The sequence below is a fragment of the Pseudomonas sp. DCA-1 genome (assembly GCF_046523955.1).
GTDB classification, from domain to species: Bacteria; Pseudomonadota; Gammaproteobacteria; order Pseudomonadales; family Pseudomonadaceae; genus Aquipseudomonas; species Aquipseudomonas putida_Y.
The window spans coordinates 2,157,449-2,215,119 of sequence record NZ_CP169881.1 but is presented as its reverse complement, the minus strand read 5'-3'; the positions used below and the strand labels follow the sequence as shown (position 1 = coordinate 2,215,119).

Genomic DNA, 57,671 nt, shown 5'->3' with positions numbered 1-57,671 from the left:
GATACGCCCGCAGTACTCGATCACCCCGCTGTCGCGGTAGCGCGCCAAATCCCCGGTGCGGTACAGCCGCTGGCCGTGGCTGCCGAACGGGTCGGGCACGAAACGCTCGGCCGTCAGCGACGGGCGACGATGGTAACCACGCGCCAGGCCCTGGCCACCGAGCATCAGCTCGCCCATGGCTACCTGCGGCAGGGCTTCGAACGCCGGGCCAAGGATGTGCGTGTACAGGTTGGCGATCGGCCGGCCGATCGGCACGCTGTCACGCCCTTCGTCGACACAGGTCCAGTGGGTGACGTCGATCGCTGCCTCGGTCGGCCCGTACAGGTTGTGCAGGCGGGCACCGGGCAGGTGGCTGAGCACCTGCTGCTGGGTGTCCACCGCCAGCGCCTCGCCGCTGCAGATCACCTGCCGCACGCTGTGGCAGCGCTGCAGGCCCGGCTCGCGGACGAACACCTGCAGCATCGACGGCACGAAGTGCAAGGTGGTCACCTGGTGGCGCTCGATGGTGTCGATCAGGCGCTCCGGCTCGCGGTGCTCGCCCGGTGCCGCCAGGGCCAGCCGCGCACCGGTCATCAGCGGCCAGAAGAACTCCCACACCGACACGTCAAAACTGAACGGCGTCTTCTGCAACACCGTGTCGGCACTGCCCAACGCATACGCCTGCTGCATCCACGCCAGCCGGTTGTACAACGCCAGGTGGCGGTTGCCGGCGCCTTTCGGCCGCCCGGTCGAGCCGGAGGTGTAGATGACGTAGGCCAGGTTCTCCGGGTGCAGCCGGCACGCCGGCGCCTGCTGCGAATAACCGCCCAGCTCGCCGGGCTGGTCCAGCAGCAGCACCTGCCTGGCAAACGCCGGCAGCTGATCGCGCAAGTGCGCCTGGGTCAGCAGCAGTTCGATGCCGCTGTCTTCGAACATGTAGGCCAGCCGCTCGGCCGGGTAGTCCGGGTCCAGCGGTACATAGGCGGCGCCGGCCTTGAGGATCGCCAGCAGGCCAACGACCATTTCCAGCGAGCGCTCGGCGGCGATACCCACCAGGCTTTCCGGGCCGACACCCTGTTCGATCAGCTTGTGCGCCCACTGGCTGGACAGCTCACTCAATGCCCGGTAGCTCATGCGCTGGTCACCGAACAGCAGTGCCGTGGTGTCTGGTTGACGACGCGCCTGCGCCTCGAACAGCTGGTGCACGCGCCAGTCGCCGGGGTAGTCGGTGGTGGTGTCGTTAAGGTCGTGCAGTACCGCTTGCGCCTGCTGCGGGCTCAGCATCGGCAGCTCGCCCACCGGCTGTTGCGGCTGGGCTACCACACTGTGCAGCAGATGCTGCCAATGCTGCCCCATGCGCTCGACGCTTGGCGCGTCGAACAGGTCGGTGGCGTAGGTCAGCGATGCCCACAGGCCATCCGCGGTCTCGACCGTGTCCAGGGTCAGGTCGAACTGGGCGTTCACTTCTTCCCACGCCAGCACTTCCACGCTCAAGCCTGGCAGCTGTGTGGCCCCTGGCAGCCGGCGCTCGGCGCTGCGGTGGTTGAACATGACCTGGAACAACGGGCTGCGGTTCAGGCTCCGTTCGACCTGCAGCGCATCCACCAACTGCTCGAAGGGCAAGTCCTGGTGCGCCTGGGCCTCCAGCGCAGTGGCCTTGACCTGCTGCAACAGGCGGGCGAACGGTTGGTGCGTATCAATGTCGGCCTTGTGCACCTGGGTATTGACGAAGAAGCCGATCAGGCCTTCGGTTTCCTTGCGCGTGCGGTTGGCGACCGGCACGCCGACGCGGATGTCCGACTGCCCGCTATAGCGGTGCAACAGGCACTGGAAGGTCGCCAGCAACAGCATGAACAGGGTCACCCCTTCGCGCCGCGCCAGTTGCCGCAGGCCATCGGCCAGTGCCGGGCTCAGTGGCAGGTCGATGCGGGCGCCACGGTAGCTGCTGTGCAACGGCCGCGGGCGGTCGCTGGGCAACGCCAGCACAGGCTGTTCACCGCCCAGCTGGGCAGTCCAGTAGGCCAGCTGGCGCTGCCGTTCGCCGCCATCCATCCATTGGCGCTGCCAGACGGCATAGTCGGCGTACTGGATCGGCAACGCCGGCAGGCTGGCAGGCTGGCCGCTGCTGTACGCGCGATACAGGTGCACCAGTTCCTGCACCATCAACGCCAGCGACCAGCCATCCGAGACAATGTGGTGCTGGGTAATCAGCAACACATGATCGTCCGGCCCCAGGCACAGCAGGCTGGCTCTCAGCAGCGGGCCCTGGGCCAGGTCGAACGGCTGGCGGATTTCTTCGGTGATACAGGTGCGCAGCCGTGCCGCCCGGTCCTCGCCGGGCGCCAGGGCCAGGGTGTGCCTGGCAATGCTCACCGGCGCGGGGGCATGGATCACTGGCGTGGTGCGCTCACCGTCAGTGGCGAAGGTGGTGCGCAGCGACTCGTGGCGCGCCACCAGCGCATCGAAGCTTTGCTGCAGGGCAGCCAGGTCCAGTGCGCCGCGCAGGTTCAGCGCAGTGGGCAGGTGATAGGCGGCACTGTCTGGCTCAAGGTGCCAAAGAAACAGCTGCCGCTCCTGGGCGAAGGACAGCGAAAGCGGCTCGGTCGGATCGCGTCGAAAAACAGGTGCCACGCTGTACAGATCGACACCTTGCTGCTTGAGCAGCACTGCCAGCGCCTTGCGTTGCTTTGCCGACAGTGTTGCTACCGATTCGATTAACTTTTGCACGCCCTTCCCCTGTCAAGAGATCAGATTTTCCAGATCTTCGGCTGATAGACGTTTGAGGGCCTCCAAGGATTTAGCCAAGGCATCGTTGACCGCCTGGGTTTGCGGCGGGGCGACTGCGATCTCGGCGCAGTAGGCTTGCAGGTCGTGGGTGGTGAACAGCGCCTTGACTGCTGTTTCCAGCTTCAACTGCTCACGCAGGCGCACGGTGACCTGGGTGGCCAGCAGCGAATGCCCGCCGAGGTCGAAGAAGTTGTCGGCAAGGCCGACCTGATCGACGTGCAGTACCTCCTGCCAGATCTGCGCCACTTGCTGCTGCAGCTCGCTCTGCGGTGCCAGGTAGGCCACCCGGGCGACACTCAGGTCGGGGGCAGGCAGCCGGTTGCGGTCAAGCTTGCCATTGGGGGTATGGGGGAAGGTCGCGACGAACGTCGTCCAGGTCGGCACCATGTACTCCGGCAACGCGCTGCGCAGTTGCCGCTTCAGCGCCTCGCCCAGTGCCTCGCGCGTTTGCCCATCGTCGACCACGGCCAGGTCTTGCGGCACCAGGTAAGCCACCAGCTGCTGGCCCCCAGGCCCCGGCCGGGCGACCACCGCCGCTTCGCGAATGGCGGGATGACGCGCCAGTTGTGCCTCGATTTCACCGAGTTCAATACGATAGCCACGAATCTTCACCTGCTGGTCGATTCGCCCGAGGTACTCCACCACACCATCGGCCCGATAGCGTGCCAGGTCGCCGGTACGGTACAGCCGCTCACCGTTCTCGGCGAACGGGTCGGGGACGAAACGCTCGGCGGTCAGCCCAGGCCGCTGGTAATACCCGCGCGCCAGCCCCGCCCCGCCAATCAGCAGCTCGCCGGCAACGCCAACGGGTACCGGCGCCAGGTCCTCACCCAGCAGGTAGAGCCGGGTATTGTCCAACGGCCTGCCGAGCAACGCCTGCGGCCTGGCGGGCTGCAAGCGATGCAGCGCTGACCAGATGGTGGTTTCGGTCGGCCCGTACAGGTTCCACAACGGCCCGCCCAGGGCCAGCAGCCGCTGCGCCAGGTCATCGCTCAGCGCTTCACCGCCACATAACTTCGTGCAGCCCGCCAGCACCTCACCGCGGCCGCTGTATAGCAGCATGCGCCAGGTCGAAGGGGTGGCCTGCAACACGGTCACCGCCTGCCGCGCGACCAGCTCCAGTACCCGCTGCGGGTCCTGTGCGGTATCCGGACCGGCCAGGACCACGCAGGCACCCTGCACCAGCGGCAGGTACACCTCCAGCCCGAAGATATCGAACGAGAACGTGGTCAACGACAACAGGCGATCGCCGGTAGCCAGCCCCGGCGCCTTGGCCATGCTGGCGATGAAGTTGACCAGGGCGCCGTGGGGCACCATCACCCCTTTTGGCCTGCCGGTGGAGCCCGAGGTGTAGATCATGTAGGCAAGGTGCTCGGCCGACAGTTGCAGCTGCGGGTTGTGCACACCGTAGGCTGCCGCGTTGCAGCCACTGCCCAGCAGGTGCTCGGGCGCCAGCAACAGGCACTGAACCGTGACCGGTATCGGCAGGCGTGCCTGTAGCGAAGGTTGGGTCAGCAGCAGCCTGATGCCGCTGTCCTCCATCATGTAGGCCAGCCGCTCGTCCGGGTAATGAGGGTCCAGCGGTACATAGGCACCCCCGGCCTTGAGCACGGCCAACAACGCGACGAGCATCTGTGGCGAGCGTTCGAGGGCCACCCCGACCTTGACGTCCGGCCCTACGCCGCCTTCGATCAGGCGCCAGGCCAGGCGGTTGGCGTGTTCGTTGAGCTGCTGGTAGCTCAGTGTCTGGTCTTCGAACTGCACCGCCGGTGCATGCGGCGTGGCATCGGCACGCTGCTCGATCAAGTGCTGAATGCAGGCGTCGGCAACCGGCACCGCCGTGTCATTCCAGGCTTGCCCGATCACGTCCAGCTCGCTGTCGCTGAGCAGTGGCAACGCGGCGATTCGCTGGCCCGCGTCGGCCACGATGCCGTCCAGCAATTGCACCCAGTGCCCGGCCATGCGCGCCACGGTCGTGGCATCGAACAGATCGGTGGCGTAGTTCAAAGAAGCGCCGATCTGCCCTGGCGCTTCGAAGGTTTCCAGGGTGAGGTCAAACGGCGCGGTGCGCGTTTCACCAGGCAACGCCTCGATACGCAGCGCTGTGTCGCTGGCGGCCTGCTGGCCATTGCCCTGGCGCTGGTGGTTGAACATGACCTGGAACAACGGGCTGTGGCTCAGGCTGCGCCCCGGCTGCAAGGCTTCGACCAGTTGTTCGAACGGCAGCTCTTGATGGGCCTGGGCGTCGCTGGCGGCCTGGCGGGCTTGCTGCAACAGCGCGCGGAAGGTCTGCTGCGGCTCGATTTGCGCGCGCAGCACCTGGGTGTTGACGAAAAACCCGATCAACCCTTCGGTTTCTACCCGGTTGCGGTTAGCGATGGGCACACCCACGCGAATGTCCTGCTGCCCGCTGTAGCGCTGCAGCAAGGCCTGGAACGCGGCCAGCAACAGCACGAACAAGGTCACCCCTTCGTGGCGGGCCAGGTCTTGCAGGCGTTGGCACAGTTCGGCCGGCAAGCTGAAGTCGTGTCGTGCGCCGCGGTAGCTCATCAGCCCCGGGCGGGGCCGATCGGTCGGCAGTTCCAGCACCGGCTGCTGGCCACCCAGTTGCGCTTGCCAATAGGCCAGCTGCCGCTCGCGTTCACCGGCCTCCATCCAGCGCCGTTGCCAGATGGCATAGTCGGCGTACTGGATGGGCAGCGGCCGAACAGCCACGGCATGCCCTCGGCAACAGGCGCTGTAACCCTGCAGCAGTTCGTCGACCATGACCTTCAGCGACCAGCCGTCAGCGGCGATGTGGTGCACCACCAGGCTGAGCACATGGTCCTCGGCCGCCAGGCGCAGCAACGCCACGCGCAACACGGGGCCGTGTTGCAGGTCGAACGGCTGCTCACGGTGGGCTTCGACGAAGGCCTGAATCTGCGCCTGCTCATCGCCCACGCCGCGCTCACGGCATTCGATCGCTACCGTCAGCTGTGGGGCGATTTGCTGGCGCGGGCCACCGTCGCGGCTGTCATGGGTGAACGTGGTGCGCAAGCTCTCGTGCCGCGCCAGCAGCGTATCGAAACTGCCTTGCAAGGCCTGCAGGTTCAGCGGGCCATGCAGGCGCAGGCTGACCCCGATGTTGTAGGCAGTGCCCTGGGGCTCCATCTGCCACAGGAACCATTGGCGCTCCTGGGCAAACGACAACGGCACCACGGTGGTGTCGTCGCGCACCAGCGGAATGGGCAGGTTGGCCGGGGACACGCCTTCTTCAAGCATTTTCTGCAGGTATTGGCGACGCTTTTCCAGCGGCAGATTGATGAAGCGCTGGGCAATTTTCGTGGCGACTGCGGTGTCCATCACACCTCCTCCATTTCGTCCAGCAGAGCCGACAGCTTGCTGAGTGTTTGTGTGTCCGCCGGCGCAGATGCCTGGGCCAGCTGTTCGGCGAAGCTCGCCAGGGTCGGGTGCTGGAAAATCAGTTGCGGGGTCAGGCTCAGGCCGAGTTCCAGTTGCACCCGCGAAACCACGCTGACGGCCAGCAGCGAGTGGCCGCCCAGTTCGAAGAAGTGGTCGTCCAGGCCCACTTGCTCAAGCTTGAGCACGTCCTGCCAGATGGCTGCCAGCTGCTGTTCAAGCTCGCAACGCGGGGCGCGATAACCTTGCTGCAACAGGCTGGCATCGGCCTTGGGCAGGGCCTTGCGGTCGAGCTTGCCGTTGGCCGTCAGCGGCCACCGGTCGAGCAGCAACAGGTGCGCCGGGACCATGTAGTCCGGCAGCGCTTCCTTCAGCTGTTCGCGCAACTGCGCGCGCAGCCCGGCGTGCTGCTCCAGCGCTACCTCGGCAGCGGGTATCAGGTAGGCCACCAACTGCTGGCCGGTCGCGCCTTCCTGGGCCAGCACCAGGGCCTCGCGCACCTGCGGCTGGGCCTGCAGGCGGGCTTCGATCTCGCCCAGCTCGATGCGGAAGCCGCGGATCTTCACCTGGTGGTCGATGCGCCCGGCGTATTCGATCACCCCGTCGGCGTGGTAGCGCGCCAGGTCACCGGTGCGGTACAGGCGCCCGCCAGGGGCACCGAACGGGTCCGGCACGAAGCGCGTGGCGCTCAGTTCGCTGCGCTTGAGGTAGCCGCGTGCCAGGCCGGCGCGGCCCACGTACAGCTCACCGATGCAGCCTTTGGCTACCGGGTTCAGGTCGCCGTCGAGCACATACCAGGACAGGTCGGGGATCGGCACGCCCATCGGGCTGCTGGCCGCCTTGCCCAGGTCAGCCAGCGACAGCGGCCGGTAGCTGACATGCACGGTGGTTTCGGTGATGCCGTACATGTTCACCAGCTGCGGCTGGCGGTCGCCGAAGTGTTCGAACCACGGTGCCAGGCTGTTGACGTCCAGCGCCTCGCCCCCGAACACCACGCTGCGCAGTGCCAGCGGCCGCTGCGGCTCGGCCGTGGTGGCCACCGCCATCAGTTGCTTGAACGCCGACGGGGTCTGGTTCAGCACCGTGATCTGTTCATCGGCCAGCAACTGGTAGAAGGCCTCGGGCGAGCGGCTGGTGTGCTGCGGCACGATCACCAGGCGCCCGCCGTACAGCAGGGCGCCGAAGATTTCCCACACCGAGAAGTCGAAGGCATAGGAGTGGAACAGGCTCCACACGTCGTCGCTGGCGAAGCGGAAGTCGGCGTCGGTGGCCGTGAACAGGCGCAGCACGTTGCGCTGCGGCAGCAGTACGCCCTTGGGGTTGCCGGTGGAACCGGAGGTGTAGATCACGTAGGCGAGGTTGTCCGGGCTGACCGTGACCGGCGAGCAGGCCAGCGGGTCGGCCTGGGTGCTGTCATCGTTGCTTTCCAGGCTGAGCACGCGCACGCCTGCCGGCACCGGCAGGCTGGCCAGCACCTGGGGCTGGGCCAGCAGGCGCTGCAGGCCGCTGTCTTCGATCATGTAGGCCAAACGGTCGGCCGGGTAGGCCGGGTCCAGCGGCACGTAGGCACCGCCGGCCTTGAGGATGGCGAAGATGCCGACGACCATGTCCAGCGAGCGCTCGGCAGCCAGGCCGACCAGCACGTCGGGCCCGACCCCGTCGTCGACCAGGCGCCGGGCCAGGGCGTTGGCGCGCTGGTTGAGCTGGGCATAGCTCAGGGCCTGGCCCTCGCAGGTGACGGCGATGGCATCGGGGGTGCGCTGCACCTGGGCCTCGATCCGGCTGTGCAGGGCCTGGTCGGCCGGGTGCTCGGCGGGGGCCGGGTTCCACTGGGCGAAGGTGGCCTGCTGCTGTTGCGCATCGAGCAGCGTCAGGCTGCCCAGCGCCTGGTGCGCCGAGGCCTCGACAATCTGCTCCAGCAACTGTCGCAGGTGCCCAGCCAGTTGCTCGACCAGTGCGGCAGCGAAGCAGCCACGGTCGTAGCCGAAGGTCACCGACAGCGTCTCGCCCTGGTTGACCGCCAGGGTCAATGGGTAGTTGGCCTGCTCATGGTTGTGCACCGCATCGAAACGCAGTCCCTCGGGTGCCGTTTGCTGGAGGATCTCCGAGACCGGGTAGTTCTCGAACACCATGATGCTGTCGAACAGCCCCTCGCCGCCGTGACCGGCCCAGCGCTGGATCTCGAACAACGGCGTGTGTTCGTGTTCACGCAATTGCAGGTTGAGGCTTTGCAACGCTTGCAGCCATTGCACCACGGGTTGTTCCGGGCGCGGGCTGGCAACCACCGGCAAGGTGTTGATGAACAGCCCGATGTGCGCTTCGACACCGCGCAGCTCGGCAGGACGGCCCGCTACGGTGACACCGAATGCGACCGCCGCCTGCCCGGTATAACGCTGCAACAGCAACAACCAGGCCCCTTGCATCAAGGTGTTGAGGGTGACCTTGTGCTGCCGGGCGAAATCGCTGAGCTGGCGGGTTTGCTGGCGATCACGCAGCAAGACAACCTGCCCCTGCCCGGCCACGTCGGCTTCGGCCAATGGCTGGCCGGTCGCCAGGCTGCGGCTGAGCAGTGTGGGCTGTTCCAGGTCCGCCAGGCGGGCTTTCCAGAACTGCTCGCTGGCCTGCGCATCCTGGCGCTGCAACCAGCCGATGTAATCGCGGTAGCGCCCTGCCGGCGCCTCTGGGCGAGGCTCGCCGCGGGCCTGGGCACCGTATTGTTCGAGTACCTCCCCCAGCAGCTGCGAATAGCTCCATCCGTCCATGAGGATGTGATGGTTGGTATCGATCAGGTGGTAGCGATCGTCGCCAATGCGGATGACCTGGATGCGCTGCAGCGGCGCCTTGCCCAGGTCGAACCCGCGCAGGCGTTCGGCGTTGGCCAGCTGGTCGAGCGCGGTGGGCAGCTCCCGTCGCTCGCGCCAGTCCTGGTACACCAGCGCCACGGCCAGGTGCTTGTGGATCACCTGCAACGGTTGCTGCTGGCCCTGCCACAGCACACTGGCACGCAGTACCTCGTGGCGGTCGTAGACTGCCTGCCAGGCGGCCCGCAGGCGTTCGGCATCCAGCCCCTGCACATCGGCACGCATCTGGTTGATGTAGTCACCGCTGCCTTGCTCGTACAGCGAGTGGAACAGCATGCCTTGCTGCATCGGCGACAGCGCGTAGATGTCTTCGACTTGCGCCGCCGGTACCGGCAACGCATCGAGCTGGGCCTGGCTGAGGCCCGCCAGCGGGAAGTCCGAAGGTGTCATGCCCTGTTCACCGGCCTCGTTGGCCTGCAGGCAATGCTCGACCAGGCTGCGCAGCTCGCGCCCGTAATCGTCCGCCAGGCGTTGCACGGTCTGTTCGTCGAACAGGTCGAGGCTGAACGTCCAGCCCATGCGCAGCTCGCCGCCATAGACCTGGCCATTGAGGCTGAGCCAGTTTTCCAGCGGCGCGTCAGCACTCTGTTCGGCGCCGACGCCCAGCCGGGAAGGTTGCAGCAAGGCATCGCCGGCGCCATCGAAGCTGGCGTCGAACTGCCCCAGGTAGTTGAAGGTGATACGTGGTGTTGCCAGGCCTTGCAGGGCCTGACGCTGCTCGTCACTGCCAAGGTAACGCAGCACACCGTAACCCAGGCCTTTGTTGGGGATGGCGCGCAACTGCTCCTTGACCTGCTTGATCGACGCGCCCAGCTCGCCCTCGACGCGCAGGCACACCGGGTACAGGCTGGTGAACCAGCCGACGGTTCGGCTGAGGTCAAGGTCGGCGGACAGTTCTTCGCGACCATGCCCTTCCAGCTGAATCAGCGTCGCGGCCTGGCCGCTCCAGCGACCCACCACGCGCGCCAGCGCAGTCAGCAGCAAGTCGTTGACCTGAGTACGATAGGTGGCGGGCGCCTCTTGCAGAAGCTGCCGGGTCACTTCGCGGTCGAGTTGCGTGCTGACCGTGCGCGCACGTCGGCGTTGTTGCCCGGCACCCGGGTGGTCGCAGGGCAGCTCGGCGTGGTCGTGCTGCAACTGCGCCTGCCAGTACGCCAGCTCGCTGCCAAGCCCTTCGCTGCCAGCATAGGCTTGCAACTGCCCGGCCCAGTCCCTGAGCGAACTGGTCTTGGCCGGCAGCACCACCGTTTGGCCCGCCACGCATTGACGATAAGCACGCTGCAGGTCTTCCAGCAGGATCCGCCAGGACACCCCGTCGACCAACAGGTGATGGATCACCAGCAACAAGCGCTGGCACTCGCCCGGCTGCGTTACCAGCACCGCACGCACCAGGTCGCCATTGCCCAGGCACAGGCTGGCCTGGGCCTGGTCGCACAGTGCCTCCAGCGCCTGCGCATCGGCACAGTCACGCTGCCACAACAGCGCGTGGCGCACGTGCGCTTCGCCGAAGCTGGCGCGCCAGCCCTGTTCGCTTTCGTCGAACTTCAGGCGCAAGCCGTCGTGGTGCACCACCAACTGGTGCAGGGCGTGTTCCAGCCGGTCGGCATCCAGCGGCTGCAGGGCGTCCAGCAGCACCGACTGGTTCCAGTGATGGCGCTCGGGAATAGCCAGCGCGAAGAATTCGGCCTGGGCCGGCAGCAGGTGCAGCTCACCGCTGACCGGGCCCTGGTCGATCTGCTGCTGAGCGGCACCCCGCCGAGCGACACGCGCCAGGCCCTGCACCGTCTGCTGCTCGAAAACATCCTTGGGGCTGAAGGCGATGCCGGCCTGGCGGGCGCGCCCGACCACCTGGATGGAAACGATCGAATCGCCACCCAGTTCGAAGAAGTTGTCGTCCAGCCCCACCTGCTCAAGCTTGAGCACGTCCTGCCAGATCGCGGCCAGCTGCTGCTCCAGTTCACTGCGCGGGGCAACATAGGCCTGGCGTGCCTGACTCATGTCCGGCAGCGGCAGCGCCTTGCGGTCTACCTTGCCGTTCGGCGTCAACGGCAGGCGCGCCATCAGCACCCAGTGCACGGGTACCATGTAGTCGGGCAGACGGGCTTTCAGGCTGGCTTTGAGCTGTTGCTTGAGCGCGTCGGCAGCCACCGCGTCTTCAGCCACGCAATAGGCCACCAACTGCGGCCCGTTGGCGCCAGGCTGAGCCATCACCACCGCCTCGCGTACCTGATCGCTGTCGAGCAACGCGGCTTCGATTTCGCCCAGCTCGATACGGAAACCGCGGATCTTGACCTGGTGATCGACCCGGCCGACGTACTCCAGCACGCCGTCGGCACGGCGCCGGGCCAGGTCGCCAGTGCGGTACAGGCGCTCGCCGGGCGCCCCGCAAGGGTGCGGAATAAAGGCCTGGGCGGTACGCAGTGGGTCGCCGACATAGCCACGGCCCACGCCGGTTCCTGCCACGCACAGCTCTCCGGTGACGCCCAGCGGCGCCAGCTCCAATGCGGCGTCCAGCACATACAGGCGGTTGTTGTCGGTGGGGCTGCCAATGGGCAGGTACACGCCTTGCGTGCTCGCCAGGTCGACGCGGAAGAACGCCACGTCATCGGAACATTCAGCCGGACCATAGGCATTGACCAGCCCGACATCGGGATAGCGCTGCAACCATTGACGTGCGGTTTCCGGCGCCAGCGCTTCGCCGGTGGGCAGCATCCAGCGCAGCGACGGCAGGGTAACGGCCGGGGCCTGGAACATACCCTGGATCAACGACGGCACGCTCTCGAGCACACTGATGCGCTGCTCGCGCACCTGCTGCAGCAGTGCTTCGGGATCATGCGCCAGTTCGTTCGGCATAATCTGCACACAGCCACCAAACAGTGGCGCTGCAAGGAACTGCCACACCGAAATGTCGAAGCTTTGCGACGCGGTCTGGGCGATCACGTCGTCCGGCCCCAGGCCCAGGTATGGCACCTTGCTCAGCTGGTTGTTGAGCATGCCCGCCTGCTCGACCATCACCCCTTTGGGCTGCCCGGTCGAACCCGAGGTGTAGATCACGTACGCCAGGTGCTGCGGGCCACTGTAGCGCTGCGGATCGTGCTCGGCGCTGTCAGGCCGGTCGAGGGTTTCCAGCACCAACAGCTGCGGCCGCCGTGCCTCGTCCAATGCGTCCAGCAAGGCCTCGGCCTGCGCCTGGCACGCCTCGGTGCAGAGCAACACCGGGGTGCGGCTCAAGGCGACAATATGGCTCAGGCGTTGTTGTGGCAGGCCAGGGTCCAGTGGCAGGTAGCCGGCGGCGGCCTTGAAGGTGCCCACCATCATGCCCAGCAGCTCAAGGCTGCGCTGCGCCAGCAAGGCCACTGGCTGGTCAGGCCCGACCCCCAGGGCAATCAGCCCATGGGCCACACGGTTGGCAAGGCGGTTGAGCTCGCTGTAGCTGTAGTGCCGGTCGCCGCAGCGCGCAACGACCGCCTGCGGGGTACGGGCCACCTGCGCTTCGAACAGCTCGGCATAACTGTGCTGCAGCGGGTAATCGGTAGCCGTCTGGTTGACGTGCTGCAACAGCCCTTCGCGGGTGGCAGGGGCTACCAGGCAGAACGCGCCCAGGCAGCTGTCCAGCGGCAAGCTCAGGCACTGCTGCAGCACATGCTGGAAGTTGTCGGCCAGCGCAGCCAGCGCCGGGCGCTGCAGATGCTCCAGCGCATGGCTGTAGTGCAACTGCAAAGTCTGCCCTTGGCTGATCGACAGGGTCAGCGGGTAATGTGTCTGTTCGCGGCTGTAGACCTCGCCGAAGCTCAAGCCTGCCGGGGTACCCTGCTGCAGCGCTTCGGAAACGGGGTAGTTCTCGAAGACCAGGATGTTGTCGAACAGGGCCTCGCCGCCCTGCCCGCTCCAGCGCTGGATGTCGAACAGCGGGGTGTGTTCGAACTCGCGCATGGCCACGTTCTGCGCCTGCAACTGCTGCAGGAATTGCGCGAACGGTAGCTGCGGGGCCGGGCTGGCAGTGACCGGCAAGGTGTTGATGAACAGGCCCACCTGCTGCTCGATGCCCTTGAGCGCAGCCGGGCGCCCGGCAACCGTGGCCCCGAACGTGACGCTGTCCTGCCCGGTATAGCGTTGCAGCAGCAACAGCCAGGCACCCTGCAGCAAGGTGTTGAGGGTGACCTTGTGTTGGCGCGCCAGTGCCACCAGCTGCCCGGTGGTGGCGGCATCGATCACCTGCACATGCTCGGCGTAGCCCTGCCCGGCTTCGGCCTGGGCTTCGTAGGCAATGGCCTGCGCCAGCCGGGTGGGCCCTTGCAGGTCGCGCAGGCAGTCTTTCCAGAACGCTTCACCGGCAGCGGCGTCCTGCCGGCCCAGCCAGCCGATGTAATCGCTGTAACGGCTGGTGACCGGTGGCAATGCCGAGAGCTGACCGTCGCCCAGCAGGGCGTACTGGTGCAGCACTTCGCCCAACAGCTGGGAGTTGCTCCAGCCATCCATGAGGATGTGATGGCTGGTATAGAGCAAGTGCTGTCGGGCCGGACCAGTGCGCACCAGCGCCAGGCGCAGCAATGGCGCCTGGCTGAGGTCGAAGCCCTGCTGACGCTGGTCGACTGCCAGTTGCTCGAGGGCAGCCTCAAGGCCTTCGCGCCCCTGCCAGTCGTGCACCACGAACGGCAGTTCAACGTGTTTGCGTACCACCTGCAGAGCCTGCTCGTGCTCCCAGTGGAACTGCGTGCGCAGGATATCGTGGCGCTGCAGCACGGCCTCCCAGGCACGGCGGAAACGCTCGACATCCAGGCCATCGACATCGACGCGCATCTGGTTCACGTAATCCCCCGCCTGCTGCTCGTACAAGGCGTGGAACAGCATGCCCTGCTGCATCGGCGCCAGCGGATAGAGGTCGGCGATCTCGGCCGCCGGCACGGGCAGTTGGTCCAGCTGGATCTGCGACAGGCGCGCCAGCGGGAAGTCGGACGGCGTTACACCGCACACCCCCGGTGTGCAGCAGTGCTCGATCAACGCCTGCAACTCGCGGGTGTAATCGGCGGCCAGACGCTCAAGGGTGGCGCTATCGAACAACTCGCGACTGAACGTCCAGCCCAGGCTCAGCTCACCGCCGTACACCTGGCCATTGAGGCTCAACAGGTTGCCCAGCGGCGCCTGCGCGTCGTGATCGGCGCCCTTGTCTTCCTTGGCCGGCACGAACAGCGCTTCGGCCTGATCGAAGCTGCCATCGAACTGGCCCAGGTAGTTGAAGGTGATTTCCGGCAGCGGTGCATGGCCCAACTGCTGGCGCGCCTCGGCGCTGCCCCATTGGCCCAGCACCCCGAAACCGATGCCGTTGTCGGGAATGCTGTGCAGGTGCTGCTTGACCTGCTTCAAGGTGTGGGAACGCTCACTGGGCACCGCCAGCTTCAGCGGGAACACCGTGGTGAACCATCCCAGTGTGCGGCTGAGGTCCAGGTCGTCGAACAGTGCTTCACGGCCATGACCTTCCAGCAGCACCGACACTTCGTCGCGCCCGGTCCAGCCTGCAATCACCCGCACCAGGGCTGCAAGCAGCAGGTCGTTGACACGTGTGCGGTAGGCTGCCGGCGCCTCGCGCAGCAGCCGCTCGGTCCATGCGCGGTCCAGGCGGCTGTAAACCGTGTGGGCGTGGCACTGCTGATTGGCTGCGGCCAGGTCGCTGACCTGCCGACGTGGCAGTGCGGCGCGCCCCTGCAACTGCTCGCACCAGTAGCCAAGCTGGCCCTGCATGTACGCTGCATGCCCCTGCAAGCGCTTGGCCCATGCCTGCATGGAATGGCTCTTGGCGGGCAGGTTCGGCTGGTCACCCGCAAGCACGGCAGCGTAGGCCTGTTGCAGGTCCTCCAGCAGGATGCGCCATGACACCCCGTCCACCACCAGATGATGAACGACCAACAGCAAGCGCTGGCTGCCGTCCGCCAGCGTTGCGAGCAGCGCGCGCAGCAATGGCCCGTTTTCCAGGTCAAGGCTGCGCTGTGCTTGCTCGAGCAACGTATGCAGCCCCCCTTCATCATCCACCGCGGCCTGCCACAGCAGTGCCGCCTGGGCGCACTGTGCGGGGCTGCGGTAGTGCGCCTTCCAGCCGTCATCGGCGGCTGCAAAACTCAGGCGTAAGACGTCATGGTGATCGACCATAGTTTGCAGCGCCTGTTCCAGGCTTGCGGCGCTCAAGGGCTGCCGTGGCTCAAGCAGTACCGACTGGTTCCAGTGGTGACGTGCCGGAATCGCCTGGGCAAAGAACAGCTGGTGTACAGGTAGCAGCTCCTGCTCGCCGCTGAGCGGCCCCTGGTCGGCCTGCGCTTCGCATGCACCGACTTGGGCAACGCTGGCCAGTGCGGCCACGGTCTGATGCTCGAACAGATCACGGGCACTGAAAAGCAGGCCGTCCTGACGCGCCCGACTGACCAGCTGGATCGAGATGATCGAGTCGCCCCCAAGCTCGAAGAAGTTGTCACTCACGCCCACCTGCGGGAGCTTCAGCACGCGCTGCCACAACGCGGCAAGACGCTGCTCCAGGGCATTGCGTGGCGCCACGTAGGCCTGCTGCAGGGCGCTGAAGTCGGGTGCCGGCAGTGCTTTGCGGTCGAGCTTGCCGTTGGGCAGCAACGGCAGTTGCTCAAGCACCAGCCAGTGGGTCGGCAGCATGTAGTCCGGCAGGCTCTGGCGCAGCGCCGCCTTCAGCTGCTCGCGCTGCTCGGCCGGCCCGTGTGCGGCAATGCTATCGGCCAGCACCAGGTAAGCCGCCAGCTGCTTGCCGCTTGGGCCGTCCACGGCCACCACCACGGCCTCGCGCACCTCAGCGCAGGCCAGCAGGCACGCCTCGATTTCGCCCAGCTCGACACGGAAGCCGCGGATTTTTACCTGGTTATCGATTCGTCCCAGGTAATCAAACTGCCCGTCGGCGCGCAGGCAAACCTGGTCACCGGTGCGGTACAGACGCGCACCCTCGGTGCCAAACGGGTCGGGCACGAAGCGCTCGGCTGTCAGGCCCGGGCGCCCCAGGTAGCCGCGGGCCAGGCCGGCACCGCCCAGGTACAGCTGCCCGGCCACGCCTGCTGGCAGCAGGCCGAGGGCGGCGTCCAGCACACACGCACTGCGCTCGCCGACAGGCTGGCCGATCGGTGCATAGGCGCTGTCGCAATGATCCCCGGCGCGGGTACGCCAGACCATCGGCGTGACCACGGTCTCGGTGGGGCCATACCCATTGATCATCACCTGGGGTTGCAGGCTTTGCTGCACCCGCTCGTAAGTCGCCCGCGGCATGGCATCGCCGCCAAAGCTGTAAAGACGAACCGGTGGAGGGTTACCGGCATGCGCCGCATGCTCAGCCAGCTGTTGCAGGTAGGCCGGCGGGAATCCGGCCATGGTCACCCCATGCCGGCGTATCTCCTCGTAGGTGCGCTCGGGGCTCCACAGCTCATCGTCGCGCAGCAGCAGGCTGCCACCCATGACCAGCGAGGTCAGCCAGCGTTCATGGGCACCGTCGAAGGCAAACGACAGGAAATGCAGCTCACGGTCCGCCGGGGTCATTTCGTACCATTGGCCAGTGGCCAGGCAGTGCATGGCCAGCGGCCCGTGTGCAACCGCAACGCCTTTGGGCTGGCCGGTAGAACCCGAGGTGTAGATCACGTAGGCCAGGTTTTGTGGGCTCAATGCCACGGTGGGCGCCTGTTCGGCGCCCGGCTGCTCACCCAGTTGGTCGAGCAGCAGCGTACGAATGCCGGCCTGCACGTCCAGGCCCGGCAGCACCCGGCTGTGACTGAGCAACAGGTCGATGCCGCTGTCCTGCATCATGTAGGCCAGGCGCTCTGTCGGGTACTGAGGATCAAGCGGCAGGAACGCGCCACCGGCCTTGAGAATGCCCAGCAAGCCGACAACCATGTCGAGCGAACGCTCCAGGGCGATGCCCACCAGCACGTCGGGGCCGACACCCAGCGCCCGCAGGCGATGTGCCAACTGGTTGGCCCGGGCCTCGAGCTGGCCGTAGCTCAGTTGCTGGTCGCCGACCAGCAACGCTACCGCTTGCGGTTGGCGCCGGGCCTGTTCGGCAATCAGCTGGTGAACCGCCGCCGGCGCAGCCGCGAGCCCCACCCGTTGCCAGCCCTGCAACAGGGCCGCCTGCTCCTGCGGCGCCAGCAACGGCAGCTCGCCGACAGCCTGGCCTGGGTCGGCGGCCAGGCCGCGCAGCAAATTGCACCAGTGCTCAGCCATGCGTTGCAGGGTAGCGGCTTCGAACAGCTCGGCAGCGTAGAGGAACGACACGTTGATCGCCGCGTCGGTCTCCAGCGTTTCCAGGGTCAGGTCGAATTGCGCGGTGCCACCCTGCAGGGTCATTTCCTCGGCATGCAAACCTGCCAGGCTGGTGCTGCCCACCTGTTGGCCGGCAATGCTGAGGTGGTTGTACATCACCTGGAACAGCGGGTTACGGTCCAGCGAGCGTTGCGGGTTCAAGGCTTCTACCAGGCGGTCGAACGGCAGGTCCTGATGCGCCTGCCCGGCCAGTGCCGTAGCCTTGACCTGGCTGAGCAGCGCTGCGCCGCTCATCGCCGGGTCGACTTCGACGCGCATGACCAGGGTATTGACGAAAAAGCCCAGGACGTTTTCCAGCTCTTGCCGGCTGCGGTTGCTCACCGGTATGCCGATGCGCACATCGGGTTGTTCGCAGTAGCGTTGCAACAACAGGGCAAAAGCGCCGAGGAACAGCTGGAACAGGGTCAGCTCATGCTCACGCGCCAACTGCCGCAAGCGCTGCGCCAGTTCGCTGTCCAGGGCGAATGCGACGCGCCCCAGACGGTGGTCTTTCAGCGCGCTGCGCGGGTGGTCGATTGGCAGTTCCAGGATGGGCTGCTCGCTTCCCAGCTGCCCGCGCCAGTAGTCCAGCTGGCGCTGGAGTTCGCCCTGGTCGAACCAGTTCTTGTGCCAGGCGGCGTAATCGGCGTACTGGATCGGCAGCTTGGCCAATGCCGGCGCCTCGCCCCGGTGCAGGGCCTGGTACAGGGCAACGAACTCACGCACCATCACGCTCATCGAGCCACCATCGGAAATGATGTGGTGCAAGGTGACCACCAGGAACTGGTCCTGCTCGCCCAACTGCAGCACCTTGGCGCGCCACAACGGGCCGGTGCCCAGGTCGAACAGCCGCTGGGTCTCGGCCAGTACCTGAGCCTGTATGTGTGCCAGCTCGGCCGTTGCCGGCAGTCGGTCCCAGGCCAGCGGTAATTCACCCGCAGGCTGAATGCGCTGCAGCAGCACGCCATCGCGCTCGACGAACGTCGTGCGGAAGGCTTCATGGCGTTCGCAGAGGATCGCGAAGGCCTGGGTCAATGCGGCACGATCCAGTTCGCCGCGCAGGCGCACGACCATAGGTGTGTGGTAGGCGGTGCTGTGCGGCTGCATCTGCCAGAACAGCCATTGCCGCTGCTGGGCGTGCGACGCGACCAGGGGCTGGTCACGCGGCACCGCGGCGATCGGCTCGACGTGCTGCGCGCCAGCGCCCATTACCTGTTCGGCAAAGCCCTGTAGCGAGTTGCTTTCGAAAAGGCTGCGCAACGGTACGTCACGCCCCAGGATGCGCCGGACCCGGGCGATGATCTGCGTCGCCAGCAGGGAATGCCCACCCAGGGCAAAGAAGTTGTCGTCAAGCCCTACCTGGGCGACGTTCAGCACGTCCTGCCAGATCAGCGCCAGCTGCTGCTGCAAGGTGGTCTGCGGGGCACGGTAAGCCTGTGCCGGGCCTTCGTCAGGCACCGGCAAGGCACGTAAATCGAGCTTGCCGTTGAGTGTCAGTGGCATGCCGGGCAATGCCATGAAGCGGCTCGGCAGCATATAGTCCGGCAACTGCCTGGCCAGCGCCGCTTGTACTTCGGCAAGCACCTGCGGGGCATCAGACTGGCTGTCGGGGACCACGTAGGCCACGATGCGGGCCGCGCTGCCACTGCCGCGGATAACGGCCACGGCGTCGTGCACACCGGGCTGGCGCTTGAGGGTGTCGGTGATTTCACCCAGTTCGATCCGGTAACCGCGAATCTTTACCTGATGGTCGACCCGCCCCAGGTAATCGACCTGGCCGTTCGCCAGCTGCCGCGCCAGATCGCCGGTACGGTACACGCGGGTACCGGCGGCACCGAACGGGTTGGGCACAAAGCGTTCGGCCGTCATCGCCGCGCGGCGGTGATAGCCTCGCGCTACCCCTGCGCCGGCAAGATACAACTCGCCCTGGCAGCCGGTGCTCAGCGGTTGCAGCGAAGCGTCCAGCACATAAGCCTGCATGTTGGCCAACGGCCGCCCAAGCGGCGCACGCCCCGTCGCCGGTGGCGCCTCGACCGCATCAGCGAGCGCGCCCACGGTGGTTTCGGTTGGGCCGTAATGGTTGAACAGCGTGCAGTGCGGGGCCAGCTGCGCCAGTTGTGCCATCAGCCCGGCGGGGCAAGCCTCGCCGCCCAGCACCAGCGCACGCTGTGGCAGTGCCCGGGCCGGGTGCGGGCCATCGAGCAATGCCTGCAGGTGGGAAGGGACAATTTTCAGCACGTCCACAGCGTGTGCGTGCATGTAGGCGGCGAAACGCTCGGCGTCCAGGCTGATGTCCAGGGCAATCACATGCAGGCAGCTGCCGCTGCACAGTGCGCCGAACAGGGTGGTGTGGCCAAGGTCGGCCGCCAGCGTGGAAACCACCGCCATGCTCGCGACCCGGCCCAGCGCCAGGCGCTGCAAGGCCGCCTGCACGTAGTTGGCCAGGGCGCCATGGCTGATGGTGACACCCTTCGAACGCCCGGTAGAGCCCGAGGTATAGATGACATAGGCCAGGTTATCGGCATTCAGCTGTGCAGGCGGAGCCGTCGTACTGAAGCGCGCCAGTTCCTCTGCTGCCTGGTCGAGTACCAGGTAGCGCACTTGTGTGTCCTGCGGTAGACGGGCCAGCAGCGCCTGCTGGGTCAGCAGCAGTTGAACACCGCTGTCGTCGAGCATGTAGGTAAGCCGCTCTTGCGGGTATTCGGGGTCGAACGGCACATAGGCACCGCCGGCCTTGAGGATGGCCAGCAGGCCAACGATCATCTCCACCGACCGTTCGACTGCAATACCCACCAGTACCTCAGGCCCGACGCCCCACTCGATCAGTTGGTGTGCCAGCCGGTTGGCATCGGCATCGAGTTCGGCATAGCTCAGTTGCCGGTCGCCGAACACCAGTGCCGGGGCCTGCGGCTGCTGCGCCACCTGCGCGGCGAACAGCGCAAGTATGCTGTCGACGGCGAACTCGCTGGAGGCCGGTTGGCTGGCCTGCAGCAGCCGCTGCCGCTCGCCGGCACCCAGCAGCTGCAAGTCGCCGATGGCTGCCAGCGGGTCGGCGGCCATGGCCTGCAACAGGTTCAGCCAATGGCTCGCCATACGCTCGATGGTGGCCGGGGCGAACAATTCGCGGGCATAGGTGAAGGCTGCCTGCACCTGGCCGTCGCGCTCCACGGTATCGAGGGTGAGCTCGAACTGGACACTGCGCTCGTGGCGCTCCAGCACGTGCAGCTCAAGGCCTGATTCGCTGCGCAAGGCGCCGATGTCGGCGACGTTCGCCTGATGGTTGTGCAACACCTGGAACAACGGCGTATGGCTGAGGCTGCGCTCGACTTGCAGGCCTTCGACCAAACGCTCGAACGGCAAATCCTGGTGGCTCTGGGCCGCGCGGGTGGTTTCGCGGATATCGGCCAGCAATTGGGCGACGGACATCTGCGGGTCGAGCTCGGTGCGCAACACCTGGGTGTTGACGAATACGCCAATCAGCCCCTCGACTTCTTGGCGATTGCGGTTGGCGACCGGCACTCCGACACGGATGTCCTGCAGGCCACTGTAATGTTGCAAAAGCAGCTTGAAACCGGCCAACAGCACACTGAACAAGGTGACCCCTTGCTGACGCGCCAGGCCCACCAGGCGCTCGCTCAGGCCCTGTGGCACCGCGATGGGCAGGCGCTGGCCCTGGCGGCTGGCATGCAGCGGGCGCGGGTAGTCGGCAGGCAACTGCAATACCGGGTGCTGGTCGCCCAGCTTGGCCTGCCAGTAAGCCAGCTGTCGCGCCTGCTCCCCGGCCTCCAGCCAACGCCGCTGCCACAGCGCATAGTCACTGTACTGGATCGGCAACTCAGGCAGCACCGGCACCTGCCCGCGAACCAAGGCGTCGTAGCCGTGGACGAATTCCTGGATGAGCACGTTCATCGACCAGCCATCGGCGACGATATGGTGCAGGGTCAACAGCAGCACGTGCTCCTGTGCCGCCAGCTTCAACAAGCGTACGCGAAACAGCGGGCCCTGCTGGAGGTCGAAGGGCAAACCGGCTTCGTCCCGGACGGCTTGCGCTACAGCGGCGTCGCGGGCCCCGCCGGCCAGCGCCTGAAGGTCGTGTTCTTCAATGACGATGGCCGCTGGCTGCACCACTTGCACCACTTCGTCACCCTGGGTCTGGAACACAGTACGCAGGGCCTGGTGTCGCTGCAGTACCTGCTCGAACGCGCGCTGTACCGCCGAGGTGTCCAGCGCCCCTTTCAGCACCACCGCACTGGGCAGGTTGTAGGCGGCACCGTGTGGGTCCAGTTGCCACAGAAACCACATGCGCTGCTGGGCATAGGACAGTGCATGGCGATCGTCGACGGCAACGTCCGCAGGGATCGGGAATTGTGAAAAGTCGATACCCTCGCTGGCCAGGGTTTCGAGAAACAGCCGCCGCTTTTCCACCGGCAGCTCAATGAAACGGCGGGCGAGCTTCAGGGACTTCTCAACATTCATCGGGATTCATCCGTGCACATGGGTTTCGAGTAACAACTCGGCTATCCCTACGAAACGGATGGAACACCGGGAAAATTAACCCGTCACGGCCACTGGCAAAGGCAGGCTCAGCCGGGGGCCTGGGGTTTGCCATGACAGACGGTTTTCCGGTTTGCCTGCCCTCGCGCGTCATAAGGGTACCGGCGGGATTTTCCTCATACCGCGAGGGATCGACGCGCAAGCCACCCAAACCACAAGGCACCGGCCCCTATGTCCAAAAAGTCACGCTCGAAACTCTGGTTCCTGGTTCACAGCTGGCTGGCCCTGCCCATCTGGTTCTTCGTGCTGATCGTCTGCTTCACCGGCACCCTGGCAGTGGTCAGCCAGGAGCTGGTGTGGCTGGCCAAACCGGAGATACGCGCGGCGAAGCCGAGCGATGATGCGCCACTGCTGACCTACGACCAGGTGCTCAAGGCCCTGCGTGAAGCGCGCCCCGAGCTGGATGTGCAATACATCATGCGCCCGGACGAGTCGCACTTTGCGCTGCAGGTGCAGGTGGTGCAGCCGGACAACACCACCCAGAACCTCTACGTGAACCCCTATACAGGCAAGATCCAGGGCATCAGCCCCTCCTTCGACTTTCGCCAGTTCACCCGCGCCTTGCATGGCTGGTGGCTGGTACCTTTCGGCAACGGCTACCCGTGGGGGTGGTACCTGGTCTCGCTGCTGGGCTTGCCGATGCTTGCCTCGCTGGTCACCGGCCTGGTCGTCTACAAGCGCTTCTGGAAAGGCTTTCTGAAACCTACCCTGCGCTTTCGCCAAGGTGCCCGCATCTTCTGGGGTGACTTCCATCGCCTGAGCGGTATCTGGTCGATCTGGTTCATTGCCGTGATCGCGATCACCGGCACCTGGTTCCTGATCCAGGCGTTGCTGGCCGACAACCACATCTCGATCTCAAGCCGCGACGTACCCGCGGTGGTGGCCCGCGATGACGTACCGCTGCTGCAGGCTGGCGAAGCGCCCCGGCTGGTCAGCCTGGAGCATGCCATCGAAACGGTAAAGGCGCAGATCCCCGGCTTCGAGGCATCCTTCGTGCGCCTGCCAGGCAATGCCTATGACACCTTCAACATCCGTGGCCGCGGCTGGTACCCGCTGATGTTCCAGAGCGCCAGCATCAACCCGTACACAGGCGTGGTCGCCACCTCGCACACCCTGGATGATCGCACCTCACTGGAGTTCGTCACCGAATCCATGCGCCCGTTGCACACTGGCGACTTCGGCGGGCTGTGGGTCAAGATGATCTGGTTCGTTTTTGGCCTGGTGCTGACCTTGATGGTGCTCAGCGGCCTGTTGATCTGGAGCAAGCGCACCGCACAGGCCACTGCAGCCGCACTGAAACGCAAACCCCGCAGCGCACCGACGGCTACCGCCGCGCAAGACGCCCACCTGCCGGAGACCGCCCGATGAGCCGAGCCACCACCGCCGACGCACCTTCGGCCTCACGCCGCCTGTGGCTGAAATGGCGCTTTCACCTGAACATCCTGCTGATACTCGTCCCTTTGGGGTTCATGCCCAGGTATTTTGCCGACCAGGCATTGTTCAAAGGAGAAGCCGGGCTGGGTGAGCGTGAGGCGGGTGTGGTCGCAGTAGGCCCATGGAGCCTGCGTCTGGCCGAATTCCGTGCTGCGGCGCCCCGCCAGGAAGGCCCAGCCGGGTATTTCAAGAGTTTCAGTGCGGCGCTGTGCAACCACTGTATCGGCGAAGTGAAGGCCACTTACCTGCGGGTGGGCAAGCCACGCAGCCTGCGCGCGGCCGGGAGCATTTTCTTCGGTTCACCGTACAGCATGGGCGCTTCCGTCCCGGTTCCAACCAAGACCCGGCCCAACGCTGAACTGTGGATCACCATGGAGGGCTGGGATGGCAGCGTGCACCAGGCTTCGATTCCCCTGAGCCAGGCCTCGCCAGCGACAGTCGCCTGGCTGCAGACGCAGGCTGGCAGCCGCTAGACAACCGGGTGGCGCCCCCTGATCGGCTCAAGCGTTGCCAGCGGCGCTTTCCTTTCCCGCGTCCGTGGGGGCACTTTCAGTGGGCGTGAAGACCATCACATCCAGTACATCGGAATGGAACTCACGGCGGTACAGGATCAATACCACGCCCACACTCACCACCATGAACAGCCAGGGGCTGATGAACCAGGTCAGCATGGCCATGCCGAAATAGTACGAGCGCAGGCCGAAGTTGAACTGGTTGGCAGCCAGTGAAAGCACGCGCGCCGCGCGGGAGGCGAACGCCTTTCGCTCCAGCTCGTTGACCAGCCGCTCGCCGATCATCGGCGCCGACCCCACCAGCACAGCGGCAAAATTGTATTGGCGCATGCACCAGCTGAACGTGAAGAAGGCATAGACAAATACCATGGCCAGGCACAGCAGCTTGATCTCCGACATGCCCTGAGATGTCTGCTGAACCAGCGGCAGGTCGGCCAGCAACGACAGAGCCCGGTCGGAGGCACCGAGCACGGTGAGGATGCCAGCCAGAATGATCAGGGTGCTGGAGGCAAAGAACGAGGCGTTGCGCTCCAGATTACCGATCACGCTGGCATCGGCGATGCGGTTGTCGCGCAGCAGCATGCGGCGCATCCAGTCTTCGCGGTACAGGTGCAGCACACTGGCCAGGCAAGCGGTGTCGCGCCCCTTCCAGATCGCATAGCGGGTATAGCCACCCCAGCACAGGGCGAACCAGGCGATGGCCAGCAGGTTGTTGAGGTTGCTTTGGATGAAGTTCATGCAGGGTTACCGAAAGGGCCATGTGCCTAAAGGATAGGGACCGGATTTCGACGCTGGCAAGCGGCAAAAGGCACACCTGCACACTGGAAAATGCCTGGCCTGCTGCGAAGAGACTGTAACAGGCAACCAACGAAAAGCCCCGCATCCTTACGGATACGGGGCTCTCTTGTTTTCACCCTTGGCGCGCACCCTTCGGCTTGTGGCCGGTGCCGCCCTCAGGCTTCGACTTGTGCGGTCAGGCCAACGCCTCGCGCGGCTTGCCGAGCATGCGGTCGCAGGCCACGGCACCCGCCAGGGTCACCACCGAAGGCACCAGCCAGGCCATGCCGGCATCACTCAATGGCAGGTGCGCCATGAAGTCCGGCAACACGTGGGCAAGGCTGCTGCCCTTGATCGCATCGACCATGCCGAACAGCAGCGATACCAGCATCACGGGCGCCAGGATGCGCGTTGGCGAGTTCCACAGGTCTTTCACGAAACTCAGGCCGACCACCACGATGCACGGTGGATAGATGGCGGTGAGCACCGGGATCGAGAACATGATCAGCTTGGTCAGGCCAAGGTTGGAAATCAGCAGCGAGAAGCCGGCGAGGATCACCACCAGTGCGCGGTACGACAGCGGCAGAATCTGGCTGAAGTACTCGGCGCAGGCACAGGTCAGGCCAACTGCGGTTACCAGGCAGGCCAGCGCGATCAGCACGGCCAGGAAGCCGCTGCCCAGCGAGCCGAAGGTGTGCTGTACGTAGGCATGCAGCACCGCGGCACCGTTGGTGGCGTCAGCCGCGATATCGTGGCTGGTGGCACCCAGGCGGAACAGGCTGATATATACCAGCGCCAGGCCGACACCGGCGATCAGGCCAGCGATGATGGCGTAACGGGTGATCAGCTTCGGCGACTCCACCCCGCGCGAGCGGATGGCGTTGACGATGACGATACCGAACACCAGGGCACCCAGGGTATCCATGGTCAGGTAGCCGTCGGAGAAGCCCTTGGAGAATGCGGCAGCGGCATAGGCCGGCTGTGCGTCACCAATGGTTCCGGCTGGCAGGGCGAAGGCAGCGATGCCCAGCACCGCCAGGGCGATGATCTTCAACGGTGCCAGGAAGCGGCCTACGGTATCGAGCAGCTTGCCTGGGTACATGGACACCGCCAGTACCACGGCGAAGTACACCAGGCTGTAGATGAACAGCGCCAGCGGGCTCTCACCGGTCAGCGGCGCAACACCCACTTCGAACGACACGGTCGCGGTACGCGGGGTGGCGAACAGCGGGCCTACCGACAGGTAGCACACGGCCGCCAGCAAGCCACCGAAGAACTTGCCAATCGGGCTGCTCAGGGCGTCCATGCCGCCACCGACCTTGGCCAGGGCGACCACGGTGATGACCGGCAGGCCGACGGCAGTCACCAGGAAGCCCAGTGCAGCCATCCATACATGCGGGCCAGACTGCAAACCGACAATAGGCGGGAAGATGATGTTGCCTGCACCCACAAAAAGCGCAAACGTCATAAAGCCAAGCGCCAGGATATCCTGGCCTTTGAGAACTTTCATTTAAGGTAGTACCACACTGCTGAAATCGGGATTCGAGAGGGGATTTCCCTTTGGATGAGGGGAAATGCTGCCCGGCTTGATAGGCCAGACCCGTTTAGCGTGTCGTTCCCTTTTGGGGTACGGGCACAGAGTGAACGCGTAATGTAACTGTTTTGTCAGTCAAACGCACTGGCACAGTGCTGCTTGTCCGATGTGCGTACATGTTTGTCGTCTGTGCGACCGAGGACAGGAGGAATTATCCTCGGATTGAAACATTCGTCTGCGTGAAAATTCCTATTAAACCTATCGAAGAATCCCTATCGCCAGCACCGGCCCCTTCGCGGGTGAACCCGCTCCCACAGGTACTGCATAGCCCCGCAGGGATTGTCATCTCTCTGAGGGGGCGTGCTTACCCACGAAGAGGGCGGCATAGGCATACAGAAACCCCACATACGACAAAGGCCACCCGAAGGTGGCCTTTGTGCGCGTGGGGGGTGTAGCAGTATTACTTCTTGGCTTCCCAGCCAGTCAGCTCGGCCAGGGCCTTGCCGATGTCAGCCAGGGAACGCACGGTTTTCACACCCGCGTCCTGCAGGGCGGCGAACTTCTCGTCCGCAGTGCCCTTGCCGCCGGAGATGATGGCGCCAGCGTGGCCCATGCGCTTGCCCGCAGGTGCAGTAACACCGGCGATGTAGGAAACGACAGGCTTGGTGACGTTGGCCTTGATGTAGGCCGCAGCTTCTTCTTCAGCCGAACCGCCGATCTCACCGATCATGACGATCGCTTCGGTCTTCGGGTCTTCCTGGAACAGCTTCAGGATGTCGATGAAGTTGGAGCCCGGGATCGGGTCACCGCCGATGCCGACACAGGTCGACTGGCCGAAGCCGGCGTCGGTGGTCTGCTTCACAGCTTCGTAGGTCAGGGTGCCGGAACGCGAAACGATACCGACCTTGCCTGGCAAGTGGATGTGACCTGGCATGATGCCGATCTTGCACTCGCCCGGGGTGATGACACCTGGGCAGTTAGGGCCGATCAGGGTAACGCCCAGCTCGTCGCACTTGACCTTGGCATCCAGCATGTCCAGGGTAGGAATGCCTTCGGTGATGCAGACGATCAGCTTGATGCCGCCAAAGGCAGCTTCCAGGATCGAGTCCTTGCAGAACGGAGCCGGTACGTAGATGACCGAAGCATCAGCGCCGGTAGCTTCCACGGCTTCCTTGACGGTGTTGAACACCGGCAGGCCCAGGTGGGTGGTGCCACCCTTGCCTGGGGTTACGCCGCCGACCATCTTGGTGCCGTAGGCAATGGCCTGTTCGGAGTGGAAAGTACCCTGCGAGCCAGTGAAGCCTTGGCAGATGACTTTGGTGTCTTTATTGATCAGGACGCTCATTACTTGCCCTCCGCAGCTTTGACAACTTGTTGAGCAGCGTCGGTCAGGCTGGTTGCCGCAATGATGTTCAAACCGCTTTCTGCCAGTACTTTAGCGCCCAGTTCGGCGTTGTTGCCTTCGAGGCGAACGACAACCGGAACTTTGACGCCGACTTCTTTCACTGCACCAATGATGCCTTCGGCAATCATGTCGCAGCGAACGATGCCGCCGAAGATGTTGACCAGAACGGCCGCGACATTGCTGTCGGACAGAATGATCTTGAACGCTTCGGTTACGCGCTCTTTGGTAGCACCACCGCCAACGTCAAGGAAGTTGGCCGGCTTGCCGCCGTGCAGGTTGACGATGTCCATGGTACCCATGGCCAGGCCGGCACCGTTGACCATGCAGCCGATGTTGCCTTCAAGGGCAACGTAGTTCAGTTCGAACTTGGCAGCGTGGGCTTCACGGGCATCGTCCTGCGACGGGTCGTGGAAGGTTTTCAGCTTCGGCTGACGGTACATGGCGTTGGCGTCGATGTTGATCTTGGCATCGAGGCAGTGCAGGTCGCCATCGGCCTTGATCACCAGCGGGTTCACTTCCAGCAGCGCCAGGTCGTGATCCTTGAACAGCTTGGCCAGGCCAACGAAGATCTTGGCAAACTGTTGAACTTGCTTGCCTTCCAGGCCCAGCTGGAATGCCAGCTCGCGACCCTGGAACGGCTGAGCGCCGACCAGTGGGTCGATGGTGGCCTTGAGGATTTTCTCAGGCGTTTCGTGAGCGACTTTCTCGATGTCCACGCCACCTTCGGTGGAAGCCATGAACACGATACGGCGGCTCGAACGATCGACTACAGCGCCCAGGTACAGCTCTTTGGCGATGTCAGTGCAGGATTCGACCAGAATCTTGGAGACGGGTTGACCGTTGGCATCGGTCTGGTAGGTAACCAGATTCTTGCCCAACCACTGTGCAGCAAACGCCTTGGCGTCTTCCTTGCTGCGAACCAGCTTTACGCCGCCCGCTTTACCGCGACCACCCGCGTGAACCTGGGCTTTTACAACCCACTCGTTCCCGCCGATCTTGTCGCAGGCTTCTGCAGCTTGCTCAGGGGTATCGACTGCGAAACCCTTGGAAACTGGCAGGCCGTATTCAGCGAACAGCTGCTTACCCTGATACTCGTGAAGATTCATGCTTTTTACCGTCTTCGTTAGGTACTGCGCTTCGGCGCTGCGCCATCAGTGGCGCCGCACCACCTGTGACCGTTGACCCCGGGTTATCCCATGTGATCCGGTCCGGCGGACTTTCCGCGGTGAGTCATGCACGCAAGACTCACGACGGGCAGCCCGCCGTGGTTTCTTATAATTAACGCTTCTTACGGTTGGCCACGTGAATGGCGCCGCCATTCACCGCCAGCGCTGCTTCATGCAACGCTTCGGACAGGGTTGGATGGCTGAAGACCATCATGCCCAGATCCTCGGCACTGGTGCCGAATTCCATTGCGATTGCGCCCTGCTGCACCAGTTCGGCAGCCGATGGGCCAATCACGTGAACACCCAGAACGCGGTCGGTCTTGGCATCGGCGATGACCTTGACGAAACCACCGGTGTCGTTGGCAGCCATCGCACGGCCGCTGGCCGCGAACGGGAAGGTGCCCACGTTAACCTCAACGCCCTCGGCCTTCAAGGCCTGTTCGGTCTTGCCGACCCACGCGATTTCCGGGTGGGTGTAGATGACCGAAGGGATCAGGTCGTAGTTCATCTGGGCCTTGTGGCCCTTGATGCGCTCGACGACCATGATGCCCTCTTCCGAAGCCTTGTGGGCCAGCATCATGCCGCGTACCACGTCACCGATGGCGTACACGCCCGGAACGCTGGTAGCGCAGTAATCGTCGACGAAGATGTAACCACGCTCGTCGATGGTCACGCCGCTGTCGGAAGCCAGCAGATCGGTGGTCACCGGGCGACGGCCGACTGCGACAATCAGCTTGTCGAAGGTGATCTTCTGCTCGCCTTCGGCGTTGGTGTAGGTCACTTCGACTTCATTGCCGTTGACTTTCGAGCCGGTGACGCGAGCGCCCAGCTTGATGTCCAGGCCTTGCTTGGTCAGGGTCTTCTGGGCTTCTTTCGACACGGCGGTGTCGGCAGCCATCAGGAAGGTGTCCAGGGCTTCCAGCACGGTGACTTCAGCACCCAGGCGAGCCCATACCGAGCCCAGCTCCAGGCCGATCACGCCTGCACCGATAACGCCGAGGCGCTTCGGTACGGCCTGGAATTCCAGGGCGCCGGTGGAGTCGACGATGACGTTCTGATCGACCGGAGCCGGTGGAATGTCGATCGGGCGCGAGCCGGAAGCCAGGATCACGTTCTCGGCTTCGATGATTTCGGTGGTGCCGTCAGCCTTGGTGACTTCGACCTTCTTGCCGGCCAGCAGCTTGCCGTGGCCCTGGATCGAAGTGACGCCGTTGGCCTTGAACAGGGTGGCAACGCCACCGGTCAGGTTCTTGACGATGCCAGCCTTGCGGCCAACCATCGCGGCGACGTCCATCTTCACTTCGCCAGTGGAGATACCGTGGACGTTGAAGCTTTCTTTGGCTTCCTTGTACTTCCAGGAGCTGTCCAGCAGCGCCTTGGAAGGGATGCAACCTACGTTCAGGCAGGTGCCGCCCAGGGCCAGTTTGCCCTCGGCGTCGGTGTATTTCTCGATACAGGCAGTCTTCAGACCAAGTTGGGCAGCCTTGATGGCAGCCACATAGCCGCCAGGACCTGCACCAATCACCACTACGTCGAATTTCTGGGTCATAAAAGATTCCTTTTTAGCTTCAAGCGGCAAGCTGCAAGCCGCAAGACCAGCAGGCTTCAGCTTGAAGCTTGCGGCTTGCAGCTTACAGCTGCGCGATTAGATGTCCAGCAGCAGGCGGGACGGATCTTCCAGCAGGTTCTTGATAGTGACCAGGAAGGTTACCGCTTCCTTGCCGTCGATCAGGCGGTGATCGTACGACAGCGCCAGGTACATCATCGGGCGAATCACGACCTGGCCATTGATGGCCATCGGGCGCTGGATGATGTTGTGCATGCCGAGAATGGCGGCCTGCGGCGGGTTGACGATCGGGGTCGACATCATCGAACCGAAGGTGCCACCGTTGGTGATGGTGAAAGTGCCACCGGTCATCTCTTCGATGGCCAGTTTGCCGTCACGGGCCTTCTTGCCGAAGGTAGCGATACCGTTCTCGATTTCAGCCAGGCTCATCGACTCGGCGTTACGCAGCACCGGTACCACCAGGCCACGGTCGCTGGACACGGCAACACCGACGTCGGCGAAGCCGTGGTAGACGATGTCGTTGCCGTCGATCGAGGCGTTCACGGCCGGGAAGCGCTTCAGCGCTTCGGTAGCAGCCTTGACGAAGAACGACATGAAGCCCAGGCGCACGCCATTGTGGGTCTTCTCGAACAGGTCCTTGTACTTCGAACGCAGGGCCATGACTTCGGTCATGTCCACTTCGTTGAAGGTGGTCAGCATCGCCATGTTGGACTGGGCTTCGACCAGACGCTCGGCGATCTTGGCACGCAGGCGGGTCATCGGCACGCGCTTCTCGGTACGGTCGCCAGCAGCGACGACAACCGGGGCAGCGGCAGCAGCGGCAGGCTTGGCAGCCGGTGCAGCGGCAGGTGCCGACTTCTTGTTGGCAACAGCAGCAACCACGTCTTCCTTGGTGACGCGACCGCCTTTGCCGGTACCTGCCACGGTAGCCAGGTCGATGCCGTTTTCTTCAGCCAGCTTGCGCGCGGCCGGGGCAGCAATCGGGTCATCTTCACCGGCGTCAGCGGCAGCAGCGGCCGGAGCAGCAGCAGGAGCGGCTGCCGCGGCTGGTGCTGCGGCAGCACCGCCTTCAACGATCGAACCCAGCAGTTCGTCGGACAGGACGGTGTCGCCCTCGCCCTTGACGATATCGCCCAGCACGCCATCGGCAGTAGCCAGTACTTCCAGGACAACCTTGTCAGTCTCGATGTCGACGATCAGCTCGTCACGCTTGACGGCTTCGCCCGGCTTCTTGTGCCAGGTGGCAACGGTGCCGTCGGCAACCGATTCCGGGAAGGTTGGGGCTTTGATCTCGATAGCCATTATCTGTGTTTCCTTAAATTCGGTTTCAGGTGCGCGAAGGCGTTAGACAGTGAAGGCGTCTTGCAGCAGTTTTTCCTGCTGTTCGACGTGCTTCGAAGCGTAACCACAGGCTGGCGCGGCGGAAGCGTCGCGACCGGCGTATTCCAGGGTCAATGCCTTGTTGTGGCGGCCCAGGATACGGCGCATGTGGTGCTGGCTGCTGTACCAGGCGCCCTGGTTCATCGGCTCTTCCTGACACCAGACCGCATGCTTGAGGTTGGTGTAAGGGGCGAGGATTTCGACCAGATCGTCCTCAGGGAACGGATACAGCTGCTCGATACGCAGGATGGCGATGTCTTCGCGGCCTTCGGCACGGCGCTTTTCCAGCAGGTCGTAGTAGACCTTGCCGCTGCACAGCACCAGACGCTCGACCTTGGCCGGATCGATTGCGTCGATTTCCGGGATCACGGTCTGGAACGAGCCTTCTGCCAGGTCTTCCAGGGTCGAGATGGCCAGCTTGTGGCGCAGCAGCGACTTCGGCGTCAGGACGACCAGCGGCTTGCGCAGCGGGCGGATGACCTGGCGACGCAGCAGGTGGTAAATCTGTGCCGGCGTCGTCGGTACGCAGACCTGGATGTTGTGCTCGGCGCACAGCTGCAGGTAACGCTCCAGACGCGCGGACGAGTGCTCCGGCCCCTGCCCTTCATAGCCGTGTGGCAGCAGCATGGTCAGACCGCACAGGCGGCCCCACTTGTGCTCACCACTGGTGATGAACTGGTCGATCACCACTTGCGCACCGTTGGCGAAGTCGCCGAACTGGGCTTCCCAGATCACCAGCGCGTTCGGCATGGTGGTGGAGTAGCCGTATTCAAAGGCCAGTACCGCTTCCTCGGACAGGAACGAATCGTACAGATCGAAACGTGGCTGGCCAGGGAACAGGTTCTGCAACGGGATGTAGGTGCTGGCGTCCTTCTGGTTGTGCAGCACCGCGTGACGGTGCGAGAAGGTGCCACGGCCGATGTCCTGGCCGGTCATACGGATCGGGTGACCTTCGAACTGCAGGGTGGCGTAAGCCATGGTCTCTGCATAACCCCAGTTGATCGGCAAGCCACCGGCCTGCATCTTCTGACGGTCTTCGTAGATCTTCGACACCTGACGCTGCACCACGAAACCTTCCGGCAGCTCGAGCAGCTTGGCCGATAGGTCCTGCAGGGTCTTGAGGTCGAAACGGGTGTCGTGACGCGCGGTCCAGGCATGGCCCAGGTACGGACGCCAGTCGACGAACAGCTCGCGGTTCGGCTCCTTGACCAGGCTCTTCACCACGTGCAGGCCATTGTCCAGCGCGTTGCGGTACTCGTCGATCTTGGCCTGAGCGCGCTCGGCGTCGATGCGACCAGCCTGGATCAGCTGCTCGGCATACAGCTCACGGGTAGTGCGCTGCTTGCTGATTTGCTGGTACATCAGCGGCTGGGTGCCGTTAGGCTCGTCAGCCTCGTTGTGGCCACGGCGACGGTAGCAGACCAGGTCGATGACCACGTCACGCTTGAACTGCATGCGGTAGTCGATGGCCAGCTGGGTGACGAACAGCACGGCTTCCGGGTCATCGCCGTTCACGTGCAGGATCGGTGCCTGGATCATCTTGGCAACGTCGGTCGCGTACTCGGTGGAGCGCGCATCCAGCGGGTTGCTGATGGTGAAACCAACCTGGTTGTTGATCACGATGTGCACGGTACCGCCGGTCTTGAAACCGCGGGTCTGCGACATCTGGAAGGTTTCCATGACCACGCCCTGGCCAGCGAATGCAGCGTCGCCGTGGATCGAGATCGGCAGCACCTTGTCGCCAACGGTGTCGTTGCGGCGGTCCTGACGGGCGCGCACCGAACCTTCGACCACCGGCGATACGATTTCCAGGTGGGACGGGTTGAACGCCATGGCCAGGTGCACTTCGCCACCCGGGGTCATCACGTTCGAGGAGAAGCCCTGGTGATACTTAACGTCACCGGAGCCCAGCTCGTTCATCTTCTTGCCTTCGAACTCGTCGAACAGCTCGCGCGGGTTCTTGCCGAAGGTGTTCACCAGCACGTTCAGGCGGCCACGGTGGGCCATGCCGATCACGACCTCCTTGGCGCCGTAAGAGCCGGAACGCTGGATCATTTCATCCAGCATCGGAATCAGGCTCTCGCCGCCTTCAAGGCCGAAACGCTTGGTGCCCGGGTATTTGGTGCCCAGGTACTTTTCCAGGCCCTCACCGGCGGTCACGCGCTCGAGCAAGTGGGCCTGCACGTCAGCGGAAAACTCCGGACGGCCGCGCACGCTTTCCAGGCGCTGCTGGAACCAGCTGCGCTGCTCGGAATCGACGATGTGGGTGAATTCGGCGCCAATGGTGCGACAATATGTCTTCTGGAGTGCATCGAAGATGTCGCGTAGGCTCGCCTCCTCTTTGCCGATGAACAGGTCGCCGGCACGGAAGGTCGTATCAAGATCGGCATTGGTCAAGCCGTAGTGATTGATCGACAGGTCTACGGGCGCAGGGCGCTGCCACAACCCCAACGGGTCGAGCTTGGCAGCCTGATGGCCGCGCATACGATAGGCCTGGATCAGTCGCAGAACTTCAACCTGCTTCTTCTCGTGTTCACTGCTCACGCTCCCGGCGGAAACCGGTTGGGCGCGGCGCTGGTTCTTTGCCAGCAGTACGAAATGGTCGCGGATTGTCGAGTGCGATACATCAGTAGCGGTGCTGCCGTCGGCTGGCAACTTCTGGAAGTAAGTGCGCCACTCTTCTGGCACAGCGTTAGGGTCGTGCAGGTAGAGCTCGTAGAGCTCTTCCACATATGCAGCGTTACCACCTGAAAGGTGGGCGCTATCCCACATGCGCTGCATCACGCTTTCTTGCATGCTTGGTCACCCTCGATTAGGGGACTGATCGGCGAGAGCCACAGCAAACCTGGAAAAGTCCGAAAACAGCGACTGAACCACGCCACCTGGATCCTGCTGATTTTCCGGGTACCAGCCCGGAAAGCCCCTGCTGGTCTCATATCTTCATAGGTAATGAACGCGGGCTTTGTGGGCCCTTGTTCGGGTTTTACCTCAGTGCGGGCTCACCACCCGCACCTCGGCTTACTGCAGGTACAACGCTTTGTATCAGGTGCCGCTTTGCAGCAGCATGTTACGTACGTGACCGATTGCCTTGGTCGGGTTCAGACCTTTCGGGCAAACGTTTACGCAGTTCATGATCCCGCGGCAGCGGAATACGCTGAACGGGTCATCCAGGGACGCCAGGCGCTCCTGAGTCTTGGTATCGCGGCTGTCGGCAAGGAAGCGGTAAGCTTGCAGCAGTGCTGCCGGGCCCAGGAACTTGTCCGGATTCCACCAGAACGACGGGCAGGAAGTCGAGCAGCAAGCGCACAGGATGCACTCGTACAGGCCGTCCAGCTTGTCACGGTCTTCCGGCGACTGCAGGCGCTCGATGGCCGGTGCCGGGGTGTCGTTCTGCAGGAACGGCTTCACCTTCTCGTACTGCTTGTAGAAGATGCTCATATCGACCACCAGGTCACGAATGACCGGCAGGCCTGGCAGCGGACGCAGAACCAGCTTGCCGCCCTTCACAACCGCCGACAGCGGGGTGATGCAGGCCAGGCCGTTCTTGCCGTTCATGTTCATGCCATCGGAACCGCAAACGCCTTCACGGCAGGAGCGACGGTACGAGAAACCCTCGTCCTTTTCCTTGATCAGTGCCAATACATCCAGCACCATCAGGTCCTTGCCGCCGGTATCGACGTCGAACGACTCCATTTTTGGCGCCGAGTCGGTGTCCGGGTTGTAACGATAAACTTCGACTTTCAACATAGCAGCCACCCTTAGTAAGTCCGGACTTTTGGTTCGAAGGCTGGAACAGTCTTCGGCGCAAAGTTGACGCCGCGCTTGGCAACGCGCTTCTCACCCGGGTAGTACAGGGTGTGGCACAGCCAGTTTTCGTCGTCACGGTCTTCGAAGTCTTCACGGGCGTGAGCGCCGCGGGACTCTTTACGGGCTTCCGCCGCGATGGCGGTAGCTTCGGCAACTTCCAGCAGGTTCTGCAGCTCCAGCGCTTCGATACGCGCGGTGTTGAAGGCCTGGGACTTGTCGTTGATCTTGACGTTGGCGATACGGTCACGCAGACCGGCCAATTGCTCGATACCCTTCTGCATGTATTCGCCAGTACGGAATACACCGAAGTAGTTCTGCATGCAGCTCTGCAGCTCGCGCTTCAGGCTGGCAACGTCTTCACCGCTGGTACGCTCGTTGAGCTTGTTCAGGCGGTTCAGGGCAACATCGACGTCGGTGTCGCTGGCGTCGCGGTATTCCACGCCTTCGCTCAGCGCCTTCTCCAGGTGCAGGCCGGCAGCACGGCCGAACACCACCAGGTCGAGCAGCGAGTTGCCGCCCAGGCGGTTGGCACCGTGAACCGATACGCACGCCACTTCACCTACGGCGAACAGACCCGGGATGATGTGATCCTGGCCGTCGGCGTCCATGGTAATGGCCTGGCCATGAATGTTGGTGGCAACGCCGCCCATCATGTAGTGGCAGGTTGGCACTACCGGCACCGGTGCGACCACAGGGTCGACGTGGGCGAAGGTCTTGGACAGTTCGCAGATACCTGGCAGGCGGCTGTGCAGCACTTCCTCGCCCAGGTGGTCCAGCTTCAGCAGTACGTGGTCCTTGTTCGGGCCCACGCCGTTGCCGGCGATGATTTCCTTGACCATGGAACGGGCAACCACGTCGCGGCCGGCCAGGTCTTTGGCGTTCGGCGCGTAACGCTCCATGAAGCGCTCGCCGTGGGCGTTGATCAGGTAGCCACCCTCACCGCGGCAACCCTCAGTGACCAGTACACCGGCGCCGGCGATACCGGTCGGGTGGAACTGCCACATCTCGATATCCTGCACCGGCACGCCTGCACGCAGGGCCATGCCGATACCGTCACCGGTGTTGATCAGGGCGTTGGTGGTGGAAGCGTAGATACGGCCCGCACCGCCAGTGGCCAGCACAGTGGCCTTGGACTTGATGTACAGGGTTTCGCCGGTTTCGATGCAGATGGCGATCACACCAACGAATGCGCCGTCCTGGTTTTTCACCAGGTCAACGGCGTAGTACTCGTTGAGGAACGTGGTGCCAGCTTTCAGGTTGCCCTGGTACAGGGTGTGCAGCAGCGCGTGACCGGTACGGTCCGAAGCGGCACAGGTACGGGCGGCCTGGCCACCTTTACCGAAGTCCTTGGACTGACCGCCGAACGGGCGCTGGTAGATGCGGCCGGTTTCGGTGCGCGAGAACGGCAGACCCATGTGGTCCAGCTCGAAGACCGCAGCCGGGCCTTCCTGACACATGTATTCGATAGCGTCCTGGTCGCCGATGTAGTCGGAACCCTTGACGGTATCGTACATGTGCCAGCGCCAGTCGTCGTTCGGGTCGGCCGAAGCGATGGCGCAGGTGATGCCGCCCTGGGCGGATACGGTGTGCGAACGGGTCGGGAAGACCTTGGTGATTACGGCAGTCTTGTGGCCGCCTTGAGCCAGTTGCAGCGCTGCGCGCATGCCGGCGCCGCCGCCACCGATGATGATGGCGTCGAAGGAAATGGTTGGAATGCTAGCCATGGATCAGATACCCCAGAGAATCTGCACACCCCAGACGAAGTAAGCGAACATCGCAACGCCGCATACCGCCTGGAACAGGAAACGAATCGCAGTTGCCGACTTGCCGAACGACATAGGCGTCAGGTAGTCGGTTGCAATGGTCCACATGCCGACCCAGGCGTGAGCGCCCAGGGCAACGAGGGCCAGCAGACTGAAGATCCGCATCGCGTTGTTGGAGAACAGACCATGCCACTGGGTGTAGTCGATGCCTGGGTGGGCGACCACGTAGCCGATCAGGAAGAGGAAGTAAGCCGCGAGAACGACCGCAGAAACGCGCTGCGCCATCCAGTCATAGAGGCCCGAACGCGACAGGTTCGTGACATTGGTTACCATACCCAAACTCCCACCAGAACGATCAGCACCACGGAGATGACGATCACGATTTTCGAGCCCAGCTTGCCGCCTTCCAGCGTCTCACCGATACCCATGTCCATGATCAGGTGTCGAACACCTGCCACGAGGTGATAAAGCAGGGCGGACAACAGACCCCAGGTCACGAACTTGGCCAGCGGGCTGGTCAGACACGCCTTCACCTCACCGAAGCCTTCCTCGGAACCCAGCGACTTGCCCAGTGCATAAAGCATGATGGCAAGGCCGATGAACAGGATGACGCCGGAGATACGGTGCAGGATGGACGTGTACGCAGTGACGGGGAGCTTGATGGTCCTTAGGTCTAGGTTTACAGGTCGTTGGCTTTTCACGGCTTTTTTCACACTGAAGAGCCCCTAGCGAATCAGGGCAAAGTTGTTGGTAAGTGTACTGGTCAGGTACCCACCACCCAGGGAACGGCGACCCCCAGCAGTTCGGGCTTGCAAGCCCCTGGCGGTCGGGTGCCGAGTATAGACAGTTAGGCTGCTTATGACAACGTGACGGGGTAGCCCAAATAGCGCATTGCCTTTAATGAACAAAAGGCGTAAATGGGCGAGAATTTCGGGAAAAATCAGGCTTGAATGCTTGATTCAACAAGCCTTTAGGCAAATTGACATCTGAATTTATCCCTCTATAGTGGTGCGGGCCCTGCGTGGGGGGTCTGTCTGATGATTTCAAGCATTAATAGGAGGCCACATGGCTGACAAAAAAGCGCAGTTGGTCATCGAGGGCGCTGCCCCCGTCGAGCTGCCCATTTTAACCGGCACCGTTGGTCCTGATGTAATCGACGTCCGCGGGTTAGGGGCCACTGGTCACTTCACCTTCGACCCAGGTTTCATGGCGACTGCCTCGTGCGAGTCGAAGATCACCTATATTGACGGCGACAAAGGTATCCTGCTGCACCGCGGCTACCCGATCGAGCAACTCGCCGAACAGTCCGACTACCTCGAAACCTGCTACCTGCTGCTCAATGGCGAACTGCCGAATGCCGAGCAGAAGGCCCAGTTCGTCAGCACCGTCAAGAACCACACCATGGTTCACGAGCAGTTGAAGACCTTCTTCAACGGCTTCCGCCGCGACGCTCACCCGATGGCGGTGATGTGCGGCGTAGTCGGCGCCCTGTCGGCGTTCTATCACGACTCCCTGGACATCAATAACCCGCAACACCGCGAAATCTCCGCGGTGCGCCTGGTCGCCAAGATGCCGACCCTGGCTGCGATGGTTTACAAGTACTCCATGGGCCAGCCGATGATGTACCCGCGCAACGACCTGTCGTACGCGGAAAACTTCCTGCACATGATGTTCAACACCCCGTGCGAGATCAAACCGATCAGCCCGGTGCTGGCCAAGGCAATGGACCGGATCTTCATCCTCCACGCCGACCACGAGCAGAACGCCTCCACTTCCACCGTTCGTCTGGCCGGCTCGTCGGGTGCCAACCCGTTCGCCTGTATCGCCGCCGGTATCGCCGCACTGTGGGGCCCGGCCCACGGCGGTGCGAACGAAGCCGTACTGACCATGCTCGATGAAATCGGTGATGTTTCGAACATCGACAAATTCATCGCCAAGGCCAAGGACAAGAACGACCCGTTCAAGCTGATGGGCTTCGGTCACCGCGTGTACAAGAACCGCGACCCGCGCGCCACCGTGATGAAGCAGACCTGCGACGAAGTCCTGCGCGAACTGGGCATCAAGAACGACCCGCAGCTGGAACTGGCCATGCGCCTGGAAGAGATCGCCCTCACCGATCCGTATTTCATCGAGCGCTCACTGTACCCGAACGTCGACTTCTACTCGGGGATCATCCTCAAGGCAATCGGCATTCCAACCAGCATGTTCACCGTGATCTTCGCCCTGGCACGTACCGTGGGCTGGATCTCGCACTGGAAAGAAATGCTCTCCAGCCCGTACAAGATCGGCCGTCCGCGCCAGCTGTACACCGGCGAGCAAAAGCGCGACCTCGTTGCCCTGAAGGACCGCAAGTAAGCTTTGATAGCCGAACGCAAAAAGGCTGCCCTCGGGCAGCCTTTTTTATTGTAAACCTGCTGGTCGCAGTTCGGCCTTTGCGGAGCGGCCCTGCGTCGCGAAAGGGCTGCAAAGCAGCCCAAGCAATATTGCGCTAATCCTAAGACTCCGGGGCCGCTGCGCGCGCCCATTCGCGACGCATGGCCGCTACCACAGAGAACCGCGCGCCGCGTTAAACCTCAGTTTTTCTCAGCCCGCTCACGCAGCTCTTTCAGGGTATTGAACGGCGCATCCACCACGAACTTGTTGGCCACCATTGCCGGCACGCTGCCGCCCGGCTCGGTGTGCACCTGGTAGGTCACCTCCGTGCTGTCGCCCTTGGGCACCAGCTTCCAGAAGCCCTCAACCTTGGCCACCCGCACAAAGCCCTTCTCTTCCGGCAAATAGGTCGGCTCTTCCTTCAGGTTTCGCACCAGGCTGCCGTCCGCCTCCTTGACCGTGGTCACATGCAAAACCGAATCACGCGGCGTCACCGGCCAGGGTGTATTGAACTGGGTGTAGGTCCATGTCTGGTCACCTTCTTGCTTGAGCAATTTCTGCAACTTGCACTCATGAATCCATGCGCAGGCACCCACCACATCTTCCTGCAACGCCTGCACCTTGGCCAACGGCGCCTTGATCACGGTAACACCCTGATAGGCCTTGTACTTGGAACCGGCCACTTCGCTGAGGGATACCTTGATCCCGTCCTCGTTCTTGGCCACTTGCCAGTTTTCAGCCCAGGCCACAGGCGACAGCAGAACACCCACGCCACACAACAGTGCAATACGCTTGAACGATCTCATCATGTTTATCCTTGTTGTCGAAGATCCAGCCTGTCACGCCGCCGTCATCTGCTCCCACCAGCCAAGAATCCTGATTGCCTCGTCACGATCACTGCCGCACACCTCGGCATCCGCCTTGAAACCACCACACACCGCCGGCCGCTCAGGCTTGCCGAACAGGTCGCACAGGTTGGCGGCCGTCAGGTGCAGGCAGCGCTCACCAGCCGGCTTGCCATTGGGCATTCGCGGCATCGCAGAAGTGATGGACGGGGCGATGCAGCAGGCACCACAGCCTTCACGGCATTTCATGGCTATTCACCAAAATCAGGACTCCCTTGGAACAAAACGGGACGAACGTCCCTGGATAGTAACCGCTCAAACAGCCGTTTGAAATTACTGGCACGATGAAATCTGCCGTGACCCTGCAGTCAGTTCCTACCTATTGGCGATACTCGAAGTCGATGGCAGCCCCCTCCACGTCATGACGGCTGTCATTGCGCAGTTGCAGCTGCATCTCGTTGTTGATCAGCCGACCATTGAGCTGGAACGGGCTGTCATTGGTCTCTGGCTTTTCTGTGAACATGGGTGGCAACAAAGGCTTGCGCCGTTGGATTGGCGAAGGTGTGCCCACATTCGGCTCAAGGTTGTTGACCATATCAACTGGCAGGCTCAGGTCCAGCTTAGTCTTGGGTAATGGCTTGGCGACCGCTTTGCTGAGCGGCTTGTGCGCGGGCTTGGCTGTCGCCTTTCTTGGCACCTGCTTACCCGGAGCAGCCTGAGCCTGGGGTACCGGCTGCGCAGCCAAGGTGGGGACGACCGGGCAGCACAACGACAGAAGGCACACGATCAGAACAAAGCGGCGCAAAGCATTCATGGCAAATGGACAGACTGGCAGGAAAAATGCGTATGCTCCCTGTTCCACAGGCAGCTTGCAAGCCTTACAAAAGCGTGACCGCCGTCTCTCTGCACAACTGTTGGGCCAGCAAACCCAGCGTAATCACAGCCCGCTCGGCCTCTTTATTCCATGGAATGCCACAATTGAGCCGGACACAGTGGTTGAACTGCTCTGTGTTACTGAATATTAGCCCCGGTGCAATGCTGATGCCCTGCTCCAGCGCACGCACATGCAGCTCCTGGGTATTGACCCGACCCGGCAGGCTTACCCAAAGGATGAAGCCACCTGTCGGCCGGGTCATCTGGGTGCCCTCGGGGAAATGCTGCTGTACCGCCAACTGATAGGCACTGAGGTTCTTGCGATACTCCTGACGTATGTAGCGCAGATGCCGGTCGTAGCCGCCATTTTCCAGGTAGGCTGCCACCCCCATCTGCGTCACGCTGCAGGCCGAGTGGGTGGTAAAAGTCTGCAGGCGCTGAATCTCATCCTGGTAACGCCCGGCGATCATCCAGCCCACACGCACGCCGGGGGACAAAGTCTTGGAGAAGCTTGAACAGTAGATGACCCGATCCAGCCGGTCGAACGCCTTCAGCGCCTTGGTCTTGCCCTGCTCGAACATCAGCTCACCGTAGATGTCATCCTCGATGATCTGGATATCGAAGTCCGAGGCCAGGCGCAGCAATTGCTTTTGCCGTTCCTCCGGAACAGTGCCACCAAGTGGATTGCTCAAGCGCGCAGTCAGCACCAACGCCTTGATCGACCACTGGTTAGCCGCCAGTTGCAAGGCTTCGAGGCTGATACCGGTGGACGGGTCACTGGGGATTTCGATCACTTTCAAGCCCAGCAGGTCCGCCAGCTGCAGCAAGCCGTAATAGGTCGGCGACTCGGCGGCGATCAAGTCACCTGGGCGGGTCAGCACCCGCAGCGACATCTGCAGGGCGTCGACACACCCATGGGTCACGATCACTTCGCGCGGGTCGACCAGCACGCCGGCATCGCGCATGCGTATGGCGATCTGCCTGCGCAGCGGCTCGAAACCGGGGCTGAACATGTAGCTGAAGGCGCGCGGACTATGGAAGCGCGTTACCTTGGCGATTTGCTGATGCAAGGCGCGCACCGGCAGGTAGTCGACATGCGGCACTGCAGCACCAAACGGGAACACACCATCGCGACGCGCCTCAGTCAGCACCTGCTGGATGATGCTGGCACGCGTGACCAGGCCGGGGCGCTCCACCCGGGCGATGTCCGGGGTTTGCGCGGTCAAGGCAGGGGTCTGGTGAACGTAATAGCCAGACTGCGGCCGCGCCCGGATAAGCCCTTGGTCCTCAAGATTGGCATAGGCCTGCAGCACCGTGGCATGGCTGACATTGAGCTGGGCGCTCATCTTGCGCACGGAGGGTACCCGCTCGCCTGGCTGGTAGACACCGCGACGGATATCATCGGCCAGTTGCTGGGCGATACGCTGGTACAGCAGCAGGTTGGTCATGTCGACATGCTCGTTGTTCTTGTACAGGTCACAGACGGTAGAGGATACCGTAACAGTTGCAAAGTGTACTGGGACAGATTGCAACATAGTCGACAATACAACAGCGTGACAGCTATCGAAACGATTAAACCGACATAAAGCGGGCCGCAAAGCGGCCCTTTCCACAAGACTCAGCGCGCTGGCGCGAGCCGCCCCTTGTCATCGGAGAATACGATCTCCACCCGACGGTTCTGCGCCCTGCCCCGCTCCGAAGCATTGGCCTCGATCGGGTACTGGTCGCCATAGCCTTCAACCTGCAGGCGTTTTTCGTCGATGCCCAGGTCCACCAGCATGTCGGCCACGGACTGCGCCCGGTCGCGCGACAGCTTAAGGTTGTCCTCGCCCGCGCCCGTGCTGTCGGTATAGCCCTCGATACGCACTACCCGGCGCGGGTTGAGCTGCAGGAACTGCACCAGCTTGAGCACAGTCCGGCTGGCCGAGTTCTTCAGGTCGGCACTGCCGGTATCGAACAGCACATCGCCCAAGGTCATCACCAGGCCACGGTCGGCCTGCTCCGAAGCCAACGCGGCAATCTGCGATTCGACCCACTGTCCCTGCTGCTGCACGCTGGCCAGCTTGGCCTCACGCAAAGCCAGCTGCAGGCGCTGGCGCTCCAGGTCGAGCTTGGCCTGGCGTTCCTGGTTCAGCGCCAGCTTGGCATGTTCGCGGGCAATCTCGCTGTAGCGCTGACTGAGGTAAGCATAATGCCGCACATCAGAACCGGTGCCGATGTAGCTGGACAAGCGCTCGGCGCGAGCCAGCGATTCGCCTGCGCGAATCACGTCGCGCGGCGCGCTGCGCAGCACGTCGGAATCATCTTTGACCCCCTGGAAGGCAACAGTGGCCTCATCCAGCGCGGCACTGCTGCGCTGGCTGGCGCAACCTTGCAAACCTGCCGTCAGCGCCAACAGTACCAGTGCAGCCAAAGGCGTACGACGGATCATGGCTGCACCTCCAGTTGCTTGCGCAAGCGCTTGACCCGCGACTGCAGCACCTGCAGCTGCTCTTCGCTCTTCTGGTTCAGCACCTGGGCCTCGGCCAGGCGCGCATCCAGCTCGGCTTGCTCGGCGCGCATGCGCGCATCGCGGTAGTCCTGGGTGAGCATGTTGGCCTTGGCGCGGGCCAGCTTGTCTTCAGCCAGTTTCAGCGCTTCGACCTGCCCGGTGGCGCCGACGGCCTTGGCCTGGTCCAGTGCTTGTTCGGAAATGCGCATCTGCTCGTCAGGGGCCGGATCATTGGCGCAGCCAGCCAGGCCGAGCACGGCCAGGGCAAGGATTAGTGGTTGGGTTCTCACGCAATCTTCCTAGTGTTTGGGGGCGTCCGCCGGCACCTGCAACTGCGCTTTCCAGCGCTCGAGATTACGTTGCAGCACAGCTTCGGATGCACCAGAGATCGGCAATTCTGTCAGTTTTTTTGCCAATTGCCCACGCAACCAGCTGTCATTGCACGCCGAGTTATGCGACAGCGCCAGGTACAGGCCCGGCCTGTCCACCGGCAAGCCGCGGGCTATCAGGTCATTGCTCATGCCCAGGCTCTGGGCCATGGCCATACCGGAGTAACGTCCAGCCAGCACATAGTCCACCTGGCCGAGTACCAGTTTCTGGAACGCCTGGGTCAGGTTCTGCGCCGGCACCAGCTTGAGCTGGGCCTTGGCAAACGCAGTAAAGGCCGGGGTCAGGCGCGCACGGTCGGACAAGCTGCCCTGGTATCTGGTCAGATCGGCCGGGCCATCAAAGATCACCGCTGCATCATGGCGGGTCCACACCAGGTACTCATTGAGCTGCAACGGCGGATGGATGTAGTCCAGCGCGGTCAGTTGCTCCACCTGCATAGGGGTGTCGAGCAGCAGGTCCATGCGCCCACTGCGCACCTCTTCCAGCGCCTGGTCACGGCGACCGGCACTCAGCACCTCGACCTTCACACCCAGCTCGCCGGCCACCTGGCGCAACAGGTCGACGTTGGCGCCGATCAGGTGCCTTGGGTCTTTCGGGTCTTGCCAGGAATAGGGCGGCGCATCAGGGCTGCCGGTCGCCACCAGGCGCTCGCATTTGCCTGCCGCCATCGCCAGTGGCGGCAGCAACAGCGCCACGCATGCCAGCACCCTGCCCGTTCCGCGCAACGTCATGCCTCACTCCTCAACCCATAAAAAAACCCGACCCTCAAAGCGAGGGCCGGGTTCTTTATAAGTGAAGCAGCCGGATCAGACCAGCTTTTCCAGCTCTGGAACCGCTTCGAACAGGTCAGCGACCAGGCCGTAGTCGGCCACCTGGAAGATCGGCGCTTCTTCGTCCTTGTTGATCGCAACGATCACTTTGGAGTCTTTCATGCCGGCCAGGTGCTGGATCGCGCCGGAGATACCGACGGCGATGTACAGCTGTGGCGCAACGATCTTGCCGGTCTGGCCGACCTGCATGTCGTTCGGCACGAAGCCTGCGTCGACTGCGGCGCGCGAGGCACCGACAGCCGCGCCGAGCTTGTCGGCCAGGCTGTACAGGTGCTTGAAGTTGTCACCGTTGCCCATGCCACGGCCGCCGGAAACGACGATTTTGGCAGCGGTGAGCTCTGGGCGGTCGGACTTGGCCAGTTCTTCGCCAACGAAAGCCGAAATGCCGGCGTTGTGTGCAGCGCCAACAGCTTCGACGGCAGCAGAACCACCTTCGGCGGCCACGGCGTCGAAGCCGGTGGTACGCACGGTGATCACCTTGATGGCCGCGCTCGATTGCACGGTGGCGATGGCGTTACCCGCGTAGATCGGGCGCTTGAAGGTGTCGGCGGACTCGACCGAGATGATCTCGGAGATCTGGTCCACGTCCAGCAGCGCGGCCACACGCGGCAGGATGTTCTTGCCGTTGGTGGTAGCCGGGGCCAGCACGTGGCTGTAACCCTTGGCCAGCTCGACGATCAGCGGCGCGACGTTTTCCGGCAGCACGTGGGCGTAGGCCGCGTTGTCGGCAACCAGCACCTTGGCCACGCCAGCGATCTTGGCAGCAGATTCGGCAACGCCACCGACGTTCTGGCCTGCGACCAGCACGTGCACATCACCACCGATCTTGGCGGCTGCGGCGACAGTGTTCAGGGTGGCCGGGGCTACGGCACCGTTCTCGTATTCAGCGACAACCAGGATAGTCATTTAGATTACCTTCGCTTCGTTCTTCAGCTTCTCGACCAGTTCGGCCACCGATTTGACCTTGATGCCAGCGCTGCGGGCAGCCGGGGCTTCAACCTTCACGGTCTTGTTGGTGGAGGCGAGGGAAACGCCCAGCGCGTCTGGAGTAACAGTCTCCAGCGGCTTCTTCTTGGCCTTCATGATGTTCGGCAGCGACGCGTAGCGTGGCTCGTTCAGGCGCAGGTCGGTGGTGACGATGGCTGGCAGGTTCAGTGCAACGGTCTGCAGGCCGCCATCGATTTCACGGGTGACATTCAGCTTGTCGCCAGCGACTTCGACCTTGGACGCGAAGGTACCCTGGGCGAAGCCTGTCAACGCAGCCAGCATCTGGCCGGTCTGGTTGTTGTCACTGTCGATGGCCTGCTTGCCGAGGATGACCAGCTGCGGCTGCTCCTTGTCGACAACGGCCTTCAGCGCCTTGGCCACAGCCAGGGAGTTCAGTTCGTCAGCGGCTTCTACCAGGATGGCACGGTCGGCACCCAGAGCCAGGGCAGTACGCAGCTGCTCCTGGGCAGTGGTCGGGCCGACGGAAACGACGACGATCTCGGTCGCAACGCCTTTTTCTTTCAGGCGTACGGCTTCTTCCACGGCGATTTCGCAGAAGGGGTTCATGGACATCTTGACGTTAGCAAGGTCGACGCCGGAGTTGTCCGCTTTGACGCGAACCTTGACGTTGTAGTCGACCACTCGTTTGACAGCTACAAGAACCTTCATGGATTCCTCGTTACTCTCCGGTGAATAGATAGTCGCCTGGGGCAGAGCCCTGCGATGCGCGTGGGTACAAGGGCACCTCTAAAAACGTATCGGGAGGCAGCAATTTCACAGTGACCGAACAGTCTTGTTCGGACTCTTGCGACAAATCCTCGCGGGTCATTTTCTGTCGTGGCGTGTAAACTCCACTACAAACCGGCCTAAGCCCGCAAAACCCTGCTCCACACCTGGTCTTTAGAGGTGTACCTGCGCCCGGCTGCAAGCCTACGGCGAACGTAAAACCGCTCGTATCTTGACCGTAACACCCATTCCGGTCAATACGGCAAATCGGTCACCCTCCAGCCGCGTTCCTGTGATTTTACTGGCCTGCGGCAAATTCAAACAAACGTTTGTATTGGACCCGCCAAGTGGTGTAGATATAATGCGCGGCCAAGACAAAACGGTGTAGTCCGTCATTTGCCCAGCTACAGTTCCGCCGTTGCGTAGAACCGCTGCGAATGCCCCGCACCCATAAGACAAAGCAACAGCACGAGCCTTGATGAGTAGGAGAGAACCAGTGGAACGCGAATACATGGAATTCGACGTGGTCATCGTCGGCGCCGGCCCGGCGGGCCTGTCCGCCGCCTGCCGCCTGAAGCAGAAGGCCGCCGAAGCCGGTAGCGAAATCAGCGTCTGCGTGGTGGAGAAAGGCTCTGAAGTCGGCGCCCACATCCTCTCTGGCGCGGTGTTCGAGCCTCGCGCCCTGAACGAGCTGTTCCCCGACTGGAAAGAACTCGGCGCACCGCTCAATACCGAAGTGAAGCGCGACGACATCTACGTGCTCAAGGATGCCGGCAGCGCGACCAAGGTGCCTGACCTGTTCGTACCCAAGACCATGCACAACCATGGCAACTACATCATCTCGCTGGGCAACCTGTGCCGCTGGCTGGCCCAGCAGGCCGAGAACCTCGGTGTGGAGATCTACCCGGGCTTCGCCGCCCAGGAAGCGCTGTTCGACGACAACGGCGTGGTCCGCGGCATCGTTACCGGCGACCTTGGTGTCGACCGGGAGGGCAACCCCAAGGACGGCCTGTACACCCCAGGTATGGAACTGCGCGCCAAGTACACCCTGTTCGCCGAAGGCTGCCGTGGCCATATCGGCAAACAGCTGATCAAGCGCTTCAACCTCGACAGCGAGTCCGACGTCCAGCACTACGGCATCGGCCTGAAGGAAATCTGGGAAATCGACCCGGCCAAGCACGAACAGGGCCTGGTGGTGCACACCGCCGGCTGGCCGCTGGACGTGGTGGCCAAGGAAAACACCGGTGGCTCGTTCCTTTATCACCTGGAAAACAACCAGGTGGTGGTCGGCCTGATCGTTGACCTGTCCTACGCCAACCCATACCTGTCGCCGTTCGACGAGTTCCAGCGCCTCAAGCACCACCCGGTGATCAGCCAGTACCTCGAAGGCGGCAAGCGCATCAGCTACGGCGCCCGCGCCTTGGCCAAGGGCGGCATCAACTCGCTGCCGAAAATGGTCTTCAATGGTGGCGCGCTGATCGGTTGCGACCTGGGCACCATGAACGTGGCCAAGATCAAGGGCAGCCATACCGCGATGAAGTCCGGCATGCTCGCCGCCGAAGCAGTGGCCGACGCATTGATCGCCGGTGGCGAAGGCGGCGATCAATTGAACAGCTATGTCAGCGCCTTCAAGGCCAGCTGGCTGCACGAAGAACTGTTCGCCAGCCGCAACTTCGGCCCGGCCATGCACAAGTTCGGCCCGCTGTTGGGCGCGGCGTTCAACTATGTCGACCAGAACTGGTTCGGTGGCAAACTGCCGTTCACCCTGCACGACACCAAGCCGGACTATGCCTGCCTCAAGCTGGCCGCCGACTCGAAAAAGATCGACTACCCGAAACCGGACGGCAAGCTCAGCTTCGACAAGCTCAGCTCGGTATTCCTCTCCAGCACCAACCACGAAGAGGAACAACCCTGCCACCTGAAGCTGACCGATCCGAGCGTACCGATCGCCAGCAACCTGCCGCTGTACGACGAGCCTGCCCAGCGTTACTGCCCGGCAGGCGTGTACGAAGTGGTCACCCAGGAAGACGGCAACAAGCGTTTCCAGATCAACGCGCAAAACTGCGTGCACTGCAAGACCTGCGACATCAAGGACCCGACCCAGAACATCACCTGGGTCACCCCTGAAGGCGCTGGCGGGCCGAACTACCCGAACATGTAAGGCCCCTGCCCTTGCGGCAACAAAAAGCCCCCGGCCCATGAGGACCGGGGGCTTTTTGTTGTGAGTATGCGTCTGGACCTACGAGGTGTTCGCCGTGAGAGGTACAGCGCCTATCAGATCGAGCGCCGCCCGCGCGGCGCATCGCGAGCAAGCTCGCTCCTACATCTGTTTCGAGCCAGTCCATCCTGTGCCAGGCGCGCGCGACCGCCTTGTTTGTACGACGCGATATCGAGCCATGCGCCAGGGCGTTCGCGCGCAAATCCCACAGGCATAATTGGCCCGGAACAAATGTAGGAGCGAGCTTGCTCGCGATGCGCCGCGCGGGCGGCGCTCGGTGCAAGCCTTGCTACACAACCCAAGACATGCACCTGCTCATTTGTCGCCACACATGACCGGCATCGGCTCCGCAGCAAACACCAATGGCTCACGACGCCCGAAATACAAGGCCGTCAGCAGCCCCACCGCGCCCATGATCAGACAAAACCCGACACACACCCATGGGCTCCACGGCATCAGCGCAATCAGTGCCAGCGGCGTGGTACTGGCCCACACTGCGTAGGCCACGTTGTAGGTGAAGGAAATGCCCGATACACGGATTTGCGCCGGGAACAGCCCTACCATTACCGAGGGCACCACCCCCACCACGCCACAACTCAACCCCGCCAGCGCATAGGCCAGCCAGGTCATGCCCCACTGCCCCACCAGGCTGGCGTACAACGTGCCGATACCCAGCGGAAGCAACAGGCTATACAGCATCAGCGCGCGCCAGGCACCCACACGGTCGACCAGCAGCCCGGCCAGCACGCAGCCAATGTTGAGGAAGACGATGCCCACACTGCTGAGGGCGAAGGTGTGCCCGGCACTCATGCCGAAGCGCTGCTGCATCACTGTCGGGGTGATCACCACCAGCACCACCACCGCCGAGGTCAGCACACAGGTCAGCAACGCGGCAGGGATCAACGCCCGGCGGTGCTCGCCCAGCACTCGCCGCAGCGGAAATGCCACAGGTTGCTCCTGGCGCGCGCGCAGGGCGAGAAACACCGGTGTTTCACTGAGCCAACGGCGTAGCCACACACCAATTACACCGAACACCCCACCCAACAGGAACGGGTAGCGCCAGGCGTAATCGAGGATTTCCTGCGGGGTGAACAGTTGCGCCAGCAAGGTTGCGGTCAGCGCCCCCAGCAGGTAGCCGAAGGTCAGCCCGGCCTGCAGAAAGCCCAAGGCATAGCCGCGCCGCCCGCTGGGCGCGTGCTCGGCAACGAACGTCCAGGCGCTTGGCACTTCACCGCCTACGGCAGCACCCTGGAGGATGCGCAAGGCCAACAGTATCAGCGGGGCGGCATAGCCGATGTCGGCATAGGTCGGCATCACCCCGATCAACAGGCACGGCAATGCCATCATCAGGATGCTCAGGCTGAAGACCCGCTTGCGCCCCAGATGGTCGGCAAAGTGCGCCATCAGGATGCCGCCCAGCGGCCGCGCCAGATAGCCGGTGACGAAAATGCCGAAGCTTTGCAGCAGGCGTAGCCATTCGGGCATCTCGGGAGGGAAGAACAGTTGGCTGAGGGTCAGCGCGAAGAACACGAAAATGATGAAGTCGTAGATTTCCAGCGCGCCACCCAGCGCCGCCAGGCCCAGGGTCCGATGGTCGCCGCGGCTGAACCGGGGCGGGCGAGCGGTATCGATGGCAGTCATGGCAGGGTCCGCAGATCGGCAAAGGGCAAGAGCATAACAAATAGCTGCCCCATTGCCCCGCCTGCGGCACCGCTAGCGGTTGAACACCGTATGCGCGAAGTTGGCTCGCGGCCGTGGCCGCGCTGTACTGGCCGCCAGGGTGCTCGGCAGCGGTAGCTTGCCGACCAGCATCGGTGCGTCGATGATTGCCATGAACGTCTCCAGCGCCTCGTTATCGGGCACCTGTGGCAGGCTCAGGCTGACCGCCTGGCGCTCGGTCTGCGGCACTGCTGGCACTTTCAACTGGCTGGAATGGTAAAGCAGGGCGTGCTGGATCTGTGTGCTGACGCGGCAGAAGCGTTCCAGGTCTACTCCGCAATGGCTGGCCAGCTCGATATTGCCCAGCAACAGGTGGAAGGGCTGCAAGGCGCACTGCACCAGGCGCTGCAGCTCCTCGAAGCTATCCACTGGGGCTATCCGGTAATAGCCCAAACCATTGAGCAACCGTTCCAGCTGCAGGCGCTGGCACGGGTGTGCATCGGCGATGAGAATGCGCAGAGTCTTGTTTGCCATGGTCGGACCTAGGCCATTAGGTAATGGGCACGCTCCATGACCATACTGCGCCAGTAACGGCTACTGCCAAGGCCATGTACGGCAACGGTCTTATCTGATAGAAGTCGGGAAAGCCGCATAAATCAAGTGATTGACTGACGGAATTTGCATTTGCCTTTAACCTGGCAATCAGGATTCCCATTGCCGCATGCGCACCCGGCAGTGCTTCATGGCATTGACGATGTGCTTTTCCACCAGGCTACGCGAAATGCCCAGCCGCTCGGCGATCTGCAGATGGGACAGGCCTTCGATCTTGCGCAGCAGGAAGCATTCGCGGCAGGGGCCGCTCAGTTCGTCCAGTGCCCGCTGCATGAGGGCCAGGCGCTGGTTGAGCTGCAGTTCCTGCGCCAGCGCCGGCACATGACAGCCCTCATCACTGTCAAGTATCTCCAGCGGTTCGGCCTGACGCACCAGATGGCGACGATGGCGGTCGACCACCAGGTTCAGGGCGATACGGTAAAGGAAAGCGCGCGGATGCTCGATCTGCCCGTTGTCCGTTCGCTCCAGTACCCGCAGGTAGGCATCGTGGGCAACATCCTCTGCCGCCTGACGGTTACCCAGGCGCGCGGACAGGAAACTCACCAATTCACGATAGTAACGTTCCACAAACACACCTGGAATCGTCCTGCACACCCACGACGGGGCAGATGCAGAACTGAGTGATATCAGCGTGCGATCTTACAAAATATAATGATTCTCAGCAACGCACACCTGCGCTGGGCCCACTGTCAGCCCGATGCCCGCACGACCTTGAGATTGCGGGCATACCAGGGGCGCTGCGGCACCCGTGGTCGCAGCCGGGCAAAGAGGTCTTCATTGCCATAAATGATGCGTAACGCCAGCTTCATGGTTTCCGGGTCCATCTCGAGGCTTCGACCAGGTCTCAGGCCCGGCACCGTGGAACAGCCATGGGTATCGGGACCTAGCCACGGGTCAGCCACCTCTACCCAACGCCCGGGTGCGAACCAGGGCACACCATTCACCTGCAAGCGGCGGATCTCGCCCGGGTGAACCCGCTCGTGGGCGCGGAACCAGTCGTCGACTCGGTCGTCGATCCACCCATGAAAATGCCAGAACACCGGGTTTACATGTGACGAGAACGGGTCGCCAAGAAAATCGTTACGTGCTTCAAACCAGCGCTCAGCAAAATCCCCCGGGGTACGTGCTGCGGGCACCGGCATACCGTTGGACGGGTCGCGCGGCACCGCCGCCCACCGCATGTGCAACCAGTCATGCAGGCCCAGTTCCAGCTCTGAGCCGAACTGCCCCAAGGTCAGCTTGCTCAGATATTCCGGATCACTGTACCGCGACTCCCAGACCTGAAAGTTGCCATGGAAGGTATCCGGGCTTTTGATGTCGCGTACCCACTGGGTGTACTCCTGGTCGTCATGGGCCAGCCAGGTCGGTGGCAAGGCATTGCCGTCGCAGTTGTCGAAGTAACGGGCGAAACCGACGCGGTCACGCTCGAGCTCCGGCTGAGGCAGCGGGAACCGCGTCCACGAGGGCAGGTCCTGCAGGGCCCTGGCACTGCCGAGCATGTGCCGGTGCATGAACAGGAAGTCTTCTCCGGAACCGTTGCGATCCTTGTGCCTGCCACGCGCATCACGCTCCTGGCCCCGCGGCCCGGGTTGCCAGCCCAGACCACGCAGGGCGGATTGCTTGTCCTCTTCCAGCTTGTGCCACTTGTCCCGCGATGCGTGCCATAACTGGTGAAACAGCCGGTGCTCCGGCGAAATGAGCCAAGCCAGCAACTGTGGCGACAGCGGCGTACGTTCGCGAGCCTCCGGGAAAGGCCGCTTCAAGGCCAGGAAGCCATTGTCCAGAACAGGCAGAGACAGGGCGCGGTCCAGGGCCGAGATACGACCATTGAGCGTTGCCGGCCCGGCATTGCCATAGGCGCCCCAGACCTCATCGAGCACCACATGGCATTCATAGCGCGCACGCCCTGCACCGGGCTCGGTTGAAAACAGCCGCCAGCGCAACGTCCCGGGCTTGTCCGTCAGCAAGTCACCCATGACCCGATAACGTGGTTCCTGCTCACTGCGCAAGCGATCGGCGGTGTCCAGGTAACCTCGCAGCCCCCGGCCATTGCTGGCGACATCCAGAAACAGTTCCAGCTCCCCGTCGGGCATACCCAGCAGTTGGGCATCCTTGCCATGTGCAGTCCAGCGCCAGATGCCCCGCAGGATGTCGCCCAGCTGCTGCAGGCGGGTATCGGCCAACTCGACAACAGCCTCGCCAGGCGTTTCCGGAAACGCATCGGCATCCCGCTGGCGCTGCACATACAGCGCACCGGGCACCGCCACGCCCGTCAATGCCACAGCGGCGATGAACCCGCGTCGAGAAATCGTCATTGCAACTACCTGTGCGTTCATAGCGGCCATGGAGCACGGCCCGTCCAAGGCTAGAACGTTGTACCTGCGCAGAAATTTAACGCCTCGGCCGGGCCGGCTAAATTTCCTCTGTGTCGACTCGTTCACCCCAGGTAGCGGCGGCCTCTGTGCCCTCCCTCGACGGCGAACCTACTGAGACCAAGATGACGACACCACGCTGGAAAAAAGCCCTGTACATCAGCCTGGCTGCGGCAGCCGCCGCGGGTGCCGGTCTGGCTGCCTGGTACCATTTCGCGGCCCCTGGCGGCTACCCCCGGGAGGTCGTTCGTCAAGCCAACGACTTACAGGAGCGCATCATCTCGTTCGACAGCCATGTCACCTTGCCGTTGGACTTCGGCAACGAAGGCAGCGAAGCCGACAAGGACGGGCCGGGCCGCTTCGACCTGGCCAAGGCTGCCCAAGGGCGGTTGTCTGGCGCGGCGCTGACCATCTTTGCCTGGCCCGAATCCTGGACGGGCGCAAACAGCCCGCATCGCCCCACGCCAGGTTTCGTCGAGGCCGCCCGCCACACCCAGGAGGTGCGCTACAACGCCATCACCGCGATGGTGCGCGACTTCCCCGAACGTGTCGCCATCGCCTACACCCCGCAGGACATGCGGCGCTTGCACGGCGAAGGCAAGTTCGCGGTGTTCCTGAGCATGCTCAATGCGTATGCGCTGGGGGACGATATCGACCAGCTCGACCGCTGGGCGGCACGCGGGGTGCGTATGTTCGGCTTCAGCTACGTCGGCAACAATAGCTGGGCCGACTCATCTCGCCCCTTGCCGTTCTTCAATGACACTGTCGATGCGCTGGAGGGTCTGTCCCCCATCGGCAAGCGCGCCGTACAGCGGCTCAATGACCTGGGCGTGATCATCGATGTCTCGCAGATGTCCAGCAAGGCGCTGAACCAGGTCATTCAGCTCAGCCGTACTCCGGTGGTGGCGTCGCACTCGGCACCACGGGCCATGGTCGATATCAACCGCAACCTGTCCGACAAGGAAATGCAGTTGATCAAGGAAGGCGGCGGGGTCGTGCAACTGGTCGCGTTCTCCAGCTACCTCAAGCCGCTCAGCGCACAGACCCAGGAAAAGCTCAATACCTTGCGCGCCCGCTACGCCCTGCCGCCACTGGCTGACCTGAACTATGCGCTGATGCCTGGCGACCCGGTCATCGCCGGCTGGCCCGAGCAGAAGGTCGGACAATATGCCAACGAGCTCTATGCCATCCTCGAACAAGAGCCGCCCGCGACCCTGAAGGACTATGGCGATGCCATCGACTACACCGTGCGCAAGATCGGCATCGATCACGTAGGCATCAGTTCGGACTTCAACGAAGGCGGCGGCATCGATGGCTGGCACGACGCCAGCGAGGCACGCAACGTAACGGCCGAACTCATTACCCGCGGCTACTCCGAAGCCGATATCGCCAAGCTTTGGGGCGGCAATTTCCTGCGCGTCTGGGAACAAGTGCAGCACGCCGCCCGCGGTACCGACACTTCACTGCGCTAAGCCATTGGGCACCTTTATGAACGACCGCCGCAACTTTCTCAAACGGGCTGGCCTCCTCGCTGCCGGCCTGCCGCTCGCCGGCCATCTGCTACCCGGTGCCGAGGCCGCCACGCCGATACCGAGCGCCGGCAACCGAAGATGGGCCGATTTTCGCCGCCTGTTCGAGCTCGACCCGAACTATGCGCACTTCGCCAACTTCCTGATCACCTCTCATCCAAGACCGGTACGCGAAGCCATCGAGGCCCTGCGTGCACGTTTCGACCGTCACCCGGCGCTGATGGTCGACTGGGATGCCCAGTCGGAGTGGAAGCACGAGGCTGAGGTACGCCAATGGGCCGCACGCTACCTGGAGGTGGCGCCACGCCAGATTGCCCTGACGGGCAGCACTACCGAGGGCCTGGGTTTGATTTATGGCGGCATCAAGCTGGCACCCGGCCAGGAAATCCTGACCACGGTGCACGAGCATTCCGCCGCACGGCAAACCATGAACTACCGCAGCGCCCGCGATGGCAACCCGGTACGCAGGCTGCGCCTGTTCGAGCAACCCTGGCAGGTGAGCACCGACCAGGTGCTGGGGACCTTGCGTGCCGCCATTTCCCCGCAAACACGCGTGCTGGGCATGACCTGGGTACATTCGGGCAGCGGGGTGAAACTGCCGGTTGGCGAAATCGGTGCACTCGTACGCGAGATCAATCAGAACAGGGACGAACGCGACCATATCCTGTATGTGATCGACGGAGTTCACGGGCTTGGCGTCGAGGACATGCGCTTCGCCGACCTGAACTGCGACTACTTCATCTCCGGGACCCACAAGTGGATGTTCGGTCCCCGGGGGACAGGCATCATCTGCGCCGCATCCTCGGCACTGGGGCAACTGCAACCGAGCATCGCCACCTTCTCGGAAAACGAAGACTTCGCCACCATCATGAGCCCGGGCGGCTACCACGCCTTCGAGCACCGCTGGGCCCTGGGCAAGGCGTTCGAACTGCACCTGCAAACCGGCAAGGCTGCCGTGCAGGCACGCATCCACGCTCTCAACGACTACCTGAAGCAACAGCTGGAAAGCCTGCCTGCCATCGAACTGGTGACGCCGCGCAGCAGCACCCATTCGGCGGGCTTCACCTTCTTTCGCGGCAAAGGCCAGGATGCCGACGAGCTGGCCAGGTACCTGACTAGCCAACGCATCATCGTCGACGCCGTGTCGCGCGATGCCGGGCCAGTGGTGCGCACTGCGCCGGGTTTGCTGAATACCGAAGCGGAAATCGACCGCTTGGTCGAAGTACTGCGCCAACGCCTGCGCGCCTGACAACCCGGGCGCGGCCACACGCGCCCATGCCAACCCTGCACAACGACAACCGACGAGGCTTACCGTGGACCTTCAGCGCATACTCGAAAAACTGTTCGTCAATGCCCATGCCGTCGGCATCGAAGGCGTGTTCCAGTTCGACTTCGGCCAGGGACTCAGCTACTGGTCCGAGGTATGCGACAACACGTGCACCGGGCGTGGCCGGCATGACACGCCGGACGTCACCCTCGAGGTGGCCGAAGAAGACTTCCTCGGCATCATGGCGGGCACTGTCGACGTCGAGGAACTGTTCGCCAGTGCACGCCTGAAAATTACCGGCAACATGGGCCTGGCAACCTTGCTGCCGCAGGTCATCAGCAGCGCGCGGCAAGGCGCGACAGCCAGCAAGGCAGCGATGAACCAGCGCTATCCCACGCCAGCACGTCACAGCGAACACATCTCGGCAGCCCAACCTTTGCTGCATGCTGTACGACGCCTGTCACGGGCCGAAATGCCACCGTCGCGCTTCGATCGAGAGCACCTGGCAACGGGCTTGCCAGTGGTGCTGAGCGACGCCCTTGGCGATTGGCCGCTGTTCACCATGGGCCGCGACGCCTCGCTGGCACACTTTGCCGAGCTACAGGGCATTACCCGGCATGGTGATTATGTGAAGAAGACCTTCTCCACTGATCGCGACTTTCGCGCCACCTCCATGGCTGATTTCATCGCGTCGCTGGACCAGCCGGTCAAGCCTGGCGAGCCCCCCGCCTATATGGGCAACAATATCGTGCCGGAAAAGCTCCAGGCCCTGATCCGCTACCCGGACTACTTCGAACGCCAGCGCTTCATTCCACCGCGTATCTGGATCGGCCCCAAAGGCACGCTTACACCGCTGCACCGGGATGATACCGACAACCTGTTCGCCCAGGTCTGGGGGCAGAAATCGTTCATCCTGGCAGCACCGCACCATCGCGCCGCACTGGGCACCTGGTCAACCAGCCCGAAGGGCGGCCTGGACGGCTGTGATTTCAACCCCGACGCCCCCGACTACGAGCGTTTCCCCGAAGCCCGTGAGGTGCCCTTCCTGCGTGTGGTGTTGCAGGCCGGCGACTTGCTGTTCCTGCCCGAGGGCTGGTTCCACCAGGTAGAGTCAGTGTCCACGTCGCTGTCCGTGAACTTCTGGGTAGACTCCGGACGCGGCTGGTAACCGGCGTGACGGCAACCTGGTCTTGATGGGCCATTGGCGCAGGCGATGGGCCGCGAGGCGGCCCCGACAAAGGTTCAGACTGCCGCGATCAACGCCTCTGCAAAGCGC

The 57,671-nt window shown here is 63.2% G+C and carries 35 protein-coding genes (2 of these 35 running past the window's edge); 7 read left to right on the top strand and 28 right to left on the bottom strand.

The annotated features are described in order from the left end of the window. The 3 genes in view from ACE4QZ_RS10475 to ACE4QZ_RS10465 are tightly spaced (at most 12 nt apart) and all read right to left on the bottom strand, a layout consistent with a single transcriptional unit that may run on beyond the window. Window positions 1-2,706 carry the beginning of an amino acid adenylation domain-containing protein gene (locus ACE4QZ_RS10475; RefSeq protein WP_410480441.1) on the bottom strand. The gene continues 7,593 nt to the left of window position 1, outside the view, so the window shows 2,706 of its 10,299 coding nt (coding positions 1-2,706); it begins with the start codon at window positions 2,704-2,706; its stop codon lies beyond the left edge, outside the window. Between the two features lie 12 nt (window positions 2,707-2,718). Then, window positions 2,719-6,108 (bottom strand): amino acid adenylation domain-containing protein, encoded by a 3,390-nt coding sequence (locus ACE4QZ_RS10470; RefSeq protein ID WP_410480440.1) that lies wholly within the window; start codon window positions 6,106-6,108, stop codon window positions 2,719-2,721. Then, complete coding sequence (locus ACE4QZ_RS10465) at window positions 6,108-21,800, bottom strand: non-ribosomal peptide synthase/polyketide synthase (protein ID WP_410480439.1); 15,693 nt, start codon at window positions 21,798-21,800, stop codon at window positions 6,108-6,110. Before ACE4QZ_RS10465 ends, ACE4QZ_RS10470 begins: the two co-directional genes overlap by 1 nt. A 249-nt stretch (window positions 21,801-22,049) precedes the next feature. Here ACE4QZ_RS10465 and ACE4QZ_RS10460 point away from each other — a divergent pair, with 249 nt between their 5' ends. Next, window positions 22,050-23,246 (top strand): PepSY-associated TM helix domain-containing protein, encoded by a 1,197-nt coding sequence (locus ACE4QZ_RS10460; RefSeq protein WP_021784854.1) that lies wholly within the window; start codon window positions 22,050-22,052, stop codon window positions 23,244-23,246. Then, entirely contained in the window at window positions 23,243-23,785 is a 543-nt protein-coding gene (locus ACE4QZ_RS10455; protein ID WP_021784853.1) for a hypothetical protein, read from the top strand. The genes ACE4QZ_RS10460 and ACE4QZ_RS10455 overlap by 4 nt, the downstream gene beginning before the upstream one ends. 27 nt (window positions 23,786-23,812) lie before the next feature. Here the strand turns inward: ACE4QZ_RS10455 and ACE4QZ_RS10450 are convergent, their stop codons facing one another. From ACE4QZ_RS10450 to sdhC, 11 genes are all read right to left on the bottom strand, one after another. Beyond that, the gene (locus tag ACE4QZ_RS10450; RefSeq protein ID WP_021784852.1) at window positions 23,813-24,562 is read right to left on the bottom strand and encodes a DUF599 domain-containing protein; all 750 of its coding nucleotides are present in this window, start codon (window positions 24,560-24,562) and stop codon (window positions 23,813-23,815) included. A gap of 235 nt (window positions 24,563-24,797) precedes the next feature. Then, complete coding sequence (gene brnQ / locus ACE4QZ_RS10445; protein WP_021784851.1) at window positions 24,798-26,111, bottom strand: branched-chain amino acid transport system II carrier protein; 1,314 nt, start codon at window positions 26,109-26,111, stop codon at window positions 24,798-24,800. 484 nt (window positions 26,112-26,595) lie between these two features. After that, window positions 26,596-27,480, bottom strand: coding sequence for a succinate--CoA ligase subunit alpha (gene sucD / locus ACE4QZ_RS10440; protein ID WP_016393102.1), 885 nt, complete (start codon window positions 27,478-27,480; stop codon window positions 26,596-26,598). Then, window positions 27,480-28,646: an ADP-forming succinate--CoA ligase subunit beta gene (gene sucC / locus ACE4QZ_RS10435; RefSeq protein ID WP_003254205.1), complete on the bottom strand. Its 1,167-nt coding sequence runs from the start codon at window positions 28,644-28,646 to the stop codon at window positions 27,480-27,482. Before sucC ends, sucD begins: the two co-directional genes overlap by 1 nt. Before the next feature lie 172 nt (window positions 28,647-28,818). Then, on the bottom strand, window positions 28,819-30,255 hold the full coding sequence (lpdA, locus tag ACE4QZ_RS10430) for a dihydrolipoyl dehydrogenase (protein ID WP_021784850.1): 1,437 nt from the start codon (window positions 30,253-30,255) through the stop codon (window positions 28,819-28,821). A 96-nt stretch (window positions 30,256-30,351) separates the two neighbouring features. Continuing rightward, window positions 30,352-31,575 (bottom strand): 2-oxoglutarate dehydrogenase complex dihydrolipoyllysine-residue succinyltransferase, encoded by a 1,224-nt coding sequence (gene odhB, locus ACE4QZ_RS10425; RefSeq protein WP_021784849.1) that lies wholly within the window; start codon window positions 31,573-31,575, stop codon window positions 30,352-30,354. Between the two features lie 42 nt (window positions 31,576-31,617). Further along, complete coding sequence (locus ACE4QZ_RS10420; protein WP_021784848.1) at window positions 31,618-34,449, bottom strand: 2-oxoglutarate dehydrogenase E1 component; 2,832 nt, start codon at window positions 34,447-34,449, stop codon at window positions 31,618-31,620. 246 nt (window positions 34,450-34,695) lie between these two features. Further along, window positions 34,696-35,400: a succinate dehydrogenase iron-sulfur subunit gene (locus tag ACE4QZ_RS10415; RefSeq protein ID WP_003254212.1), complete on the bottom strand. Its 705-nt coding sequence runs from the start codon at window positions 35,398-35,400 to the stop codon at window positions 34,696-34,698. Window positions 35,401-35,411: 11 nt separating this feature from the next. Then, window positions 35,412-37,184, bottom strand: coding sequence for a succinate dehydrogenase flavoprotein subunit (gene sdhA / locus ACE4QZ_RS10410; protein ID WP_410480438.1), 1,773 nt, complete (start codon window positions 37,182-37,184; stop codon window positions 35,412-35,414). Between the two features lie 3 nt (window positions 37,185-37,187). Continuing rightward, window positions 37,188-37,556: a succinate dehydrogenase, hydrophobic membrane anchor protein gene (sdhD, locus tag ACE4QZ_RS10405; protein ID WP_003254214.1), complete on the bottom strand. Its 369-nt coding sequence runs from the start codon at window positions 37,554-37,556 to the stop codon at window positions 37,188-37,190. Then, entirely contained in the window at window positions 37,550-37,936 is a 387-nt protein-coding gene (gene sdhC / locus ACE4QZ_RS10400; RefSeq protein ID WP_008091902.1) for a succinate dehydrogenase, cytochrome b556 subunit, read from the bottom strand. The genes sdhD and sdhC overlap by 7 nt, the downstream gene beginning before the upstream one ends. A 352-nt stretch (window positions 37,937-38,288) precedes the next feature. Between sdhC and gltA the strand changes: the two genes are divergently transcribed. Further along, on the top strand, window positions 38,289-39,578 hold the full coding sequence (gene gltA, locus ACE4QZ_RS10395; RefSeq protein WP_021784847.1) for a citrate synthase: 1,290 nt from the start codon (window positions 38,289-38,291) through the stop codon (window positions 39,576-39,578). A 218-nt stretch (window positions 39,579-39,796) separates the two neighbouring features. On the opposite strand, the gene ACE4QZ_RS10390 is transcribed toward gltA, so the two are convergent. From ACE4QZ_RS10390 to ACE4QZ_RS10350, 9 genes are all read right to left on the bottom strand, one after another. Beyond that, on the bottom strand, window positions 39,797-40,402 hold the full coding sequence (locus ACE4QZ_RS10390) for an START domain-containing protein (RefSeq protein WP_103469859.1): 606 nt from the start codon (window positions 40,400-40,402) through the stop codon (window positions 39,797-39,799). Between the two features lie 33 nt (window positions 40,403-40,435). Further along, complete coding sequence (locus ACE4QZ_RS10385; protein ID WP_003254220.1) at window positions 40,436-40,690, bottom strand: YkgJ family cysteine cluster protein; 255 nt, start codon at window positions 40,688-40,690, stop codon at window positions 40,436-40,438. A 130-nt stretch (window positions 40,691-40,820) separates the two neighbouring features. Further along, window positions 40,821-41,255, bottom strand: coding sequence for a hypothetical protein (locus ACE4QZ_RS10380; RefSeq protein ID WP_021784844.1), 435 nt, complete (start codon window positions 41,253-41,255; stop codon window positions 40,821-40,823). Window positions 41,256-41,319: 64 nt separating this feature from the next. Then, on the bottom strand, window positions 41,320-42,762 hold the full coding sequence (locus tag ACE4QZ_RS10375) for a PLP-dependent aminotransferase family protein (protein ID WP_003254223.1): 1,443 nt from the start codon (window positions 42,760-42,762) through the stop codon (window positions 41,320-41,322). Between the two features lie 170 nt (window positions 42,763-42,932). Continuing rightward, window positions 42,933-43,745 (bottom strand): OmpA family protein, encoded by an 813-nt coding sequence (locus ACE4QZ_RS10370; RefSeq protein WP_021784843.1) that lies wholly within the window; start codon window positions 43,743-43,745, stop codon window positions 42,933-42,935. Then, window positions 43,742-44,095, bottom strand: a complete 354-nt coding sequence (locus ACE4QZ_RS10365) for a DUF4398 domain-containing protein (RefSeq protein ID WP_021784842.1) — start codon at window positions 44,093-44,095, stop codon at window positions 43,742-43,744. Before ACE4QZ_RS10365 ends, ACE4QZ_RS10370 begins: the two co-directional genes overlap by 4 nt. 9 nt (window positions 44,096-44,104) lie before the next feature. Beyond that, window positions 44,105-44,926, bottom strand: coding sequence for a substrate-binding periplasmic protein (locus ACE4QZ_RS10360; protein WP_021784841.1), 822 nt, complete (start codon window positions 44,924-44,926; stop codon window positions 44,105-44,107). 75 nt (window positions 44,927-45,001) lie between these two features. Continuing rightward, window positions 45,002-45,931, bottom strand: a complete 930-nt coding sequence (locus ACE4QZ_RS10355; protein ID WP_021784840.1) for an electron transfer flavoprotein subunit alpha/FixB family protein — start codon at window positions 45,929-45,931, stop codon at window positions 45,002-45,004. Further along, on the bottom strand, window positions 45,932-46,681 hold the full coding sequence (locus tag ACE4QZ_RS10350; protein WP_003254232.1) for an electron transfer flavoprotein subunit beta/FixA family protein: 750 nt from the start codon (window positions 46,679-46,681) through the stop codon (window positions 45,932-45,934). 553 nt (window positions 46,682-47,234) lie between these two features. Here ACE4QZ_RS10350 and ACE4QZ_RS10345 point away from each other — a divergent pair. After that, window positions 47,235-48,899 carry an electron transfer flavoprotein-ubiquinone oxidoreductase gene (locus tag ACE4QZ_RS10345; protein ID WP_410480437.1) on the top strand — a complete coding sequence of 555 codons (1,665 nt, stop codon included), beginning with the start codon at window positions 47,235-47,237 and terminating at the stop codon, window positions 48,897-48,899. Window positions 48,900-49,271: 372 nt separating this feature from the next. Here ACE4QZ_RS10345 and ACE4QZ_RS10340 read toward each other — a convergent pair whose 3' ends face one another. The 4 genes from ACE4QZ_RS10340 to ACE4QZ_RS10325 form a co-directional block, all read right to left on the bottom strand. Then, on the bottom strand, window positions 49,272-50,597 hold the full coding sequence (locus tag ACE4QZ_RS10340) for an MFS transporter (RefSeq protein ID WP_021784838.1): 1,326 nt from the start codon (window positions 50,595-50,597) through the stop codon (window positions 49,272-49,274). Between the two features lie 72 nt (window positions 50,598-50,669). Then, entirely contained in the window at window positions 50,670-51,149 is a 480-nt protein-coding gene (locus ACE4QZ_RS10335; protein ID WP_021784837.1) for a hypothetical protein, read from the bottom strand. A 168-nt stretch (window positions 51,150-51,317) separates the two neighbouring features. Next, entirely contained in the window at window positions 51,318-51,794 is a 477-nt protein-coding gene (locus tag ACE4QZ_RS10330) for a sigma-70 family RNA polymerase sigma factor (RefSeq protein WP_028698354.1), read from the bottom strand. Window positions 51,795-51,916: 122 nt separating this feature from the next. Further along, a complete protein-coding gene (locus ACE4QZ_RS10325; RefSeq protein ID WP_021784835.1) occupies window positions 51,917-53,542 on the bottom strand; it encodes a twin-arginine translocation signal domain-containing protein in 1,626 nt (541 codons plus the stop codon). Between the two features lie 182 nt (window positions 53,543-53,724). On the opposite strand from ACE4QZ_RS10325, the gene ACE4QZ_RS10320 reads away from it, so the two are divergent. The 3 genes from ACE4QZ_RS10320 to ACE4QZ_RS10310 all read left to right on the top strand — a co-directional run bounded on the left by ACE4QZ_RS10320 (window position 53,725) and on the right by ACE4QZ_RS10310 (window position 57,563). Then, window positions 53,725-55,071 (top strand): dipeptidase, encoded by a 1,347-nt coding sequence (locus ACE4QZ_RS10320; protein ID WP_021784834.1) that lies wholly within the window; start codon window positions 53,725-53,727, stop codon window positions 55,069-55,071. Window positions 55,072-55,087: 16 nt separating this feature from the next. Then, window positions 55,088-56,377: an aminotransferase class V-fold PLP-dependent enzyme gene (locus tag ACE4QZ_RS10315; RefSeq protein ID WP_103444705.1), complete on the top strand. Its 1,290-nt coding sequence runs from the start codon at window positions 55,088-55,090 to the stop codon at window positions 56,375-56,377. 64 nt (window positions 56,378-56,441) lie between these two features. Beyond that, complete coding sequence (locus tag ACE4QZ_RS10310; RefSeq protein WP_021784832.1) at window positions 56,442-57,563, top strand: cupin-like domain-containing protein; 1,122 nt, start codon at window positions 56,442-56,444, stop codon at window positions 57,561-57,563. A gap of 74 nt (window positions 57,564-57,637) precedes the next feature. On the opposite strand, the gene ACE4QZ_RS10305 is transcribed toward ACE4QZ_RS10310, so the two are convergent. Next, window positions 57,638-57,671: the 3' portion of an aspartate aminotransferase family protein gene (locus tag ACE4QZ_RS10305; RefSeq protein ID WP_021784831.1), read on the bottom strand. Its footprint extends 1,358 nt past the window's final position; 34 of the gene's 1,392 nt are visible here — the last part of the coding sequence; its start codon lies off the right edge, out of view; it ends in the stop codon at window positions 57,638-57,640.

Bases quoted from the DNA above. Each gene is read 5' to 3' on its own strand.
- gltA (WP_021784847.1), top strand. From the start codon at position 38,289: ATGGCTGACAAAAAAGCGCAGTTGGTCATCGAGGGCGCTGCCCCCGTC.
- ACE4QZ_RS10325 (WP_021784835.1), bottom strand. From the start codon at position 53,542: ATGACGATTTCTCGACGCGGGTTCATCGCCGCTGTGGCATTGACGGGC.
- ACE4QZ_RS10390 (WP_103469859.1), bottom strand. From the start codon at position 40,402: ATGAGATCGTTCAAGCGTATTGCACTGTTGTGTGGCGTGGGTGTTCTG.
- ACE4QZ_RS10465 (WP_410480439.1), bottom strand. From the start codon at position 21,800: ATGAATGTTGAGAAGTCCCTGAAGCTCGCCCGCCGTTTCATTGAGCTG.
- ACE4QZ_RS10355 (WP_021784840.1), bottom strand. From the start codon at position 45,931: ATGACTATCCTGGTTGTCGCTGAATACGAGAACGGTGCCGTAGCCCCG.
- ACE4QZ_RS10370 (WP_021784843.1), bottom strand. From the start codon at position 43,745: ATGATCCGTCGTACGCCTTTGGCTGCACTGGTACTGTTGGCGCTGACG.
- sdhA (WP_410480438.1), bottom strand. From the start codon at position 37,184: ATGGCTAGCATTCCAACCATTTCCTTCGACGCCATCATCATCGGTGGC.
- sucC (WP_003254205.1), bottom strand. From the start codon at position 28,646: ATGAATCTTCACGAGTATCAGGGTAAGCAGCTGTTCGCTGAATACGGC.
- sdhD (WP_003254214.1), bottom strand. From the start codon at position 37,556: ATGGTAACCAATGTCACGAACCTGTCGCGTTCGGGCCTCTATGACTGG.
- ACE4QZ_RS10375 (WP_003254223.1), bottom strand. From the start codon at position 42,762: ATGACCAACCTGCTGCTGTACCAGCGTATCGCCCAGCAACTGGCCGAT.
- ACE4QZ_RS10420 (WP_021784848.1), bottom strand. From the start codon at position 34,449: ATGCAAGAAAGCGTGATGCAGCGCATGTGGGATAGCGCCCACCTTTCA.
- ACE4QZ_RS10470 (WP_410480440.1), bottom strand. From the start codon at position 6,108: ATGGACACCGCAGTCGCCACGAAAATTGCCCAGCGCTTCATCAATCTG.
- ACE4QZ_RS10335 (WP_021784837.1), bottom strand. From the start codon at position 51,149: ATGGCAAACAAGACTCTGCGCATTCTCATCGCCGATGCACACCCGTGC.
- ACE4QZ_RS10380 (WP_021784844.1), bottom strand. From the start codon at position 41,255: ATGAATGCTTTGCGCCGCTTTGTTCTGATCGTGTGCCTTCTGTCGTTG.
- ACE4QZ_RS10385 (WP_003254220.1), bottom strand. From the start codon at position 40,690: ATGAAATGCCGTGAAGGCTGTGGTGCCTGCTGCATCGCCCCGTCCATC.
- ACE4QZ_RS10455 (WP_021784853.1), top strand. From the start codon at position 23,243: ATGAGCCGAGCCACCACCGCCGACGCACCTTCGGCCTCACGCCGCCTG.
- sucD (WP_016393102.1), bottom strand. From the start codon at position 27,480: ATGAGCGTCCTGATCAATAAAGACACCAAAGTCATCTGCCAAGGCTTC.
- odhB (WP_021784849.1), bottom strand. From the start codon at position 31,575: ATGGCTATCGAGATCAAAGCCCCAACCTTCCCGGAATCGGTTGCCGAC.
- ACE4QZ_RS10415 (WP_003254212.1), bottom strand. From the start codon at position 35,400: ATGTTGAAAGTCGAAGTTTATCGTTACAACCCGGACACCGACTCGGCG.
- ACE4QZ_RS10360 (WP_021784841.1), bottom strand. From the start codon at position 44,926: ATGACGTTGCGCGGAACGGGCAGGGTGCTGGCATGCGTGGCGCTGTTG.
- ACE4QZ_RS10450 (WP_021784852.1), bottom strand. From the start codon at position 24,562: ATGAACTTCATCCAAAGCAACCTCAACAACCTGCTGGCCATCGCCTGG.
- brnQ (WP_021784851.1), bottom strand. From the start codon at position 26,111: ATGAAAGTTCTCAAAGGCCAGGATATCCTGGCGCTTGGCTTTATGACG.
- ACE4QZ_RS10315 (WP_103444705.1), top strand. From the start codon at position 55,088: ATGAACGACCGCCGCAACTTTCTCAAACGGGCTGGCCTCCTCGCTGCC.
- ACE4QZ_RS10320 (WP_021784834.1), top strand. From the start codon at position 53,725: ATGACGACACCACGCTGGAAAAAAGCCCTGTACATCAGCCTGGCTGCG.
- ACE4QZ_RS10340 (WP_021784838.1), bottom strand. From the start codon at position 50,597: ATGACTGCCATCGATACCGCTCGCCCGCCCCGGTTCAGCCGCGGCGAC.
- ACE4QZ_RS10350 (WP_003254232.1), bottom strand. From the start codon at position 46,681: ATGAAGGTTCTTGTAGCTGTCAAACGAGTGGTCGACTACAACGTCAAG.
- lpdA (WP_021784850.1), bottom strand. From the start codon at position 30,255: ATGACCCAGAAATTCGACGTAGTGGTGATTGGTGCAGGTCCTGGCGGC.
- ACE4QZ_RS10460 (WP_021784854.1), top strand. From the start codon at position 22,050: ATGTCCAAAAAGTCACGCTCGAAACTCTGGTTCCTGGTTCACAGCTGG.